55 protein-coding genes, 1 pseudogene and 1 riboswitch (2 of these 57 running past the window's edge) are annotated in these 55,814 nt (G+C 73.4%); of the genes and pseudogenes, 28 read left to right on the top strand and 28 right to left on the bottom strand.

Annotated features, from left to right (window positions below):
- Together AB0B76_RS21770 and AB0B76_RS21765 are read right to left on the bottom strand one after the other, a co-directional pair.
- Positions 1–257, bottom strand: the 5' end (the start) of a protein-coding gene (locus AB0B76_RS21770; protein ID WP_360377870.1) for an iron chelate uptake ABC transporter family permease subunit. Its footprint begins 745 nt before the window's first position; the window shows 257 of its 1,002 coding nt (coding positions 1–257); the start codon lies at positions 255–257; the stop codon falls past the left edge of the window.
- Positions 254–1,228 (bottom strand): iron chelate uptake ABC transporter family permease subunit, encoded by a 975-nt coding sequence (locus tag AB0B76_RS21765; protein WP_360377868.1) that lies wholly within the window; start codon positions 1,226–1,228, stop codon positions 254–256. The genes AB0B76_RS21770 and AB0B76_RS21765 overlap by 4 nt, the downstream gene beginning before the upstream one ends.
- Positions 1,229–1,300: 72 nt before the next feature.
- Here AB0B76_RS21765 and AB0B76_RS21760 point away from each other — a divergent pair, with 72 nt between their 5' ends.
- Both AB0B76_RS21760 and AB0B76_RS21755 read left to right on the top strand, forming a co-directional pair.
- On the top strand, positions 1,301–2,308 hold the full coding sequence (locus AB0B76_RS21760) for an ABC transporter substrate-binding protein (protein WP_360377866.1): 1,008 nt from the start codon (positions 1,301–1,303) through the stop codon (positions 2,306–2,308).
- Positions 2,305–3,060: a siderophore-interacting protein gene (locus AB0B76_RS21755; RefSeq protein ID WP_360377863.1), complete on the top strand. Its 756-nt coding sequence runs from the start codon at positions 2,305–2,307 to the stop codon at positions 3,058–3,060. Before AB0B76_RS21760 ends, AB0B76_RS21755 begins: the two co-directional genes overlap by 4 nt.
- A gap of 13 nt (positions 3,061–3,073) precedes the next feature.
- Here AB0B76_RS21755 and AB0B76_RS21750 read toward each other — a convergent pair whose 3' ends face one another.
- A complete protein-coding gene (locus AB0B76_RS21750; protein WP_360377860.1) occupies positions 3,074–3,295 on the bottom strand; it encodes a prevent-host-death protein in 222 nt (73 codons plus the stop codon).
- Between the two features lie 67 nt (positions 3,296–3,362).
- The gene (locus tag AB0B76_RS21745; RefSeq protein ID WP_360377857.1) at positions 3,363–3,737 is read right to left on the bottom strand and encodes a hypothetical protein; all 375 of its coding nucleotides are present in this window, start codon (positions 3,735–3,737) and stop codon (positions 3,363–3,365) included.
- Between the two features lie 167 nt (positions 3,738–3,904).
- On the opposite strand from AB0B76_RS21745, the gene ileS reads away from it, so the two are divergent.
- A complete protein-coding gene (gene ileS / locus AB0B76_RS21740) occupies positions 3,905–6,994 on the top strand; it encodes an isoleucine--tRNA ligase (RefSeq protein WP_360377855.1) in 3,090 nt (1,029 codons plus the stop codon).
- On the opposite strand, the gene AB0B76_RS21735 is transcribed toward ileS, so the two are convergent.
- The 6 genes from AB0B76_RS21735 to AB0B76_RS21710 form a co-directional block, all read right to left on the bottom strand.
- A complete protein-coding gene (locus AB0B76_RS21735) occupies positions 6,980–7,690 on the bottom strand; it encodes a cobalt-precorrin-6A reductase (protein ID WP_360377852.1) in 711 nt (236 codons plus the stop codon). The genes ileS and AB0B76_RS21735 overlap by 15 nt on opposite strands.
- Positions 7,691–7,706: 16 nt before the next feature.
- Positions 7,707–9,800, bottom strand: a complete 2,094-nt coding sequence (locus AB0B76_RS21730) for a ricin-type beta-trefoil lectin domain protein (RefSeq protein ID WP_360378030.1) — start codon at positions 9,798–9,800, stop codon at positions 7,707–7,709.
- A gap of 135 nt (positions 9,801–9,935) precedes the next feature.
- Entirely contained in the window at positions 9,936–10,493 is a 558-nt protein-coding gene (locus AB0B76_RS21725) for a hypothetical protein (protein ID WP_360377849.1), read from the bottom strand.
- A 227-nt stretch (positions 10,494–10,720) separates the two neighbouring features.
- A complete protein-coding gene (locus tag AB0B76_RS21720) occupies positions 10,721–12,127 on the bottom strand; it encodes a ricin-type beta-trefoil lectin domain protein (RefSeq protein WP_360377846.1) in 1,407 nt (468 codons plus the stop codon).
- 196 nt (positions 12,128–12,323) lie between these two features.
- Entirely contained in the window at positions 12,324–13,520 is a 1,197-nt protein-coding gene (locus AB0B76_RS21715) for an ROK family protein (protein WP_360377844.1), read from the bottom strand.
- 80 nt (positions 13,521–13,600) lie between these two features.
- The gene (locus AB0B76_RS21710) at positions 13,601–14,641 is read right to left on the bottom strand and encodes a hypothetical protein (protein WP_360377841.1); all 1,041 of its coding nucleotides are present in this window, start codon (positions 14,639–14,641) and stop codon (positions 13,601–13,603) included.
- Between the two features lie 95 nt (positions 14,642–14,736).
- Here AB0B76_RS21710 and AB0B76_RS21705 point away from each other — a divergent pair, with 95 nt between their 5' ends.
- Positions 14,737–15,012 carry a hypothetical protein gene (locus AB0B76_RS21705; protein WP_360377839.1) on the top strand — a complete coding sequence of 92 codons (276 nt, stop codon included), beginning with the start codon at positions 14,737–14,739 and terminating at the stop codon, positions 15,010–15,012.
- Here AB0B76_RS21705 and AB0B76_RS21700 read toward each other — a convergent pair.
- Complete coding sequence (locus tag AB0B76_RS21700; RefSeq protein ID WP_360377837.1) at positions 15,009–15,746, bottom strand: hypothetical protein; 738 nt, start codon at positions 15,744–15,746, stop codon at positions 15,009–15,011. The two genes, AB0B76_RS21705 and AB0B76_RS21700, sit on opposite strands and share 4 nt — an antisense overlap.
- The gene (locus tag AB0B76_RS21695) at positions 15,733–16,284 is read right to left on the bottom strand and encodes a sigma-70 family RNA polymerase sigma factor (protein WP_360377834.1); all 552 of its coding nucleotides are present in this window, start codon (positions 16,282–16,284) and stop codon (positions 15,733–15,735) included. Before AB0B76_RS21695 ends, AB0B76_RS21700 begins: the two co-directional genes overlap by 14 nt.
- A gap of 157 nt (positions 16,285–16,441) precedes the next feature.
- On the opposite strand from AB0B76_RS21695, the gene AB0B76_RS21690 reads away from it, so the two are divergent.
- The gene (locus AB0B76_RS21690; RefSeq protein WP_360377831.1) at positions 16,442–19,015 is read left to right on the top strand and encodes a GGDEF domain-containing protein; all 2,574 of its coding nucleotides are present in this window, start codon (positions 16,442–16,444) and stop codon (positions 19,013–19,015) included.
- A 490-nt stretch (positions 19,016–19,505) separates the two neighbouring features.
- On the opposite strand, the gene AB0B76_RS21685 is transcribed toward AB0B76_RS21690, so the two are convergent.
- The gene (locus AB0B76_RS21685) at positions 19,506–19,709 is read right to left on the bottom strand and encodes a hypothetical protein (protein WP_360377828.1); all 204 of its coding nucleotides are present in this window, start codon (positions 19,707–19,709) and stop codon (positions 19,506–19,508) included.
- A 67-nt stretch (positions 19,710–19,776) separates the two neighbouring features.
- On the bottom strand, positions 19,777–20,391 hold the full coding sequence (locus AB0B76_RS21680; protein ID WP_360377826.1) for a TMEM175 family protein: 615 nt from the start codon (positions 20,389–20,391) through the stop codon (positions 19,777–19,779).
- Positions 20,392–20,455: 64 nt separating this feature from the next.
- Between AB0B76_RS21680 and AB0B76_RS21675 the strand changes: the two genes are divergently transcribed.
- Positions 20,456–21,367, top strand: coding sequence for a hypothetical protein (locus AB0B76_RS21675; RefSeq protein WP_360377823.1), 912 nt, complete (start codon positions 20,456–20,458; stop codon positions 21,365–21,367).
- A 14-nt stretch (positions 21,368–21,381) separates the two neighbouring features.
- Here the strand turns inward: AB0B76_RS21675 and AB0B76_RS21670 are convergent, their stop codons facing one another.
- Both AB0B76_RS21670 and AB0B76_RS21665 read right to left on the bottom strand, forming a co-directional pair.
- Entirely contained in the window at positions 21,382–22,407 is a 1,026-nt protein-coding gene (locus AB0B76_RS21670; RefSeq protein WP_360377820.1) for a DUF4034 domain-containing protein, read from the bottom strand.
- 101 nt (positions 22,408–22,508) lie between these two features.
- Positions 22,509–24,329, bottom strand: a complete 1,821-nt coding sequence (locus tag AB0B76_RS21665) for a hypothetical protein (RefSeq protein WP_360377818.1) — start codon at positions 24,327–24,329, stop codon at positions 22,509–22,511.
- A 120-nt stretch (positions 24,330–24,449) separates the two neighbouring features.
- Here AB0B76_RS21665 and AB0B76_RS21660 point away from each other — a divergent pair, with 120 nt between their 5' ends.
- A complete protein-coding gene (locus tag AB0B76_RS21660) occupies positions 24,450–25,010 on the top strand; it encodes a pyridoxamine 5'-phosphate oxidase family protein (protein WP_360377815.1) in 561 nt (186 codons plus the stop codon).
- A gap of 85 nt (positions 25,011–25,095) precedes the next feature.
- Here the strand turns inward: AB0B76_RS21660 and AB0B76_RS21655 are convergent, their stop codons facing one another.
- Positions 25,096–25,257, bottom strand: coding sequence for a hypothetical protein (locus AB0B76_RS21655; protein ID WP_360377813.1), 162 nt, complete (start codon positions 25,255–25,257; stop codon positions 25,096–25,098).
- Positions 25,258–25,304: 47 nt separating this feature from the next.
- Entirely contained in the window at positions 25,305–25,889 is a 585-nt protein-coding gene (locus tag AB0B76_RS21650; RefSeq protein WP_360377810.1) for a TetR family transcriptional regulator, read from the bottom strand.
- Positions 25,890–25,982: 93 nt separating this feature from the next.
- Here AB0B76_RS21650 and AB0B76_RS21645 point away from each other — a divergent pair, with 93 nt between their 5' ends.
- The 5 genes from AB0B76_RS21645 to AB0B76_RS21625 all read left to right on the top strand — a co-directional run bounded on the left by AB0B76_RS21645 (position 25,983) and on the right by AB0B76_RS21625 (position 30,764).
- Entirely contained in the window at positions 25,983–26,447 is a 465-nt protein-coding gene (locus AB0B76_RS21645) for a MarR family transcriptional regulator (protein ID WP_360377807.1), read from the top strand.
- A gap of 23 nt (positions 26,448–26,470) precedes the next feature.
- The gene (locus AB0B76_RS21640; protein ID WP_360377805.1) at positions 26,471–28,015 is read left to right on the top strand and encodes an MDR family MFS transporter; all 1,545 of its coding nucleotides are present in this window, start codon (positions 26,471–26,473) and stop codon (positions 28,013–28,015) included.
- A gap of 83 nt (positions 28,016–28,098) precedes the next feature.
- Positions 28,099–28,866, top strand: a complete 768-nt coding sequence (locus AB0B76_RS21635; protein WP_360377803.1) for a phosphodiesterase — start codon at positions 28,099–28,101, stop codon at positions 28,864–28,866.
- Between the two features lie 121 nt (positions 28,867–28,987).
- Positions 28,988–29,458, top strand: coding sequence for a hypothetical protein (locus AB0B76_RS21630; protein ID WP_360377801.1), 471 nt, complete (start codon positions 28,988–28,990; stop codon positions 29,456–29,458).
- A gap of 202 nt (positions 29,459–29,660) precedes the next feature.
- On the top strand, positions 29,661–30,764 hold the full coding sequence (locus AB0B76_RS21625; RefSeq protein WP_360377799.1) for a hypothetical protein: 1,104 nt from the start codon (positions 29,661–29,663) through the stop codon (positions 30,762–30,764).
- Between the two features lie 208 nt (positions 30,765–30,972).
- Here AB0B76_RS21625 and AB0B76_RS21620 read toward each other — a convergent pair whose 3' ends face one another.
- Positions 30,973–31,257: a hypothetical protein gene (locus tag AB0B76_RS21620; protein ID WP_360377797.1), complete on the bottom strand. Its 285-nt coding sequence runs from the start codon at positions 31,255–31,257 to the stop codon at positions 30,973–30,975.
- Between the two features lie 101 nt (positions 31,258–31,358).
- A riboswitch (cobalamin riboswitch) is annotated at positions 31,359–31,484 on the top strand.
- 59 nt (positions 31,485–31,543) lie between these two features.
- Between AB0B76_RS21620 and AB0B76_RS21615 the strand changes: the two genes are divergently transcribed.
- From AB0B76_RS21615 to cobM, 5 genes are read left to right on the top strand one after another with little or no spacing between them, the layout of a single operon-like run.
- On the top strand, positions 31,544–33,574 hold the full coding sequence (locus tag AB0B76_RS21615) for a VWA domain-containing protein (protein WP_360377794.1): 2,031 nt from the start codon (positions 31,544–31,546) through the stop codon (positions 33,572–33,574).
- Between the two features lie 4 nt (positions 33,575–33,578).
- Positions 33,579–34,181: a cob(I)yrinic acid a,c-diamide adenosyltransferase gene (gene cobO, locus AB0B76_RS21610; protein ID WP_360377792.1), complete on the top strand. Its 603-nt coding sequence runs from the start codon at positions 33,579–33,581 to the stop codon at positions 34,179–34,181.
- Positions 34,175–35,503 carry a cobyrinate a,c-diamide synthase gene (locus AB0B76_RS21605; RefSeq protein WP_360377790.1) on the top strand — a complete coding sequence of 443 codons (1,329 nt, stop codon included), beginning with the start codon at positions 34,175–34,177 and terminating at the stop codon, positions 35,501–35,503. The genes cobO and AB0B76_RS21605 overlap by 7 nt, the downstream gene beginning before the upstream one ends.
- Complete coding sequence (cbiE, locus tag AB0B76_RS21600) at positions 35,494–37,008, top strand: precorrin-6y C5,15-methyltransferase (decarboxylating) subunit CbiE (protein WP_360377787.1); 1,515 nt, start codon at positions 35,494–35,496, stop codon at positions 37,006–37,008. The genes AB0B76_RS21605 and cbiE overlap by 10 nt, the downstream gene beginning before the upstream one ends.
- The gene (gene cobM, locus AB0B76_RS21595; RefSeq protein ID WP_360377784.1) at positions 37,005–37,748 is read left to right on the top strand and encodes a precorrin-4 C(11)-methyltransferase; all 744 of its coding nucleotides are present in this window, start codon (positions 37,005–37,007) and stop codon (positions 37,746–37,748) included. Before cbiE ends, cobM begins: the two co-directional genes overlap by 4 nt.
- A gap of 91 nt (positions 37,749–37,839) precedes the next feature.
- Here cobM and AB0B76_RS21590 read toward each other — a convergent pair whose 3' ends face one another.
- Genes AB0B76_RS21590 through AB0B76_RS21575 form a run of 4 tightly spaced genes read right to left on the bottom strand, consistent with a single transcriptional unit; the run spans position 37,840 to position 42,274 of the window.
- Positions 37,840–38,808 carry a hypothetical protein gene (locus AB0B76_RS21590; RefSeq protein ID WP_360377781.1) on the bottom strand — a complete coding sequence of 323 codons (969 nt, stop codon included), beginning with the start codon at positions 38,806–38,808 and terminating at the stop codon, positions 37,840–37,842.
- 51 nt (positions 38,809–38,859) lie between these two features.
- The gene (locus AB0B76_RS21585; RefSeq protein WP_360377778.1) at positions 38,860–39,510 is read right to left on the bottom strand and encodes a hypothetical protein; all 651 of its coding nucleotides are present in this window, start codon (positions 39,508–39,510) and stop codon (positions 38,860–38,862) included.
- A 53-nt stretch (positions 39,511–39,563) separates the two neighbouring features.
- Positions 39,564–40,223 (bottom strand): response regulator transcription factor, encoded by a 660-nt coding sequence (locus AB0B76_RS21580; RefSeq protein ID WP_360377776.1) that lies wholly within the window; start codon positions 40,221–40,223, stop codon positions 39,564–39,566.
- Positions 40,224–40,228: 5 nt separating this feature from the next.
- Entirely contained in the window at positions 40,229–42,274 is a 2,046-nt protein-coding gene (locus AB0B76_RS21575; RefSeq protein ID WP_360377773.1) for a sensor histidine kinase, read from the bottom strand.
- A 179-nt stretch (positions 42,275–42,453) separates the two neighbouring features.
- Between AB0B76_RS21575 and AB0B76_RS21570 the strand changes: the two genes are divergently transcribed.
- Entirely contained in the window at positions 42,454–43,086 is a 633-nt protein-coding gene (locus AB0B76_RS21570; protein ID WP_360377771.1) for a hypothetical protein, read from the top strand.
- Positions 43,087–43,134: 48 nt separating this feature from the next.
- Here AB0B76_RS21570 and AB0B76_RS21565 read toward each other — a convergent pair whose 3' ends face one another.
- Positions 43,135–43,329, bottom strand: a complete 195-nt coding sequence (locus tag AB0B76_RS21565) for a hypothetical protein (RefSeq protein ID WP_360377769.1) — start codon at positions 43,327–43,329, stop codon at positions 43,135–43,137.
- Positions 43,330–43,358: 29 nt separating this feature from the next.
- Here AB0B76_RS21565 and AB0B76_RS21560 point away from each other — a divergent pair, with 29 nt between their 5' ends.
- The 7 genes from AB0B76_RS21560 (at position 43,359) to meaB (ending at position 51,218) form a co-directional block, all read left to right on the top strand.
- A complete protein-coding gene (locus tag AB0B76_RS21560) occupies positions 43,359–43,940 on the top strand; it encodes an ATP-dependent Clp protease proteolytic subunit (protein WP_360377766.1) in 582 nt (193 codons plus the stop codon).
- Position 43,941: 1 nt separating this feature from the next.
- Entirely contained in the window at positions 43,942–44,289 is a 348-nt protein-coding gene (locus AB0B76_RS21555; protein ID WP_360377764.1) for an MmcQ/YjbR family DNA-binding protein, read from the top strand.
- 123 nt (positions 44,290–44,412) lie between these two features.
- Positions 44,413–45,738, top strand: coding sequence for an acyltransferase (locus AB0B76_RS21550; RefSeq protein WP_360377762.1), 1,326 nt, complete (start codon positions 44,413–44,415; stop codon positions 45,736–45,738).
- A 58-nt stretch (positions 45,739–45,796) separates the two neighbouring features.
- The gene (locus tag AB0B76_RS21545; protein ID WP_360377759.1) at positions 45,797–46,369 is read left to right on the top strand and encodes a hypothetical protein; all 573 of its coding nucleotides are present in this window, start codon (positions 45,797–45,799) and stop codon (positions 46,367–46,369) included.
- Positions 46,370–46,429: 60 nt separating this feature from the next.
- The gene (locus AB0B76_RS21540; RefSeq protein ID WP_360377757.1) at positions 46,430–48,142 is read left to right on the top strand and encodes a methylmalonyl-CoA mutase subunit beta; all 1,713 of its coding nucleotides are present in this window, start codon (positions 46,430–46,432) and stop codon (positions 48,140–48,142) included.
- Positions 48,139–50,271: a methylmalonyl-CoA mutase gene (gene scpA / locus AB0B76_RS21535; protein WP_360377755.1), complete on the top strand. Its 2,133-nt coding sequence runs from the start codon at positions 48,139–48,141 to the stop codon at positions 50,269–50,271. The genes AB0B76_RS21540 and scpA overlap by 4 nt, the downstream gene beginning before the upstream one ends.
- A 17-nt stretch (positions 50,272–50,288) precedes the next feature.
- Positions 50,289–51,218, top strand: coding sequence for a methylmalonyl Co-A mutase-associated GTPase MeaB (gene meaB / locus AB0B76_RS21530; protein ID WP_360377752.1), 930 nt, complete (start codon positions 50,289–50,291; stop codon positions 51,216–51,218).
- A gap of 27 nt (positions 51,219–51,245) precedes the next feature.
- On the opposite strand, the gene AB0B76_RS21525 is transcribed toward meaB, so the two are convergent.
- Entirely contained in the window at positions 51,246–51,461 is a 216-nt protein-coding gene (locus AB0B76_RS21525) for a ferredoxin (RefSeq protein ID WP_360377749.1), read from the bottom strand.
- Between the two features lie 125 nt (positions 51,462–51,586).
- Here AB0B76_RS21525 and AB0B76_RS21520 point away from each other — a divergent pair.
- Together AB0B76_RS21520 and AB0B76_RS21515 are read left to right on the top strand one after the other, a co-directional pair.
- Positions 51,587–51,859: pseudogene (locus AB0B76_RS21520) on the top strand (hypothetical protein); the annotation flags it as partial.
- A gap of 71 nt (positions 51,860–51,930) precedes the next feature.
- On the top strand, positions 51,931–53,175 hold the full coding sequence (locus AB0B76_RS21515; RefSeq protein WP_360377746.1) for a hypothetical protein: 1,245 nt from the start codon (positions 51,931–51,933) through the stop codon (positions 53,173–53,175).
- Between the two features lie 9 nt (positions 53,176–53,184).
- On the opposite strand, the gene AB0B76_RS21510 is transcribed toward AB0B76_RS21515, so the two are convergent.
- Positions 53,185–54,081, bottom strand: a complete 897-nt coding sequence (locus AB0B76_RS21510; protein ID WP_360377744.1) for a LysR substrate-binding domain-containing protein — start codon at positions 54,079–54,081, stop codon at positions 53,185–53,187.
- A gap of 75 nt (positions 54,082–54,156) precedes the next feature.
- On the opposite strand from AB0B76_RS21510, the gene AB0B76_RS21505 reads away from it, so the two are divergent.
- Positions 54,157–54,441 carry a hypothetical protein gene (locus AB0B76_RS21505; RefSeq protein ID WP_360377741.1) on the top strand — a complete coding sequence of 95 codons (285 nt, stop codon included), beginning with the start codon at positions 54,157–54,159 and terminating at the stop codon, positions 54,439–54,441.
- Here AB0B76_RS21505 and AB0B76_RS21500 read toward each other — a convergent pair.
- Entirely contained in the window at positions 54,408–55,688 is a 1,281-nt protein-coding gene (locus tag AB0B76_RS21500; protein ID WP_360377738.1) for a hypothetical protein, read from the bottom strand. The two genes, AB0B76_RS21505 and AB0B76_RS21500, sit on opposite strands and share 34 nt — an antisense overlap.
- Positions 55,689–55,773: 85 nt before the next feature.
- Positions 55,774–55,814, bottom strand: partial view of a DNA polymerase III subunit alpha gene (gene dnaE / locus AB0B76_RS21495; RefSeq protein WP_360377735.1) — the 3' portion only. Its footprint extends 3,496 nt past the window's final position; the window shows 41 of its 3,537 coding nt (coding positions 3,497–3,537); its start codon lies beyond the right edge, outside the window — the gene reads right to left on this strand; its stop codon occupies positions 55,774–55,776.

Here is a 55,814-nt window from a genome sequence, read left to right as displayed (position 1 = left end):
CGCACGAGGGACTGGAACAGCGCGCCGGCCAGGGCGAGCGCGCCCCCGGCGGCGAGGGCGGTCACGACCCGGGGCAGGCGCAGGTCCCGCACGATGAACTCGTCGGCCGGCGAGCCCCGGCCGAACAGCGTGCGTACGACGCCGGCGAGGCTCATCGGGTAGTCGCCGCTGCCGATCGCGACCAGCGCGACGACGATCGCGACGGCGGCCAGGGCGGCGCTGACCCCGACGACCCGGATGCGCCCGCGCCGGCTCACGTGGTCCGCCGCCGGCGCACGATGGCCAGGAAGAAGCCGCCGCCGACGACCGCGGTGACCACGCCGACCTGCAGCTCGCCGGGGCGGGCGACCACGCGGCCGAGGACGTCGGAGGCGAGCAGCAGGGCCGGAGCCAGGATCGCGCTGAACAGCAGCAGGAGGCGCACGTCCGCGCCGGTGAACGGGCGGACCAGGTGCGGCACCATGAGGCCGAGGAACACGATCGGGCCGCAGGCCGCGGTCGCCGCCCCGCACAGCAGCACGATCGACACGGCGGCGAGGACGCGGATGCGGCCCGGGTGGGCGCCGAGCGCGCGGGCCGGGTCGTCGCCGAGGGCCAGGGCGTTGAGCGGGCGGGCCAGCAGCGCGGCGACGACGGCGCCGGCGAGCACGAACGGGGCGATCAGCGCCGCGGTGCCGGGGCGGGCCGCGGCGAGCGAGCCGGCGGTCCAGAACCGCATCCGGTCCAGGGAGGCGGTGTCCAGCAGCTGGACCGCGGCGACGTAGGCGTACAGGGCGGCGCTGACCGCGGTACCGCTGAGGGCCAGGCTGCCCGGGGACGAGCCGCGCCCTCCGGCCACGGCATGGACCAGCACGGACACCAGGGCCGCCCCGCCGAAGGCGAACCAGACGTAGCCCGAGAGGTCCGTCACGCCGAGGAACGCGATGGCGCTCACCACCGCCGCCGACGCGCCGGCGTTGACCCCGAGCAGGCCGGGGTCGGCGAGCGGGTTGCGGGTCAGCGCCTGCATGAGCGCGCCGGCCAGGCCGAGCGCGAGGCCGACGAGCAGGCCCAGGACGGTGCGCGGGAGCCGCAGGTCGCGCACGACGGTGGCGCCGGCCGAGCCCGCGTCGGTCAGGCCGTGCCACACCTCGGCCGGGCTGAGGGCCCGGGCGCCGATGGCGAGGCTGGCCGCCAGGACCACGACGAGGACGCCGACCGCCCCGGCGAGGCGTGCGAATGGGTGCAAAAGGTACCGCCTTGACACGATCAACTTAGGTGAGGCTACCCTAAGCACCGATCGAGAGAGAGGCAACCCACCATGTCCTTCAACGTGTCCCGCCGCGGCCTGCTGGCCGGCGTTCTCGGCCTCGGCGCGCTCGCCGCCTGCGGGGACGACAAGTCCGGCGCCGGCCCGGCGGCGAGCGGCGGCGGTCCGTTCGCCTTCACCGACGACCGCGGCACCAACGTGAGCCTCGGGGCCGCGCCGAAGAAGGTCGTCGCCTACGTCGGCACCGCCGCCGCCCTGCACGACTTCGGCGTGACGTCGGCGATCGCCGGCACCTTCGGCCCGATCAAGACGGCCGACGGCGGCAAGGACGCCCTGGCCGGCGAGCTCGACCCGGCCAGGGTCGAGTCGCTCGGCAACGCCTGGGGCGAGTTCAACATCGAGAAGTACGCGGCGCTGCGCCCGGAGCTGCTCGTCACGAACATGTACGAGCCGAACCAGCTCTGGTACGTGCCGGAGGACAGCAGGGACAAGATCCTCGCGCTCGCCCCGAGCGTCGGCATCACGGTGTCGCGCACCTCGCTGCCGAAGGTCATCCAGCGGTACGCCGACCTCGCCCAGGCCCTCGGCGCCGACCTCGCGGCCAGGCCGGTCGCCGACGCCAAGGCCCGCTTCGACGCCGCCGCGGACGCGGTGAAGGCGGCGGTCAAGGCCAACGGGGGCCTCAAGGTGCTGGCCGCCTCGGCGAGCCCGGACCTGCTCTACGTCTCGGACCCGAAGGTGTACGCCGACCTGAGCTACTACCAGGAGCTCGGTGTCGAGGTCATCGCGCCCGGGGCCGTCACCGGCGGGTACTTCGAGAACCTGAGCTGGGAGAACGCGGACAAGTACAAGGCCGATGTGATCCTGCTGGACAGTCGCGCCCAGGCCCTGCAGCCCAAGGACCTCACCGCCAAGCCGACGTGGGCCGGCCTCGCCGCGGTCAAGGCGGGCCAGGTCGTGCCGTGGCAGAGCGAGCCGCGTTTCAGCCACGCCGGGTGCGCGGGCGCGCTGGAGACCCTGGCCAAGGCGCTGACGGGGGCGAAGAAGGTCGCGTCGTGACCTACGACTTCTTCGACGTGCACGTCGTCGCGCACACGGCGCTGACCCCCTCGGCGGTGCGCGTCACCTTCGCCGGCGACGCGCTCGAGCGCTTCGCCAGCGGCGGGCGCGACCAGCGGTTCAAGCTGTTCTTCCCGGCCCCGGGCCAGTCCGCCGCGATCGTGCCGCGCGACGACGACTGGTACCCGCAGTGGCGCCGCCTCGACCCGGCGACCCGCGGCATCATGCGCACCTACACGGTCGCGGCGGCCCGGGACGGCGAGTTCGACGTCGACTTCGCCCTGCACCCGGGCGGCGGCCCGGCGATCCGCTGGGCCACGGACGTGAGCGTCGGGGACCGCCTGCTCGTGCTGGGCCCGACGGTCCCGGACAACGGCGGCGTGGACTTCCAGCCGCCGCCCGGCACCGAGTGGGTCCTGCTCGCGGGCGACGAGACGGCGGTGCCGGCCCTGGACGCGATCCGCTCCTTCGTCGGCGCCGACCTGCCGGTGCACGCGTTCATCGCCGCCGCACCGTCGCGCTGCACGGCGGGCGTGCACTGCCCGTCGGGCCTGGTGGCGCCCGTACGGTCGGCCGAGCTCCCGCCGGGGGTGCCGTACGCCTTCATCGCGGGCGAGTCGGGCGAGGTGCGGGCCCTGCGCCGCCACCTCGTCCAGGAGCGGGGCTTCGACAAGCGCCGGGTGACCTTCACCGGCTACTGGCGCCGCGGCGCGACGGAGGACGACCTGATCGAGGAGTCCGCGGCCGCGTAGGCGGGCAGGACGGTCATTCACCCAACCCGAAGTCGGCGGCGACTTCGGCGTTCGTCGGGGGCGAGTCCCAGTGACCCGGAAGATCCAGCTGTCCGGCGAGCGAACCGATGGCACTCCGGTCGGCGCGGCGGACCACGGGAAGGATTCCCGCGACCGGCGTCCCGGCGCGATCGATGATGCGCGGCCGCTGACTCCGGGCGTCAGGCATGTCGTAGTGCGCGGCCTCGCCGGGCATCGGCGGCTCCGGGTTCGGTTGCGAGGGCCCGGCCGGGTTCGTCGCCCGGCCGGGGTCGGTCGAAAGGTCAGCGGTCCGCCACGCCGAGGCCGGCCGAGCCGGACTCGTCCTCGCCGCCCAGGTTGCCCAGGCGGCTGTGCAGGTCGTCGATGTCGCCGCCGGTGAAGGAGGGCTGCTCGCCCTCGTCGTAGCCGGCGCTGTACTCCATGTGCTGGCCGTGCTCGAGCGCGGTCGTCTCCGCCTGGGCGTGGTCGTGCTCGAACACGCCGAACTGGTTGCTGAAGTTGTTCTCCGCGCCGTGGTCCTCGTGCAGCTGGTCGGCCGCGCTGTGCTCCTGGCCCGCCTCGAAGTGGCCGAAGCCGGCGTCCTGGCCGCCGAAGTCGGGCTGCTCGTCGCCCGTGAAGCCGGGGTCGAGCTGGCCGCCGTCGTCGTAGTCGCTCATGTGGTTTCCGTCCTCGGAATGTCGCCGCTGTCGTTGGCTGAACAATATGCGCCCGGCCAGGGGCCGCGTATCCCCAAACCGCGCCACCCCCGCTCGGCCTATACTCGGCGCCGCGTACTCGGCGCCCGCGTCGAAGGGGCGAGTAGCGACGACTGAGGGGTAGCGAGATGTATCGTCCGGTTCCGGCCCAGGTCGACCTGTCCGAGCTGGATCATCAGGTGCTCGCGCTCTGGAAGGAGCGCGACGTCTTCGGGCGCAGCCTCGCGCAGTCCGAAGACCGGCCCGAATGGGTGTTCTACGAGGGCCCGCCGACCGCCAACGGCATGCCCGGCGCCCACCACATCGAGGCGCGCGTGTTCAAGGACGTCTTCCCGCGGTACAAGACCATGAAGGGTTTCCACGTCGCGCGCAAGGCGGGGTGGGACTGCCACGGCCTGCCCGTGGAGCTCGCCGTCGAGAAGGAGCTCGGATTCGCCGGCAAGCAGGACATCGAGGCCTACGGCGTCGCCGAGTTCAACGCCAAGTGCCGCGAGTCGGTCACCCGGCACACCGACGCGTTCGGGCGGCTCACCGAGCGCATGGGCTACTGGGTCGACATGGACCGGGCGTACCGGACCATGGACCCGCAGTACATCGAGTCGGTGTGGTGGTCGCTCAAGCAGATCTTCGACAAGGGGCTGCTCACCGAGGACTTCCGGGTCTCGCCGTGGTGCCCGCGGGACCAGACCGGCCTGTCCGACCACGAGCTGGCGCAGGGCTACGAGACGGTCACGGACCCGTCGGTGTTCGTGCGGTTCCCGCTGACGTCCGGCCCGAAGGACGCGTCCCTGCTCGTGTGGACGACCACGCCGTGGACGCTCGTGTCCAACACGGCGGTGGCGGTACACCCGGATGTCACCTATGTCGTGGCCACCGACGGCACGGAGCGCCTGGTCGTCGCCGAGCCGCTCGTCGGCAAGGCGCTCGGCGAGCGGTTCACCACCACCGGGGAGTCGTTCACCGGCAAGGAGATGGAGCGCTGGACGTACCGCCGGCCGTTCGACCTCGTGCCGATGGAGGGCGCGCACTTCGTGGTCCTCGGCACGTACGTCACCACCGAGGACGGCACCGGCCTCGTGCACCAGGCGCCGGCGTTCGGCGCCGACGACTACGCCACCTGCAAGGCGTACGACCTGCCGATGGTGAACCCGATCCGCCCCGACGGCCGGTTCGAGGCCGAGCTGGACCTGGTCGGCGGCGTCTTCTTCAAGGACGCGGACGCCACCCTGGTCGAGGAGCTGACGAGGACCGGAAGACTCTTCCGGCACGCCGGCTACGAGCACTCGTACCCGCACTGCTGGCGCTGCCACACGCCGCTGCTGTACTACGCGCAGCCGTCCTGGTACATCCGCACCACGCAGATCAAGGACGCGCTGCTGCGGGAGAACGAGCAGACGAACTGGCACCCGGAGTCGATCAAGCACGGACGGTACGGCGACTGGCTGACGAACAACGTCGACTGGGCCCTGTCGCGCAGCCGCTACTGGGGCACCCCGCTGCCGATCTGGCGCTGCGATGAGGGGCACCTCACCTGCGTCGGGTCCCTCGAAGAGCTCGGCGAACGGGCCGGCCGCGACCTGTCCGGCCTCGACCCGCACCGGCCCTACATCGACGAGGTCACCCTGCCCTGCGCCTGCGGCGCGACCGCGCGGCGCGTGCCGGAGGTCATCGACGCCTGGTACGACTCCGGCGCCATGCCGTTCGCACAGTACGGCTACCCGCACCGGAACACCGCGCTCTTCGAGCGCAGCTACCCGGCCGACTTCATCTCCGAGGCGATCGACCAGACCCGCGGCTGGTTCTACACCCTCATGGCGGTCGGCACGCTGGTGTTCGACCGGTCCAGCTACCGCAACGTCGTCTGCCTCGGCCACATCCAGGCCGAGGACGGCCGCAAGATGTCCAAGCACCTCGGCAACATCCTGGAGCCGATGGCGCTGCTGGAGCAGCACGGGGCCGACGCGGTGCGCTGGTTCATGGCCGCCGTCGGCTCGCCATGGTCGGCGCGTCGGGTCGGGCCGACGCTCATCCAGGAGGTCGTGCGGAAGGTCCTGCTGACGTACTGGAACACCGTGGCGTTCCAGAGCCTCTACGCGCGCACCGCGGGCTGGACGCCGGAGCAGACCGTGCCGGTCGCCGAGCGGCCGGTGCTGGACCGCTGGGTCGTCTCCGAGCTCCACCAGCTCGTCGGCGCGGTCGACGCGGCGATGGCCGCCTTCGACACCCAGAAGGCCGGGCGGCTGCTCGCGGCGTTCGTCGACGACCTGTCGAACTGGTACGTGCGGCGGGCCCGGCGCCGGTTCTGGCGCGGCGACCCGGCCGCCCTGGCCACCCTGCACGAGGCGGTCACCACCGTCACGCTGCTCATGGCCCCGATCACCCCGTTCGTGACCGAACGGGTCTGGCAGGACCTCGTCGTGTCCACGACGCCCGGCGCGGCGGAGTCGGTACACCTGGCCGCCTACCCGGTCGCCGACCCGGCCCTGGTCGATCCCGGCCTGTCGGAGCAGATGGCGCTCGTGCGGCGCCTGGTCGAGCTCGGCCGGGCCGCCCGCGCGGACGCGGCGGTCAAGACCCGCCAGCCCCTCACCCGGGTCCTGGTCTCGGTGCCGGGCCTCGACGCGCCGCTGCTCGAGCTGCTCGCCGAGGAGCTCAACGTGCAGGCCGTCGAGTCGCTGACCGGCTCGCTGGTGAACACGTCGGCCAAGGCCAACTTCCGCAGCCTCGGCAAGCGGTACGGCAAGCGCGTCCAGGAGATCGCGGCCGCCGTCGCCGCCACCGACGCCGCGGCGCTGAGCGCCGCGCTGCGCGAGACGGGCACGGCCACCCTCGACGTCGGCGGGGAGCCGGTGACGCTCGAGCGCGACGACGTGTTCCTCACCGAGACGCCGCGCGAGGGCTGGGCGGTGGCCAGCGATGCCGGCGCGACCGTGGCGCTCGACCTGCACATCACGCCCGAGCTGCGCCGCGCCGGCATCGCCCGCGAGGTGATCCGGCAGGTGCAGGAGTCACGGAAGGCGACCGGCCTGGAGGTGGCGGACCGCATCGAGCTGCGCTACGTGACGGACGACCCGGAGACCGCGCAGGCCCTCGGCGAGCACGCCGCGGCGATCGCCGACGAGGTGCTGGCGACGGCCTTCGGCACCGGCCTCGAACCGTGGCCGGGCGCCGTGGAGCACGAGGCGGCCGGGCTGCGGTTCTGGCTACGGAAGCAGTAGCCGGCGCACCTCGTCCACTGTGGACAGCACGGGAACGCCCGGGGTGACCGGTGGGCGGTCGACGACCACCACCGGGATCCCCAGGGCCTGTGCGGCGTCGAGCTTCGCGGCCGTCAGGGCGCCGCCGCTGTCCTTGGTGACCAGGACGTCGATGCGGTGCTCGCGCAGGAGCGCTGTCTCACCGTCCACAGTGAACGGTCCACGGTCGAGCCGGACCTCTACGTTGGACGGAACGTCCTCGGGCGGGTCGACGCACCGCAGGAGCAGGAACATCGCGAGACCGCGGAAGTACGGCAGGCTCTGCCGCCCGGTGGTGAGGAAGGCCCGCTCCCCCAGCGACGGCACCAGTGCGGCGGCCTCCCGCAGCGACGCGACCCGGTGCCCGCCGAACGCGTAGCCCGGCCGGCGGAGCACCAGCAGACGCGTCCCGGCCGAGGCGCAGGCGGATGCGGCATTGGCGGAGATCTGCGCGGCGAAGGGGTGCGTCGCGTCCACCACCACGTCGACGCGCTCGGCGCGGAGGTAGGCCGTGAGCCCGTCGGGGCCGCCGAAGCCGCCGATGCGGACCTCTCCCGCCGGCAGCACCGGGTCGGCGACGCGGCCGGCGAGGGAGGAGATCACGCGGTACCCCGGCAGCGGCACCGAGGCCAGCCGGCGGGCCTCCCCGGTGCCGCCCAGGATCAGGACGGTCGGCACCGGGGAAGCTTAGCGGTTACGGGTAGCTGACCAGATCCTCGACCTGGTGACCGCTGTTCACCGCGGCCCCCGTGCTGTTGATGACGTGCGAGATGGTGCCGGTGCCGCCCAGCGAGACCGTCACCACGTCGTGGAACTTGACCCCGGCGGTCTGCGGGACCTCGAAGGAGTGGCCGAGCACCACGCTGGGGTTGGTGGAGAAGTAGCAGTAGCTGCCCAGGCCCCACGCCTCGTGCGCGGTGACGCCCGCGCCGACCTTGTAGGCGGCCCAGCCCTGCGCCCCGCCGCCGCTGGACCAGCCCGACTGGTTCGGCACGTCGTAGGGGATCTCGTTCTGGAAGAAGTACGTGCGCCCGCCGTTGCCGTTCCAGATCACCTGGTACTGCTGGTAGTGCTCGACGAAGAGCCCGTACGTGGTGACGTTGGCGCCGTTGACGACGAGCCCGTTCGCGGCGGTGTTCGTGCTCCACCCGACGGTGCCGCCGTTGCCGTGGTCGGCCCGCCAGATCCACATGTGGTCGCCGATCACGTTGTTGCTGTTGATCCGCAGGCTCACCGTGGCCTTGCCGACCGTGGCGCCGCCGATGCGGAAGAACACGTCGTGCAGCGAGGTCGGGTTGGCCGAGTGGTCGGCGCCCGAACCGTTCGGACCGACCTCGAGCAGGACCGGCGAGTTGACGGTGCCCGCGTCGAAGAGCACGCCGGCGATCTTCACGCCGTCGACGTCGGCGACGGTCATCGCGGTCACGCCGTTGTCGGGCACGATCGTGGCCAGGCCGAGGCCGAGCACGACGGTGTCCGGGCGGGTGATCCGGATGGTGTCGTTGACGTGGTACACGCCCGGGGTGAACAGCAGGTTCTGCCCGGCCGCGAGGGCCGCGTTGATCGAGGCCGCGGTGGCGCCGGCCTTGACGATGTAGAACTGGCCGATCGGCAGCGACGAGCCGGGCTGGTTGCCGCCCTGCCACGAGTTGCCGGTCGAGTTGGTGCGCAGGCCCGGCACGAACACCTGGTAGTTGCCGGAGCCGTCGACGTACAGGAACGGCTTCTCCCGTACGACCGGGGTCTGCGCCACGCGGGTGTAGGGCGGGTTCGGGAAGTTGCCGCCGGGCGCGTTGGTGTCGCCGACGAACACCATGTTCCAGTTCGAGCCGGTCCAGCTGCCCATGGTGGAGTTGCGGGTGATCCACTGCTGCTGCGAGCCGGAGCGGATCTGCCCGTCGACGGCCGAGTCGGAGATCCAGCCGCCCGAGGACCAGCCGCCGTCGTCGAGCTGGAGGTTGCCCCGCACGTGCATGCGGCGGTACGGCGCGGCTTGCGACACGGCCCACCGGTCGGTGCCGCCGGTCGGGTTGACCGACAGGTTCTCGGCGGAGCGCCAGAAGTTCTGGGTCGCGTTGCCCTGGAACCAGTCCGCCTCGGCGTGCACGGCCCCGTTGATGGTCACCTGGTCCGGCGAGAGGCCGAGGCCGGCGACCTGGGTGTAGAAGCCGACGTTGGCGTCGACGTTGTAGCTGCCCGGCCGGAACAGCAGCGCGTAGCGCTGGGCGCCGAACTGGTTGCTCTGCTGGGCGTTGAAGACGCTCGTCAGCTTGCTCTGGATGGTCGCGGCCGACATCGACGGGTCGAAGACGGACACGTTCGGCCCGAGGTCGGGGTTGCCGGTGTTGGGCGGGTTCGACGTCGGCGGGTTGGAGGTCGGCGGGGTGGTGCCGCCCGGGAGCGTCCACTTCTGGTTGGCGCTGGCGAAGCAGTCCCAGATCTGCAGCGGCGTGCCGTCAGCCGAGCTCGGCCCGGTCGCGTCGAGGCACTTGCCCAGCGAGCGCAGGGTGCCGTCGCTGTTGCGCGACCACTGCTGGGCCGCCGTGCCGTTGCAGTCGTAGATCTGCACCTTGGTGCCGTTGGCGGAGCTGGCCGCGGCGACGTCCAGGCACTTGCCGAGGGCGCGGATCGTGCCGTCGTCGCCGATGGTCCACTGCTGGGCGGTGGTGCCGTTGCAGGTGTACAGCTGCACCTGCGTGCCGTTCGCGGAGCTGGCCGCGGCCACGTCGACGCACTTGCCGCCGTAGCCGGAGATCGGTCCGACGGTCGCGGCCGACGCGCTCGCCATCGCGAACACGCCGACGCCGGCGGCGGCCACGACGGTCGCCGAGGCGGCGAGCCAGATCCTCAAGCGTGAGGTCACTGCTGGTCCCTTCCTGGGGTGGATTGCGAAGAGAGCCGGTCCACCCCAAGGGACCCGCGCCTAGGCGAGGATCTGCCCCGCGCCACCGGCGGTCTCGTTCACCGACTCGAGCCACGTCTTCATGTCGGTCTTCGCGAGGCCGGTGCCGCCCACGACGACGGTGCTGCCGACGATGAGCGTCGGGTACGTCGCCGCCTGTTCCTGCGCGTAGGCCTTGGCCGCGTTGGCCGCCTTGAACTCCACGAAGATCGCCTGCTGGCCGCGGTGCGGGAGCGCGTCGTTCTTCTTCTCGTAGCAGTCGAACTGCTTGAAGCTCGATACGGAGGAGCGGTACTTGGCCGCCACGCCGGTGGAGTTGGCGTCCCACTGGCCGAACGGGCAGTCGGGGTCCTTGGTGAACAGCTCTCCGGTCATCTTGCCGACGGTGGAGAACTCGAGCTTTCCGGCCGCCCCCGACGCCTTCGGCGTTGCCTTCGCCGAGCCGGAGGTGGACGGCGCGGCGGAGACGGGCGCCGCGGACGCGGGCGCGGAGTCGGTCTTGGGGGCTTCCTTCTTGTCGTCGCCGCACGCGGCGGTCAACAACAGCACGGCGCAGACGACGGGCAGCAGGCGCTTCATCGGGATTTCCTTTATGTGGTACCGCATTGACGCGGGGAGTCTTCGTTGGACGAAGAGCAACCTATGCGCGCCGCGGGCCCGTTGAATCCCGGATGTATGCCACCCGACAAGGAACGTGCGTTACCTCACTTCTTGGAGAAGGCGGGCCGGCCTCGGGTGTATGACCGGCCCGCCTCCTCCTGTGCCGGTGCCCCGGCCGTCCGCTTACCGGGGCACCCGTCCGGGTTCTAGCCCTTGTACTGGGCGATCACCTTGGTGAAGTCCCACGCGCTCTGCGAGACGCCGCTGCACGTGTCGTCCCCGGTGCCGCCGCCGTTGCAGGGCCGGTCGCGGTTGGCCGACCAGAACGTGAACCGGGCCAGGTGGTGCTGCTGGGCGTAGGCCAGCATGGTACGGAAGTCCGCCACGGTGACGGTCTCGCCGACGTCGGTGATGCCGTTCATCGAGGAGATGCCGGAGTGCCGGTACGCCTGGTCGTCGGTGTAGTGGTAGCCGTTCTTGACCGCGTTCTTGAGCCCCTCGGCGGCCTGGATCGTCAGGTTGCCCATGTTCTGCCCGGCCGCGCCGAAGTCGAACGGCATGATGGTCCACGCGTCGACGGTCAGGCCGCTGGCCGCCGCCCGGTTGATCATCGTGGAGTCCGGGCCGGTGCGGTCGCTCGGGAACGTGACGTACACGGCGGTGTTGGGGTTGTTGGCCTTGACGGTCTTCAGCGCGTCGATCGTGCGCTGCTGGAGGGTCGGGTTGTTGTAGACCGTGCCCTCGATGTCGATGTCGATCGCCTTGAGGCCGTAGGCGTTGATGACCTTCTGGTAGGCCGCGGCGAGCGCGCTCGCGCTGCTGCAGGTCTGCTCCAGCCACGGTCCGGCGGCCCCGCCGAACGACACGGCGACGTCACCGCCGGCGCCGCGGATGTTGTTGATGGTGGTCTGGTCCTGGCCGCCGGTCAGCGGCCGGTTGCCGTCCCACAGCGGGTCGCAGGCGCCGTTGGAGAGGATGAACGCCATCGTGAACCACTTGATGCCGGTCGCGGTCATGATGGTGCGCGGGTCGGGCAGGTTGCCCCAGCCGAGGTACGCGTAGGGCGCCGCGCCCATCGCGGGGTTGGACGTGGGCGGGTTCGACGTCGGCGGGTTCGTCGTGGGCGGGGTGGTGCCGCCCGGGAGCGTCCACTTCTGGTTGGCGCTGGCGAAGCAGTCCCAGATCTGCAGCGGCGTGCCGTCGGCCGAGGAGGGGCCGGTGGCGTCGAGGCACTTGCCCAGCGAGCGCAGGGTGCCGTCGCTGTTGCGCGACCACTGCTGGGCCGCCGTGCCGTTGCAGTCGTAGATCTGCACCTTGGTGCCGTTGGCCGAGCTGGCCGCGGCGACGTCGAGACACTTGCCGAGGGCGCGGATCGTGCCGTCGTCGCCGATGGTCCACTGCTGGGCGGTGGTGCCGTTGCAGGTGTACAGCTGCACCTGCGTGCCGTTCGCGGAGCTGGCCGCGGCCACGTCGACGCACTTGCTGCCGTAGCCGGTGATCGGACCGACGGTCGCGGCCGACGCGGAGTTCATCGCCACGACGCCGACCACGCCGACGACGGCGAGGGCGGCGGCGACGATCACACCGCGGCGGATCAGGCGGGTTCCTGCCATGGGAGGCCTTTCATGAGGGTGGCCCCGGAAGGGCGCCGACTGGGCGGCCGGCTATCTGTTAAGCGTCCTTCCAGATTGAGGGCAGGCTATGACCAGATTCATCAGACGTCAATAAAAGAGGCAAAAAAAGGGGTGCCGTTAAGGTCGGCTTGAGCCTCGCGACGAGCCGTGATCAGGACGTTGCCCAGGGCTTTCGCTACGGGCGGGACGCCCGGCGGAGCAGCTCGGCCATGGGCAGCGTGGCGGCGCCGAAGGCCACCGCGTCGGGGCCGAGCTCGCACAGCTCGATCGAGACCTGGCCGAACGGGTGCTCCAGGGCCTGCTCGCGGGCGGCCTCGCGGATCCGGTCGAGCAGGCGGGCGCCGAGGGCCAGGCCGGCCCAGCCGCCGAGCACGACACGCTCGGGGTTGAACAGGTTGACCAGGTTGCCGATGCCCGCGCCGAGCATGCCGGCGGTCTCGGCCAGGGTCTCGGCGGCGGCCGGGGTGCCGGCGGCGATGAGCGCGGCCACGTCGGCGATCTCGCCGTCGGCGGCCGGGCTGTCCGGGTCGAGGGTGCGGTACCGCTCGAGGATCCCCTCGGCGCCGACGTAGGCCTCGAGGCAGCCGCGGGCGCCGCAGCGGCACTGCCGGCCGCCGTAGACGACCGTGGTGTGGCCCCACTCCCCCGCGCTGCTGCTCGCGCCGCGGTACACGGTGCCGTTGGTGATGACGGCCGCCCCGACGCCGGAGCCGACCAGCACGATGACCGCGTTGCCCGCGCCCCGGCCGGCGCCGAACCACATCTCGGCCTGGCCCTGGGTCTTGGCGCCGTTCTCCACGAACAGCGGGGCGGTGATCCCGCGCTCGCGCAGCAGGGCGTGGAAGGACACGCCGCGCCAGCCCAGCGTCGGGGCGTACACCAGCGGCGGGTCGGCCTGCTCGACCGTGCCCGGCACGCCGATCCCGATGCCGATGACCGCCTCCGGCGCGGTGTCCCGCAGCACGGCGCGGATCCCGGCCTCGAGCTGCCCGGCGACCGCGGACGGGTCGGGGCGCGAGGACGGCAGCGGCTCGTCGACGGTGGCGAGGCGGTTCATGGCCAGGTCGAACAGCTCGACCTTGACCCCGGTCTCGCCGACGTCGGCGCCGACGAGCCGGCCGAAGTCGGGGTTGACCCGCAGCAGTACGCGAGGGCGGCCGCCGTCGGACTCGATCTGGCCGGCCTCGATGATCAGGTTCTCGTGCAGCAGCTCGGCGGTGACGCTGCTGGCGGTCGCGGCGCTGAGGCCGGTGATGCGGCTCAGGTCGTGGCGGCTGAGCGGCCCGCGGAAGAACAGCTCCGACAGCAGCGTGGAGCGGTTGCGCCGGCGCATGTCGCGCGTCGTCGCGCGCTCGGTCTCGATGCGCACCACCGCGGTCCCGACCTCCCCCTTGATCTGTCGGTAGCGATCGTGTCACGCGCGCCGATACACGTCGACACCGAGGGGTGGTCTCAGCGCCTGCGGGCCCGCCGGGCGACCGCGGCCACCAGGCCGATCGCCACAACCACGAACGCCCCCGTGAGCAGCGCGACCTTGCCGGTCCGATCCGGTCCCGCTGTTGCCGGAGGCGGGGCGGCCGGAGGCGACGGCGACGGGGGACTCGGCACCGGGCGGTCCACTGTGTAGCGCAGGATGGCCACCGGGCCCGGCTGGTCGGACACGGTCAGGAAGTCGCGGCCGTCCGGGGTGTACGCGACCGCCTCCCCCTGCGGCTCGTCCGGCAGCGGGGTCACCCTCGGCCGGCCCGCGGTGATCGCCTTGGCCACGTCGCCGTCCGGCACGTCGAACTCGTAGGCGTCGGCGTAGGTGCGCACGACCGCGCGGGTGCCGTCGGGCGAGACGGCCGCGCCGGTGACGAAGCCGTCGCCGAGGAAGCCGAACGGGTTACTGGTGCCGCTGTGCGTCGCCTCGAAGCGGCCGACGGCGGTGAGCGGGGCGCCGTCGGCGTTGTCGGTCGGCAGCGGGGTGTCGAGGCGGAACACCTCGCCGCTGGGGTCCTTGGTGACGATGACCGGGCGGCCGGACCCGTCGATGAGCAGCGCCTCGGCGTCGCGCGGGGCTCCGTCGGGGTACCGCAGCCGATGGATCTTGAGGTTTTTCGCCCCGGGCGCGAGCGTCCACAGCGCGATCGTGTCGCGGCGCTTGCCGGAGCCGCCGGTCAGCGGGCTGTTGTCGCCGATGTCGGCGATCCACACCGTGCCCTTGCGGTCCACGGCCAGGTCCTCGGGGTCGCGGGCCGTCGTCGGGTACCCCACGCTGCGCGTCAGCGAGCAGTCGGCGCCGAGGTAGAACAGGCGGGTCTTGCGCGGCTCCGGGTTGGAGTCGTTCTCCACCAGGTAGCCGCCGCCGGGCAGCGCGGCCAGGCCGGACGCCTCGGTGACCGCCGGGTCGGTGATGCGGCACACCTCCTGCGGCCCTGCCGCGTGGGCGGCGGCGGACCCGGGCACGCCGATGGCCAGGGCGGCGACCGCCACGATCACCGCCAGCCGCATGACCGACAGTCTCCCATCCGAACGGACGCGGACAGTAACCGACGCGATTGTGTAATCGCGTGTTTGACGCAGCGTTAATATGGCACATTTCGGACATGAAGACATGGGGGAATGTGACGGCGGCGCTCGGTGCCGCCGGTGTGCTGCTCGGCATGTCGTCGCCGTCGACCGCGAGCGCCACCGACGGCGCCCCGGCGCCGGTGACCGTAGCGCGGTACACCTTCGACGGCGCCGTGCACGCCACCACCGCGATCCCGGCCACCCTGGCCATCACGAACCCGGTACCGCTGAGCATCGGCGGCAAGGGCGACGGCGCCGGCAACGACCAGTTCCACGGCACCCTCGACGACGTGTGGATCGCCCTGGGCTAGCCGGTGACCGGCCCGGAAATGGTGAGCGCCTGCTGGAGTACCTCCGAGGCGTCCTGGCCCGCCGTCGGGTGGACGCCCGCCGGCACGTAGGCCAGATAGTAGGCGTGGTGCGGCTGCAGCGCCGGGATGCCCGGCACCGGGAACGAGAACGGCGGGCTGATCGCGGTCCCCGTCGTGACCGTCGGGTACACCTTGCCCGAGCCGGGGAACAGCAGCCCGTTGGCGCCGTCGTCGACCAGCCACAGCCGGGTGGGGTCGACCGGCGGGCAGTTACTGCCCGGGTCGGTGGCCGTGAACTGCCCGCCCGTGAACGCCAGGTCCCAGCCGACCGCGCACTGGCTCGGCAGGCCGACCGGCGCCGGGCCGCCCGGGAACTGCCCGCTCGAGATCGTCGGCGTCGGCATCCCCGAGGGCCAGACCGGCGGCCCGCTGGGCGAGAGCTGGATGGAGGGGCCGGCGCCGACCGGCCGCCCGTCCCCTCCGCCGAGGCGCCCCGTGGCCACCCCGACGACCAGCACCAGGCCGGCCACGCCCGCGAAGACGCCGGCCATCGCCCACCGGCGCCGCCTCCGCACGCTCACCGCGTGCCGGCGCTCGATGCCCACAGTGGACTCCTCGACCGGCGGGCGCCCGGCCCGCCGCACCACCTCGGCGAGGCCCGCCTCGGCGTCGAACGGCTCGTCCGCGTACGCCCGGCGCACGAGCGCCCGGGTCACCTCGTCAAGCTCGGCCATGCTCACTCGCCTCCATGATCTGCTGGAACCGGCGCACGTAGGGCTGCAGCACCTTGCGCAGCTCGGCCACGTGCGTGCGCACGGTCGACTCGCTCATCTCGAGCACGCTCGCGATCTGCGCGTAGCCGTCGTCGTGCAGGAAGTACAGCAGCGCCACCTGGCGCCGCCGGGGCGGCAGCGAGTCGATCAGCCGCCGCACCGCCCCCTCGAGGCCGAGGCTGTCCTCGACCCGGCCGATCGCCTCGTCGTCGGCCGCGGGCTCGGCCCACGGCCGGTCGTCGAGGCCGATGTACCGCGACTCCGCCTCCGCCCGCCGCCGCGCATAGTTCTTCGCGGTCGTCAGCACGTACGCGCGGCGCTGGGGCGGCACCAGCTCGCGCAGCCGCTCCCAGCGCTCGAGCATCCGCGCGAAACCCTCGGCGGTCGCCTCCGCACCGAGCTCGCGGCCCGCGAACGCGCACATCACGTGCTGCACCCGCGCCGCCTCGGTCCGGTAGAACTCCGCGAAGTCCGCCGGGGCCGTACCAATCTCGTGCATCACGTCTATAGAGAGCCCGCGGGCCCCGATTCCGTCCAGGGGCCACAAGGTACCGCTGAAGGGTGACCCCTCCATCGCCGGGCGTCACCGTCTCCGTACGGGGTCGTTACCGGGGCAGCTAGGTCGTCCCCGTCCCGGCGAGCGAAACGGACCCTCAATGACCCCAGGAGTCGGCGGCGCGCACCGGTCCCGCGAGCGTTGGCTGATGGCATCGGCGCCGCTGACCCTCACGGCCGCCGCCGCGGTCCTGCTCGGCGGCCCGCCACTGGGCCTCGCCGTCCCCGCCGCCGTGCTCGTCGCCGCGGCCGCGGCCGGGCTGCTGCACGCGGGCTGGCTCACCGGGCTCGCGGCCGGGGCCCACCGGTTCGACGCCGGCCGGACCACGGTGGCCGCCGTCGCCGCGCTGACCGCGGGTCTCATCGCGGCCGGCGTGTGCGCCGCGCGGCCGTCCGCCGTGCCGGTCGCCGGCCCGGCCGCCGGGCTCGCCCTCGTCGCGGGCCTGCTCGCCCTGCCCGGCGTGGCGGCCGGCCCGAGCGCCGCCCTGCGCCGCGGCCTCGACGGGGTCTGCGTCGCCCTGTGGAAGTTCCTCACGCTGCTGGTACTCGTCCTGGAGCGGCACGGCGACGTGAGCCGCACCGTCTTCGTCACCTGCCTGCTGGCCGTCATCGGCATCACGATCGCGATGGTCAGCGGCGTGCGGGCGCCGTTCCCGCGCGGGGCCGCGGTCACCGCGGCCGGCGGCGTGGCCCTGACCGTGCTCGCCGTCGCGACCGTGGCGCTGCTGCCGCCCGAGCCCGCCCGGCACGACGCCGGGCTGCTCGTCGCAGCGGGTCTACTCGTCCTGGGCTCGGTACTCGTCTGGTCCGGCGCCTACCGGTGCGTGTACGGCGACGCCAAGATCGCCCGCGTCACCGACGGCACCCTGATCGGCGACCCGCTGCTTGTCGCGCCGGTGCTCGCGGGGGCCGCCGCGGTCCTCTACGCCCTGGTCAGCCGGGGCCGCATCGGTACCCCGGCGATGGTCGTCGGCGCCGCCGCCGTCCTCGTCGTCGTGCTGCGCGAGATCGCCGAGGCGCTCGCCAACCGGCGCTTCAGCGGCGAGCTCGCGGCGACCCGCAGCGCGTTCGCCACCATCGTGGCCGGCTCCAGCGACGTGATCCTGGTGCTGGACAAGGACCTGTCGGTGCGCTGGCAGTCGCCGGCCGCGGCCCGCCAGTTCGGCCTGTCCGAGCAGGAGATCCTCGGGCGCCCGTTCGTCCGGCTCGTGCACGCCGGAGACGTGGCGGCGGTACGGTCGGCGCTCGATCGTCCCCAGTCGTCCCCGAACTCCTCGCCGGAGCCGCGGCGGACCCGGATCTGTGACGGCTCCGGGGTGTGGCGCGACGTCGAGTACACCCTGAGCGACCTGCGCGACGACCCGGTCGTCGACGGCGTGGTCGTGCACCTGACCGACGCCGGCGACCGCCTGGAGCTCGAACGCAGCCTGCGGCGCGACCCGCTCACGGGCCTGGCCAACCGCGGCGCCCTGCTGGACGAGCTCACGGCCGGCCCCGGCTTCCTGCTCACCGTGGGGCTGGACGGCTTCGCCGGCGTCAAGGACGTGCACGGCTCCGACATCGGCGACGCCCTGCTGGTCACGGTGGCCGCGCGCATCCGGTCCGCCGCCGGCCCCGGCGACCTGGCCGCCCGCCTCAACGGCGGCGAGTTCGCGGTGCTCACCCGGGTCGACAAGCTGCACGCCTTCACGCTCGCGACGCGCCTGCTGGCCGGGCTCGGCGAACCGTACCCCGTCCCGGGCGCGACGCTGCAGCTCTCCGCCGGCATCGGACTGGCCCCGACCGGCGGCGCCCCCGAGGAGGCCCTGCGCCGAGCCGGCCTGGCCCTGCGCCGAGCCAAGCGTACCGGCCGCGGCCGCGTCGAGTGGCACGACGACGCGGCCGAGGAGACGTACGTGCGGCGGGCCACCCTGGAGCAGCACCTGCCCCGGGCCATCGAGCGCGGCGAGCTGGACCTGGCCTACCACCCCGTCTACGACCTGGTGGAGGGCCACCCGGTCGGCGTCGAGGCACTCCTGCGCTGGCGCCACCCGCGCCTGGGCACCGTGACCCCGGCCGAGACCTTGACCGTGGCCCGCGAGCTGGGCCTGACCGCCACGATCCAGGACTGGGTACTGGCCCGCGCGGCCCGGCAGCTGTCACTGTGGCAGCACGAGGGGTACCGCCTGTGGATCTCGGTGAACGTGGCCTTCGACGACTTCGTGGACCCCAGCTTCCCGGGCCGGCTGAGCCTGGCCCTGGACAGCCACCAGATCGAACCGGCCGACTTCGTGATCGAGCTGGCCGAGCAAGAGCTCGGCGGCGACCTGGAACGCGCCGCTGACCCCCTGGCAACGGTCCGCGCCATCGGCGTACGAACGGCCCTGGACGGCTTCGGCACCGGCGCGACGTCCCTGGCCTACCTGCGCCGCCTACCGGCCGACCTGCTGAAGGTGGACCGCGCCTTGTTCACGTCCACGCCGGCCTGGGCGGGCCAGGTGGCCCCGATCATCGACGTGGTGGTGGGCCTGGGCCGCCGCCTGGGCGTGACGGTGATAGCCCACGGCCTGGAGGCCCCGGAGCACTTGGAACTGGTACGCCGGGCAGGCTGCCGCTACGGCCAGGGCCACTACTACGGCCAACCGGCCCCAGCGGAGCGGATAGAGGCGGCCCTGGTAAGGCAACGCAGCTTCTAGGGGTGTTTATCAGCTCGCTGCGCTCGCGGTGGGGAGCTTCGCTCCACCCACACCCCCTCAAAATCTGCGCCCGCTCGCACTGGCGACCAACAGGCGCGCCAGTTCGGGGCCGGTCGCCGCGGCCCAGATGTGCCTCGCTCGCCGGCGCGCTCATCCCGGCCTCGGTCCCGCTCAGCTTGTTGACGCTGCCAGCACCGAAGATGATCTGCTCTGTGCTTTACGTCCGTGTTCAAGCCGTCTGCTGGGTCGACGAGGGAGTGGCCCGGATGGGTCGAGGTGCAGTTCGCCGAGTCGGACGGCACCACCGTGTCGATTGTCGAGAAGGCGCCAGTCGTCGACCACGACGACCGCGTGGTGCCTGGCGTCCGGTTCCCGGTCGACGTGGAAATTCCTGACAATTTAAGGCTCTTCGCTCTTTGCTCTTCGGCTTGCCTCCGTTTGAGCGTCCGCCCACCCGTGCACGCCGGCTGAGGTCCGCCTGCCAGGCGGCTCAGCGGCCGAATGCGAAGCGGCGGCGCTTCTTCTGGCGGCCGAACCGGCCCTGCACGAAGTCGGCCCCCTCGCGCAGCAGCTTCGTGCCTCGGCTCGGGCCGCGCCGGGCCTCGACGACCTGGCTCAGCTTGCGTACGCCCGCCGCCGCCAGCGGTACCGCGACGGCCACGACCGCATAGCGTCGGAGCAGGTTGAACAGCATGGCGTTCCCCTCACCGTGAGTGCCGTGCCCTGCCTTGTACCCCGATCAGGGGCTCCACACGCATGCCTCAGTCCGACGTTTCGTAGTCCTCGACGATCCGGCCGATGCGGCGGTCCGGCACGATCCACATGATCGCCACCCCTACGTAGCACGCGAGGGCGATCCCCACGCCTACGTGGCCGCCGCGGTCGATCAACAGGGCACTGAGGATGCCGGTGAGGTACACCGCCGGAGAGATCTTGCCCTTCATGTCGGCGCCGATGGCCTGCCGGAGCGGGGAGTCGGTGCCCTGCGTGCGGATGATCACCGTTTGGAGCACGAAGTACGCGATGGCCGCGGCCAGCAGGTTGACGCCGTAGATCACGACCGGGGTCTGCGCGAACGTCGATTCGTCCACCCAGCCCGTGGTGAACGGGAACAGCGAAAGGCAGAACAGCAGGGCGAGGTTCGCCCACAGCACCCCGCCTTTGACGCGCTGGACCAGGTGGAACATGTGGTGGTGGTTGTTCCAGTAGATGCCGACGTAGGTGAAGCTGAGCAGGTACGTCAGCAGGCCGATCCCGGTCGAGTGCACGAGGTCCGAGAAGCTGTGCCCGGCCGGTGGCTTCAGCTCCAGCACCATGATCGTGATGATGATGGCCAGCACTCCATCGCTGAACGCTTCGAGCCGACTCGTTCGCACCCGCGTCACTGCCCCTCGTCGTCGGTGATGTCTCGCGCAATGGGAAAGATCTATCATGGCCGCCGTGGTGCTGGATCCTGCGCTGATCGAGCTGCTGTGCGACGTGCCCGGGGCGACCGCGGTCTACTGCGTCCGGGATGATCGCGGGCGGACGATGGACACGCTGAAGGTCATCGCCGACCCGGCCGGGGGCTACCTGGCCGTGTACCACTGCGGTGTCGGTCAGGGCATCTACGAGGTACACGTCGCGACCTCATCGGACCTCGCAGCATGGACGTGGCGGGCACGGCTGGACGGTTTCGCCTCCCAGCCGTACGTGACCGCCTTGCCCGACGGCGGTTTCCTGGTCGCGGTCGAGGCGGGCGGGGCCGGCACGCCGCCCGGGCTGCGCCTGCTGGACTTCGCGAGCCGGGCCGATCTACTGGAGGGCAAGGCATCGCGGTCGTTCGACGCTCCGCACACGCTGGTCCCCCGGCGGAAGTACGCCGAGGGTACCCCGAACATCTACGCGGTGTCCGCCGATCGGTCGCACATCGACGTCGGCTTCCACTACTTCCGGCAGGGCAAGGTCGACCGGCAGGCCCGGGGCGTACTGACCGGGTTCGCCGACTGGTCGACGCGACGCGAGCCGCAGATCGACCAGGCCCTCGAATGGTGGGGTGTGCACGGCAACATCGGCGGGCGGGACATGTTCGGCTGGAAGGGCCGGGAGTACCTGCTCGTGGAGGGGCAGGGCGAACGGAACCGCTGGCAGACGTGGCGGACGTACCTCTACGACGCCGCCGGGCGCACGGCCTGGCCCCTCCCCGTCCGCACGCACGGCGGCAGCGCGGCGATCGCGAACCCCACCGTGACCCTGCTCGGCACGCCGTCCGGCGAGCCGGCGCTCCTGGTCACCGCGTACCTGTTCCACGACGGGGCGGCCGGGGGCGAGGGAGGCCCGCTGCTGTACTACCGCGCGCTCGGCTCGCCCTGAGCAGGCGCCACCGCTCAGGGACGCCCGGCGTCCTCCCACCGCAGCGTCACATCGGCCCGGGTGCTGGTGAACTTGTCGGCCGGGTCGGAGTACCAGCTCCAGGGATCGGCCCCGCAGTACCCGCCGATGGCGAAGAACTGGTTCATGGACTCGCGGTTGCGTCCCGCCCGGGAAAGTCCGTAGGCGAGCCAGTGACGCAGGTAAGGCAGCTTGACGTGCCCCGGATCGCCGGCCGCCGCGTCGTGGATGCCCGCGCTCAGTGCGCGGTTGACCCTTTCGCCGGCGTAGAACGCCTGGCGCGCCTCGTCCCCGTCCGGCCGGAACTCCTCCTCGAGCATCTGGATCCGGGTCATGGTCAGCAGCGAGCCCACCGGCGCGGCGGCGATGGCGGTCTCGAGGAAGTTCTCCATGAGCTCCAGCGAGCCGAACCAGCGCGGACGCCAGTAGTTCCAGGCGCGGTGGGTCGCGGTGAACGAGTGCGGCGCCCGCGCGGAGATCTCGCTCCACAGCGCCCGGTACTCGTCGTTGGACCACTGCAGTCCGAGCGCGCCGGTCTGCAGCGCGATCCAGGGCGCCGGATCGGCCGGGTCGATGTCGATGGCCCGCCGGCACACGTCGGGCACGTCGCGCAGCACGCGGAAGAAGCCCGTCCACTGCTCCCGGCTGACGTTCTGCGCGCGGTCGCTCGTGCGGATGTCCCACGCCGCCGAGACCAGAGACTCCGCGTAGACGGTCAGCGCGTTGACGCTGCGCGGGTCCGCCGCGAGCCACTGGCGCAGCCAGCCGTCGTTGCCGGCGGCGGCGTTGCCGAGCCGCGACAGTACGGCGAACCGGCGCTCGGACGTCATCGCAATGGTGGCGAGGAAACCGGCGAGGTGCGGCCAGTTCCCGGTCGCGACGAGCGGATCGACGACGTCGAAGTCCGGTGCGGGCCCGGCCCGGTCGGCCCGCAGCTGCGCGGCCGGCACGTACCCGTACGCGGCCGGGTCGATGGTGCGGGGCGATCCCGCGTCCTTGGCGCGCCAGTTGAAAAGACCCATGCCAGGATTCCCCGTTCCCTTCGGCACCGCACGCGGGCTCCGCTCCATGATCCAACATGCCTGCCGCCACCGTGGTCAACCGGTGGCGGCCCACGGTCGGGTCAGGACCGTCGCCCGATGATGCTCGCGAGCGGCCCGGCGACGGCGTCGATGTGCTCGCTGCGGGGTTCGAACGGTTCGGCGGTGGTCTCGAACCACCACCGGTCGCCCGGCCACTGCTCGAGGCGGGTGAGCCGGCCGTCGGCGTGGAGTTGTTCGAGGACGCCGAGGCCGCCGATCGCGGCCAGGTGGCCGGGGCCGATCAGGTTGCCCCAGTGCACGCCCCGGCTCATCACGTCCAGGCGCTGGTGGCACCATGACGCGCCCGTGCGCAGTTCGAAGGGCGATACATCGCTGAACTGGCCGGCCGCGTGGGCGTACCCGGTGACCGCCCCGATGGTGGTCGCGGCCGTTCGCGCCAGGCCGCGCACGGTGTCGATCCCGCCGTCGACGTGGCCCAGCAGCGACCGGGCGACGCTGATCTCGACGGTCGCGGGGCGGTCGGGCGACGGCGAGCGGAGGTCGACGGCGATCGTGACGCCGCGGCGGTACCGCGACAGGTTGCCGGCCCCGTCGAGCTGGTCGATCTCGGCCTGCAGGTGGTGCAGCTGCCCGGCGCGCAGCCGGCCGAGCGCCCGCGGCCAGTTCGCCTCGTCGCCGGTGGGGTCCGACCAGCGGCCCCGCACGGACTGCATCTGGATGCGGCGGCGCGTGCCGGAGGGCATGGGGTCGATGAGCGCCCGGTGGGCCGCGTCGAGCCATCCGGCGAGTTCGTCGAGCCGCTCGGCCAGGTCGGCGTACGTGTACAGCACGCAGCCCAGGCGCTGCTCACACGCCCGGCTCGCGCGCCGTGCGACGCCGCTGGACGGCTCGCCGATCCACGCCGCCGCCTCGGGCGTGTGCAGGGTCTCGCGATCCGGTGCCGGGGGCTCCAGGTCGGCCGCGACGTTGGCCCGCGCCCATCGAGCCGCCCCGGACGGGTCGGGGCATTCCGGCGGTACCAGGTGCCAGGGACCGACGGCCGGCAACCCGTCCTCGGTGCCGATCGCGGCGTAGCTGTAGAACAGGTCGATCGGCGGCTCGGTGGCCAGCATCAGCTGCCAGCCCACGCGGCTGTCCAGCACGCCGGCCGCGATCTGGGTCAGCGAGCACACGAGGATGCAACCGGGCCGGCCCCAGCGCTCGAGCTCGTGGGCGACGACGAAGGCGTCCCAGGACGGGTCGGTGTGGTCGATCGCGGCCGCGAGGTACACGATCTGCGCCTGCCGTGGCAGGCCGCCCGAGTCGCCGCCGGCCATCACGAGCGGGTACCGGCGCGGGGGTGGTTCTTCGTCGTCGGGCCGTTCCGGCGACTCCGGCCCCGGTCGGACCGGGACCGGGCCGACCTGCCGGATCTGCGCACCCGGCCCGAGGACCGCCAGCTCGGCCAGCGCGGCGAACAGCCCCTCCCCGGCGAAGACGTACCCCCGCGCGAGGATGTCGTCGAGCCGCCCGCCGTCGGCGCCGGCGAGCCCGGCCGCCTCCGCCCAGGAGAGCATGGCCGCGACGACCGGGCGGCGCTGGGCGGCCTGCGTCGCCTCGTCGGGCTCCACCGTCCGGCCGGGGAGGCCGTACGCGGGGCCGAACTCCTCCTTGAACAGCCAGCGGAACCGTTCCTGGCCGTCGTGCCAGCCGATCAGCATCGCGGCGTCGCCGTCCAGGACCACGGCGGTGAGCACCGGGCCGCGGACCGCCGACCAGGGGGCTTCGGGTTTCGCCGGGTCGGCGCTGCGGCACGCGAAGACCGACCAGCCCTCGACGGTACCGGTGGCAGCCGCCCAGGACGCCGTGTCCGCGGGCGCCTCGGCGGTGGGCACCAGCACGTACGCCGCCCACAGTCCCACGGCTCAGCCCCTTCCACCGGACGTCGGCGGAACCGTATCGGAGCAACCGCGTGGACCGACGTGGGGGGCGTCACGTGGGAAGGGATCGAATACGGCGCGGCCGAGGCGCAGGATCGAGCCATGAAGGTGCACGAGCGGATCGACGGGCGGCTGCAGGCGTTTCTCGCGGCGCAGCCCATGTTCTTCGTGGCCACCGCGCCCAGCGGGTCCGGCGGGCACGTCAACCTCTCGCCCAAGGGCATGGCCGGCACGTTCGTGGTGCTCGGCGAGCATCGGGTGGCCTACCTCGACTATCACGGCAGCGGCGCCGAGACGATTGCCCACCTGGAGGAGAACGGCCGGATCACGCTGATGTTCTGCGCGTTCCAGGGGCCGCCGAACATCGTGCGCCTGCACGGCCGGGGGCGGGCGGTGCCGGTCACCTCGCCGGAGTACGCCGGGCTGTTGCGCGTTTTCCCGGAGCCGCCGGACACGCACGCCGTGCGGGCGGTCATCGACGTCACGGTGGAGCGGGTCAGCGACTCGTGCGGGTTCGCGGTGCCGCTCATGGCGTACGAGGGCGACCGCGATCTGCTCATCCGCGCGCACGAGCGGCGTACCGATGCGGATCTGGCCGAGTACCGCCGGGTGAAGAACGCCGCCAGCATCGACGGCTGGCCGTTGTTCGCCGAGCACGAGTAGCCGCGCCCAGGCGGACGGGAGGCTGCGTCGCCGCCCAGTCGGGCGACCGTGGCGCTGTCGTCGACAGCCGCGTGGAGGCGTTGCGCTATGCCGGCCAGCAGCGGGTGTCGAAGTACGCGGCCTTGTGGAGGTGCTCCTCGAACGAGCGCTGGGCGGTCACGTCCTGCGGCGCCAGCACCACGCCGCGGCCCTGGGTGAAGCGCATCAGGTCCCGCTGGACGAAGGACCGCAGCAGCGCAGGAACCATGCCGTCGTCATCGACCGCGAACGCCGCGAGGTGAGCCGAACCGGCGGCTACTGCGGGGCGAACGCCGGGGCCAGGTCGTTGAGCGACTCGCGCATCACGTCGGCGAGCTCGGTGCCCTTCGGGCGGTCCAGCCACTCGTGCACCGCGACGCGCACGGCGACCAGGAACGCCGCCGCCATCAGGCGCGCGCGCATCGGCTCCAGCGGGCAGCGCCGCGCGAGCTGGGCGGTCAGCTCGTCCTCCATCGAGGCGTAGGCCGAGACCTGGTACGCGGCCAGGGCCGGGTGCCGGCGCACCAGGCGGAACTGGCTCACCCAGTCGGGGTCGCGGGCGCCGAGGTCGCGCTCGAAGTGCAGGGCGGCCGCGGTCAGGGCGGCCCACGGCGGCTCCGCCGGCGGGCGCTCGGCCACCGCGTCGACGAGGCGGCGCACGCGCTGCCGGTCGCCGTACAGCAGCGCCTCCTCCTTGCCGGCGAAGTAGTTCGAGAACGTCCGGCGGGACACCTCGGCCGCGTCCGCGATCGCCTCGACGGTGACCTTGTCCAGGCCGTGCCGGATCGACAGGGCCACCGCGGCCTCGTGCAGGGCCTGCCGGGTGGCGACCTTCTTGCGCTCACGCAGGCCTGGTCCCACCGCCCCGATGTTACCTACTTCTCATTGGGCAAACTTGCGCATTGGGCAAGTTTTTTGGATGCTTGTATCAGGCAAGTAATCCGGGAGGGTCCAGTGGAGCAAGTCGACGCGCTGCGGGACGGGCTGCGTGACCTCATGAAGGTCGTACGGCTCCTCAAGCAGCAGCACTCGTCGGAGCCCGGCGCGCTCGGCCCGGGAGTCGCGGGCGTGCTCGGCGCGATCGAGCGGCTCGAGGGCGGCTGCCACCTCAAGGAGCTGGCCGCCGCGTGCGCACTCGACCAGTCGACCACCAGCCGGGCGGTCAGCGCGTTCGTCCAGGACGGCCTCGTACGCCGCGTCGCGGACCCCCGCGACGGCCGGGCCAGCTTCCTGGAGCTCACCGGCGAGGGCCGCGACGCCCTCCGGCGGGCCGACGACCGGTACGCCGCCCTGCTCGCCGCCGCCCTGAGGGACTGGAGCCCCGCCGACGCCGAGCTCTTCGCCGGCCTGCTACGCCGATTCGCCACGTCGCTGAGCGAGAACCACCCCGCTAGCAAGACCCTGGAGGCAACACGATGAGTCAGACGCACACCGAGGAGCCGATGACCCATCGGCAAGTGCTGGAGGCGCTCAGCGGCCTGCTGCTCGCGCTGTTCGTCGCGATGGTCAGCTCCACGATCGTCTCGACCGCGCTGCCGAAGATCATCGGCGCGCTCAACGGCACGCAGACGCAGTACACCTGGGTCGTCACCGCCACCCTGCTGGCGGCCACCGCGACCACCCCGATCTGGGGCAAGCTCGCCGACCTGTACAGCAAGAAGGTCCTCGTCCAGATCTCGATCGTGATCTACGTGGTCGGCTCGATCATCAGCGGGATGGCCCAGAACACCAGCGAGCTCATCGCCGCCCGCGCCTTCCAGGGCATCGGCGTCGGCGGCCTGCAGGCGCTCGTCCAGGTGGTCATCGCCGCGATGATCCCGCCCCGCGAGCGCGGCCGGTACAACGGCTACCTCGGCGGCGTCATGGCCGTGGCGACCGTCGGCGGCCCGCTGCTCGGCGGCGTCATCGTCGACACCTCCTGGCTCGGCTGGCGCTGGTGCTTCTTCGTCGGCGTGCCGGTGGCGATCCTGGCCCTCGTCGTGCTGCAGAAGACCCTGCACCTGGTCACCGTCAAGCGCGACAACCTGAAGATCGACTACCTGGGGGCCACGCTCATCGCGGCCGGCGTCAGCACCCTGCTGATCTGGGTGTCGTTCGTCGACAGCTCGTTCGCGTGGATGTCCTGGCAGACCGGGGCGATGGTCGGCGCCGGCGTGGTGCTGCTCGCGCTCGCGGTGTGGGTCGAGTCCCGCGCGGCCGAGCCGGTCGTGCCGCTGAGCATCGTCAAGCAACGCACCACGGCCCTGTCGATCCTCGCGAGCCTCGCGGTCGGCATGGCGATGTTCGGGGGCGCCGTCTTCCTGGGTCAGTACTTCCAGATCGGCCGCGGCTACACCCCGACCGAGGCCGGGCTGCTCACCATCCCGCTCATGGCCGGCGTGCTGGTCTCCTCGATCGTGGTCGGGCAGCTCATCACCCGCACCGGGAAGATCAAGCCTTACATCATCGCCGGCACCGTGGTCCTCGTCGCCGGCTTCGCCGCGCTGGCGACCATCGACCACCAGACCTCGCTGGTCTTCGTGGGCTTCGGCATGCTGCTGGTCGGCGTCGGGGTCGGCATGTCGATGCAGAACCTGGTGCTGGCGGTGCAGAACACGGTACCGCTGAAGGACATCGGCGCCGCGAGCTCGACGGTGGCGTTCTTCCGCTCGCTCGGCGGCACGATCGGCGTGTCGGTCCTCGGTGCCGTCCTGGCCCGCCGGGTCAGCGACAACATCACGCACTCGCTCGCCGCGGCGGGCGTACAGGCCCCGGCCGGCGGCGAGACCAGCAACCTGAACCTCGGCGCCCTGCCGCCCGCGTTCCAGCACATCGTGCGGGCCGCGTACGGCGACGCCACCGGGCACATCTTCCTCATCTCCGCGGCCATCGCGGTGGTGGGCGTGCTCGCGGCGGTGTTCATGAAGCCGGCGATGCTGCGCAGCACGCTGGACCTGTCGGCGCAGAAGCCGGCGACGGAGGAGCCGGTGGGCGCGACGAACCGGTAGAAAAACCCGCAAAGACCCGAGCGGGGAAGGTCCACCCCCTGGAGCCTTCCCCGCTCGCTCGTTTCTGTGGTCAAAATGGCCGCATGCCGTTCGTCGCGCACCTCAGCGATCCGCACATCACCACCGGGCCCCTCGCCGCCGACCCGGCCCGCGGCCTGTACCAGGCCCTGACCCGCGTGCTGGCGCTGGAGCCGCGCCCCGACTGCGTCGTCGTCACCGGCGACCTCGCCGACCACGGCCGGGCCGACGAGTACGCGGTGCTCAAGGAGCTCCTCGAGCGCTACCCGGTCCCGGTCCACCTCGTCCCCGGCAACCACGACGGCCGGGCCGCGCTGCAGGCCGCGTTCGGGCTGGAGCGCACCACGTACGCCGTCGAGTACCCCGGCTTCACCGTCGTCGTGCTCGACTCCCTGCGCCCCGAACTCGGCGACGCCGGCATCCTCGGCCCCGAGCAGCTCGAGTGGCTCGACGAGACCCTCGGCCGGCTCGACGGGGTGCCCGCGTTCGTCTGCCTGCACCACCCGCCGATGCGGGTCGGCATCCCCGGGATGGACGCCATCCGGCTGGTCGACGGGCCCGAGTTCGCCGGCGTGCTGCGCCGTCATCCGCACGTCGTGCGGGTGCTGGCCGGGCACCTGCACCGGGTCGTGACCGCCGGGTTCGCCGGGACGATCCTCAGCGTGGCGCCCAGCACGTACCGTCAGGTGGACCTCGGCCTGCGGGAGGGGCGCCCGGTCGGGTTCGTCGCCGAGCCGTCCGGCTTCCTGCTGCACCGCATCGAGGGCCTGGAGGAGTGCGTGACGCACCTGGTGCAGGTGAGCCACACCGGGGCGCCCGTGATCGCGTATTGAGGCCGTTGGGCCGACGCCGGGTGGCACGTTTCCGGGATTTGGGGCATGGCGGGTGGCCGTACCTTGAATGCAGCACGTGAGCGCACCCCCCTTTGAGACGCACCCGAGAGGAACCACCCCCATGAGCGAGTACGGCGAGATCGACGCGGGCCAGGAGCACGGCTCCCTGGAGGCGGTCCACGAGGGCCAGGGCGCCGAGCTGGACCACCAGTCGCAGTACGGCATCCTCGAGCAGGACCACCACAGCTTCGAGCACGAGGAGTTCGAGCACCTCAAGCACATCGAGTACACGGACGCCGCGGGCAACCACTACGAGGTCACCGAGTACACGCACTACGAGCACACCGAGGTCGAGGACGACCACCGGCTGATGGCCTACGGCCAGGAGAGCACCGGCGACGCGGGCTTCGGCGCGGCCGACGGCACCGACGCGGGCTTCGGCGAGGCGGGCACGGGCGAGTCCGGCTTCGGCGAGGCGGGCTTCGGCTCGGCCTCGGTGATCTCCGGCCTGGAGAGCATCACGTCCCGGTTCGAGAACTTCCTCGGCTCGGGCCTGACGAGCGACAACGAGATCAACGACGCCAGCGCGTGATCGGCCCCTCTCGGGGTGGTGTGACGGCGCTCACGGCGCCGGTCGGCGGACTCGCCGACCGGCGCCGCGTCGTGTCCGGGCTCACGCCGCCCGTCGCCACCCCAGCTGACCGGCCACAATGTGCCGTTCTGTCGTTTGTCAAGGGTTTTCGGGACCGGAAATCGGCGGCGGTCCGGCCGGAATCGTCGCAGACTGGGACGCCATGAGCCTCGACGACGACTGGCACTACCTGCCCACCCGGACCCGGGCCGGCGCGCTGCAGCGCGGACTGGGCCGGGGCGCGGTGCGGGCCAGACAGGACCCGGCCGCGCCGGAGCTCGTGTACGCCTGCATCCGCCGCGACCATCGCTGGCTGCCCCTCGACGACCGCGGCGTCTACCTCGCCCGCCTGGTCCGCGACCTGGAGCTGCCGATCGGCCCGATCGTCGCCCGGCTCTTCACCGCCGACGACGAGACCGGGGAGTTCACGCACGTCCTGCGGGTCGCCGAGGCGCTGGGCCGCGCCGGGTCCGACGGGATGGTCGAGAGCTTGCGACGGTACATCCAGATCGGCCCCTACTGGCGCGAGGCCCTCGGCACCGTCGCCGCCGCGTGGCCCGCGAACTGGTGGGACGACCTGCTGCCGGTCGCCGCCGACCGCCTCGCCAGCGCCGGGCGCCCCCTGCACCTGCCGGCCGCCGCCCCCTGGGGCGACTGGGCCGCGCGGGACGAGCGCATCCACGCCGCCGTGGCGCACGGCCCCGGGCCGCTGACCGGCCTCGGCGAGCTGCTCAGCGCCGCCGACGAGACCGGGTGCCTGGTGGAGCCGTCCGTCGACTCGCTGAAGACCGCCCGGCACGCCGCGGCCGACCCGTCCTCGGCGCGGTACTGGAGCGCCCTGTGCGTCCTGGCCGACCGGGGCGACGAGTCCGACGGCCCCGCCCTGCTGGCCGGCCTCGACTGGCTCGACCGGCGCGACGACGACCTGTGCGGCTACGACCGCCTCGCCGACGGCCTCGCCCGCGTCGGCGGCGACGCCGCCCGCCAGGCCCTGCCGCGCATCCGCTCGCTGTGGTTCAGCCCGCACTCGTACGAGCGCGCCGCCTACCTGCGGGCCCGCCTGGAGCTGGAGCCGGACGCGTGCGCGGGCGCCCTGACCGAGGGCCTGTGGGACTGCGAGGCCGGCGTCCGGCTCATCGCGGTGCGCCGCGTCCCGCTCGACGAGAAACTCGAGCGCCGCCTGGCCTACCTGCGCGACGACCCGATCGAGACCCCCGAGGTCCGCGCGGCCGCGGCCGAGCGGCTCCTCCTCGAATCCATGGTGTAGCGGCCTGTCGCCTGGGTGACACATCGGCGCAAGTGCGTGCCAAGTCCACGCCAAGTGCCGTGCCGCATCCTTGCTTCAGCACCACTTGAAGGGGCCCGGTTCCGGGTCCTCGCACCGCCTAACTCGAGACAGCTCTCGATATCCATATATATGAGCCGGCCCCGCGACACCCCTCCCCCCTCGTGTCGCGGGGCTCTCGTACGTCCGCCTACCGCGCCGTGCCGCAGGTCGCCTGGATGCGCCGGGTCAGCCGGTCGGCGAAGCCGGGGTCGCCGACCACGCGCTGCTGGAACTCGTCGACCGGTGCGGCCGCCATCGTGCCCGCGGCGGCCCCGGCCCCCGGTCGCAGCCACATCGCCCGGGTGCCCGGCGGCGCGACCGAGCTCGCCGGGGCCCGCGGCGGCAGCCGCAGCGGCGTGGCGGCGATCAGGGCGACCGCCGCGAGGAGCACGCACAGTACGATCTGGGCGGCCGAGTCCAACGCGCGCCGCATGCCCGTCCCATCGGCCGGCGGACCCGGATCGTGAGGGTCACACCGCGCCACGTTGACGCACCGGTTGCCGGTGGGACACGATGGCGGGCGAGCGGTCTGCGGAGGAACCCGGTGCGAGTCCGGGACGGTCCCGCCACTGTGACCGGGGAGTCGCCCCTCAGCTCGGACCACGGCCGGCAACGGCTGGAAGGTCGGGGGGCGGCGGCGATCCGGCAGTCAGGAGACTCCGGGCCGCCGACGCAACAGCCGCCTCGCGGGCGCGGACCCGCCGAAGGGAAGAGTGCCCGTGACCTCGCCGTACCCGTTCTCGGCCGTCGTCGGCCTGCCCGACCTGCGCCTCGCGCTGCTGCTCACGGCGGTCTCACCGGCCATCGGCGGGGTGCTCGTCCGGGGCGAGAAGGGCACCGCCAAGTCCACCGTCGTGCGGGCCCTCGCCGCGCTGCTGCCCGAGGTCGGGGTGGTCGCCGGCTGCCGCTTCGCCTGCGACCCGGACGCGCCCGACCCCGAGTGCCCCGACGGCCCGCACACGCCCGGGGCCGGGGCCGAGCGCCGCCGCTCCGCCCTCGTCGAGCTGCCCGTCGGCGCGACCGAGGACCGCGTGGTCGGCACCCTCGACCTGCAGCGCGCCCTCGGCGACGGGGTCAAGGCCTACGAGCCGGGCCTGCTGGCCGCCGCGCACCGTGGGGTCCTCTACGTCGACGAGGTCAACCTGCTCCCCGACCACCTGGTCGACCTGCTCCTCGACGCCGCCGCCATGGGCCGCGCGCACGTCGAGCGCGACGGCGTCTCGGTCAAGCACGCGGCCCGCTTCCTGCTCGTGGGCACCATGAACCCCGAGGAGGGCGAGCCGCGCCCGCAGCTCGTGGACCGCTTCGGGCTCGTCGTCGGGGTCACGGCGCCCCAGGAGGCCGCGCCGCGGGCCGAGGTCGTGCGGCGGCGGCTGGCGTACGAGGCCGACCCGGCCGGGTTCGCCGGGCGCTACGTGGCCGAGGACGCCGCGCTCGCCGAGCGGATCGCCGGCGCCCGGGCCCGGATCGGCGGGGTGGCGCTGCCGGACGCGGAGCTCGACCGGATCGCGCGGATCTGCCTGGCGTACCGCGTCGACGGCCTCCGGGCCGACATCGTGGTCGCGCGGACGGCGGTGGCGCTCGCGGCCTGGCACGGGCGGACGGTGGTCACGACGGACGACGTGCGCGACGCGGCCCGGCTGGCGCTGCCGCACCGGCGCCGGCGCGATCCGCTCGACCCGCCGGGGGCCGACCGGGATCGCCTGGAAGAGGTGCTGGAGCAGGAGACCGGGCCGGACGACGACCCGCCGGGCGGCTCCCCGCCGCCGCCGGACGACGACCCGGTTCCGCCGGACCCGACCGACATTTCGGAAACGTCGGAATCGCCCGACGCCGGTGGGCCGCCCCCGCCGCCCGTCGCGCCCGAGCAGCGGCCTCCGGCCGAGCCGACCGATGGCTCCGTTAGCGATAAGCCCGACCCGCCCCGCGACTCCGATTTATCGGACACTTCGGATTCGTCGGATCTGCCGGATTCGGCCGGGGTCGCGGCGCCGGGGCAGCTCGCGTTCGCCGGGCTGCCGTACAAGCCGAAGCTGCTCAGCATCGCGGGCCGCGCGAACCGCCAGGCCGGCGCCCACGCGGGCCGGCGCTCGCCCGCCCTGTCGCGGCACGGGCGCGTGGTGCGCTCCCGCGCCCCGATCGGCGGGAAGCTCACGAGCATCCACGTGCCCGACACGATCCGGGCCGCCGCAATGCGCGGTTCGAGCCGCGCCGAGGCCCGCGACGTGCGCGAGGCGGTCAAGGTCGGCCGCGAGGCGAACCTGGTGCTGTTCGTCGTCGACGCGTCCGGCTCGATGGCCGCCCGGCAGCGGATGGGCGTCGTGAAGACCGCGATCCTGTCGCTGCTGCGCGACGCGTACCAGCGCCGGGACAAGGTCGGCCTGGTCTCCTTCCGCGGCCACGACGCCACCCTGGTGCTCGAGCCGACCGCGAGCCACGAGGTCGGCGTGGTGCGCCTGGCCGAGCTGCGCACCGGGGGCCGCACGCCGCTGGCCGCCGGGCTGCGCCAGGCCGCCCGCGTGCTGCACGGCGAGCGCCGCCGCGACGCCCGCCGCCGCCCGCTGCTCGTGGTCGTCACCGACGGGCGCTCGACCAGCGGGCCCGATCCGCTCGGGGCGGTACCGCTGCTGGCCGGCGTTCCCGCCGTGGTGGTCGACTGCGAGAGCGGCCCGATCCGCCTGGGCCTCGCGCGGCGGCTCGCCACGGCGCTTGCGGCGACCTGCATTCCACTGTCGAGCCTGGGAGCCTGAGAAGATGCCGCAGGGCAAGGTCGAGAACGTTCCCGACGACGGGCTCACCACCCGCCAGCGCCGCCGTCAGCATGTGCTCGCCGTGCACACCGGGCCGGGCAAGGGCAAGTCCACCGCCGCGTTCGGCATGGCGCTGCGCGCGTGGAGCGCCGGCTGGCCCATCGCCGTGTTCCAGTTCGTGAAGAGTCCGAAGTGGAAGGTCGGCGAGGAGGCCGCCCTGCGCGCGCTCGGCGAGACCGGCAAGGGCGGCTCCGTCGAGTGGCACAAGATGGGCGAGGGCTGGTCGTGGATCCAGCGGCCCGGCGCCGAGCGCGACCACGCCGCCGAGGCGGCCGAGGGCTGGGCCCAGATCAAGCGCGACCTGGCCGCCGAGGCGTACCGCTTCTACGTGCTCGACGAGTTCACGTACCCGATCAAGTGGGGCTGGGTCGACATCGCCGACGTCGTCGAGACGCTGCGCGAGCGGCCCGGCAACCAGCACGTCGTGGTCACCGGCCGCGACGCCCACCCCGACCTGGTCGAGCTCGCCGACCTGGTCACCGAGATGACGAAGGTCAAGCACCCGATGGACGCCGGGCGAAAAGGCCAGCAGGGCATCGAGTGGTAGCACGGATCGTCATCGCCGCACCCGCCTCCGGCCACGGCAAGACCACCGTCGCGACCGGCCTGCTGGCCGCGTTCGCCGCGCGCGGGCGCCGGGTGGCGCCGTTCAAGGTGGGCCCGGACTACATCGACCCGGGCTACCACGCCCTCGCCGCCGGCCGCCCGGGCCGCAACCTCGACCCGGTCCTGGTCGGCGAGGACCTCGTCGCGCCGCTGTTCGCGCACGGCTCGGCCGGCACCGACCTGGCCGTCGTCGAGGGCGTCATGGGCCTCTACGACGGGCGCACCGGCGCCGGCGAGTTCGGCTCCACCGCGCACGTGGCCCGGCTGCTGGCCGCCCCGGTCGTCCTCGTCGTCGACACGACCGCGCAGGCCCGCTCGGTGGCCGCGCTCATCCACGGCTTCCGCTCGTTCGGCGACGGCATCCACATCGCCGGCGCGATCCTCAACCGCGTCGGCTCGGACCGCCACGAGCAGATCCTCCGCGACGCCTGCGCCGAGGTCGGTACCCCGGTGCTGGGCGTCCTGCGCCGCCACGCCGCCGTCGCCGCCCCGTCGCGCCACCTCGGCCTGGTGCCGGTGGTGGAACGCTCCGCGGAGGCGGCCGCCTCGGTCGCCGCCCTCGCCGAGCTCGTCGCGGCGAGCGTGGACCTCGACGCGGTGCTGGCCGTGGCCCGCTCCGCCCCGCCGCTGACCGTGGCGGCGTGGAGCCCGGCCGTCGCCGAGCCCGTCCCCGGCGCGCCGGTCGTCGCCGTCGCCGGCGGCCCCGCGTTCTCCTTCGGCTACGCCGAGACCGTCGAGCTGCTCGCCGAGGCCGGCGCCACGGTCGCCCCGGTGGACCCGCTGCACGACCCGGCGCTGCCCGACGGCACCCGCGCGCTCGTGGTGGGCGGCGGCTTTCCCGAGGTGTACGCCGAGCAGCTCTCCGCCAACGAGCCCCTCCGCCGCGCGGTAGCGGGCCTGGCCGCGGCCGGGGGCGCCATCGCGGCCGAGTGCGCCGGGCTGCTCTGGCTGAGCCGCACCCTCGACGGCCGCCCGATGTGCGGGGTCCTCGACGCCGAGGCGGCCATGACCCCCTCGCTCACCCTGGGCTACCGCGACGCCGTGGCGCTGTCGGACAGCGTGCTCGCCCCGGCCGGCACCCGGGTGACCGGCCACGAGTTCCACCGCACGCGGGTCACCCCGGCGACGGGCGCGGCCCCGGCCTGGGCGTGGCGCGAGGGCCGCGACGGCTTCGTGTCCGGCCGCGTGCACGCCTCCTACCTGCACCTGCACTGGGCCGGAAACCCGGCGTTCGCCCACCGCCTGGTGGCGTCGTGCGTCTAGTCGCCGGCCTCGGTGCCCGCCCGTCGGCCGACCCCGCCGCGGTCGTGGCGCTCCTGCGCGAGTCGGTGTCCACAGTGGACGTCGTGTCCTTGTCCACCGTGGACAGCCGGCGCGATCTGGCGGAGGCGGTGGCGGCCGAGTTCGGCTGGGCGGTGGTCTCCTACCCGCCCGAGGCGCTGCGGGCGGTGGACGTCCCGTCGCCGTCGGCCCGGGTCGCCGCGGCGATCGGCAGCCCCAGCGTCGCCGAGGCGGCCGCCCTGCTCGCGGCGGCCACGCCGGACGGCGCGGCCGTGCTCGTCTCCGCCAAGCGCTCCTCGCCCGACGCCACCGTCGCCGTCGCCGCGCCCGCCCCCGACGTGGTCGTGGTGGGCATCGGCGCCGACGGTGAGGTGAGCGCGAAGGGCCTGGCGGCGCTCGCGGAGGCCGAGGTCGTCCTCGGCGGGCCGCGCCAGCTCGAGCTGCTGCCGTCCTCGGCCGCCGAGCGGATCGCGTGGCCGTCGCCGCTCGTGCCCGCCCTGCCGCGCCTGCTCGCCGAGCAGCACGGGCGGCGCGTGTGCGTGCTCGCCAGCGGCGACCCGATGTACCACGGCATCGGCACCACCCTGGTGCGGCTGCTCGGGGCGGCCCACGTCACCGCGCTCCCCCACCCGTCGTCGGCGTCGCTCGCCTGCGCCCGGCTCGGCTGGGCGGTCGAGGACACCGAGGTCGTCCGCGACGTGGCCGCGCTGCGCCGCCACCTGCACGACGGGCGCCGCGTCCTCGTGCTCTCGGCCGGCCGGCAGACGCCCGCGGAGGCCTGGCAGATCCTGGAGGAGAGCGGCTTCGCGGAGAGCGCCGTCACGATCCTCGAGGACCTCGGCGCGCCGGGCGAGCGGGTCCACCACGACCCGGCCGCGGCGGGCCCGCTGAACATCGTGGCCGTCGAGTGCCGCGGCCCGGCCGGGATCGCGGTGGTGCCGGGGATCGAGGATTCGCGGTACGACAGCGACGGCCAGCTCACCAAGCGCGAGATCCGGGCCGTCACCCTCGCGGCCCTCGGACCGCGCCCGGGCGAGCTGCTGTGGGACGTCGGAGCCGGCTCGGGCAGTATCGGCATCGAGTGGATGCGCGCCCACCGCGCCTGCCGGGCCGTCGCCTTCGAGCGCGACCCGGCCCGCGCCGAGCGCGTCCGGCGCAACGCGACGGCGTTCGGCGTGCCCGGCCTGCACCTGGTGGTCGGCGCCGCGCCGGAGGCCCTCGAGCGGCAACCGGCACCGGACGCGATATTCATCGGCGGCGGCTTCACCGCGCCCGGCGTGTTCGACGCCTGCTGGAACGCGCTCAAGCCCGGCGGGCGGCTGGTCGTCAACGCGGTCACCGTCGAGTCGGAGCGGCTCGTGGCGGAGCTGCAGCAGCGGTACGGCGGGGACCTGACCCGCATCGCCGTCAACCGGGCCGCACCCGTCGGCGGATTCCTGGCGTGGCGGCCGATGCTGCCCGTGACCCAGTGGGTGGTGCACACATGACCGTGTACTTCATCGGCGCCGGCCCCGGCGCGGCCGACCTCATCACCGTGCGCGGCCGCGACCGCCTGGCCGCCGCGCCGGTGTGCCTGTACGCGGGCAGTCTCGTGCCGGTGGAGCTGCTGGCGTACTGCCCGGAGGGCGCCCGGCTCGTCGACACCGCGAACCTCGACCTCGACCAGATCGTCACGGAGCTCACCGGCGCGCATTCGCGGGGCCTCGACGTGGCGCGCCTGCACTCCGGCGACCCGTCGGTGTTCAGCGCCCTGGCCGAGCAGCTGCGCCGCCTGGACGCGGCCGGCGTCCCCTACGAGATCGTGCCGGGCGTGCCCGCGTTCGCGGCCGCCGCGGCGTCGCTCGGCCGCGAGCTGACCGTCCCCGGCGTGGCCCAGTCGGTGATCCTGACCCGCACCGCGGCGCGCGCGACCCCGATGCCGCCGCACGAGGAGCTGGCCACCCTGGCCGCGAGCCGGGCCACGCTCGTGCTGCACCTCGCGGTCCAGCGCATCGACGAGCTCGCCCCGGAGCTGGCCCAGTGGTACGGCCCGGAGTGCCCGGCGGCCGTGGTCGCGTACGCCAGCCGCCCCGACGAGCTCGTCCTGCGCGGCACCCTGGCCGACATCGCGGCCCAGGTGCGGGCGGCGGGCATCAGGCGCACCGCGGTGATCGTCGTCGGCCCGGTGCTCACGGCCGCCGAGTTCCCGGACAGCCACCTGTACTCGACCAGCCGCCACCGCCCGTAGCCACTGCTGTCATGGACATCGGCGGCCCGGTCACGGGCATCACGGTCGGGTTGGTCGTCGCGGGCTGGGGCGGGGCGCACCTTCGCGTGCTTCAGTGCAGCTGCGGCAGGAAGCGGTGCCGGGCGAGGGCCGTTGTCGTGCGGACCGCGAGGGCGCCGATGAACACGGTCAGCGCGAGGATGACGATCCAGGCCCAGATCCGGTAGCCCGGCGGGTGGGCGTAGGAGATCCAGTGCAGCGCGAAGGTGGCGACCGCCGCATACGGGAAGGCGTAGGCCCAGAATCCGGCGCTGAAATGCAGATGGCGGTACACGCCGAAGAGCCGGAGCTGGATGAGGGCGGCCAGGAGCGTGTAGCCGGCGAGCCCGAAGGCCACGGCGTCGACCCTGCCGTGGTTGACGGCCAGGTACGCCAGGCCCGCGAGGGCGGGCGGGGCCGCCGCGATGGCCAGCGTGGGCTGTAGTTGCGGGGGCAGCGGGGGGCGGAAGTACAGCCGGGCCAGGATCATCGACTCGATGACGAGCCACGACACGAGCCCGATGCCGAAGAACACCCGGGCCGGGCCCGGCCAGCCGGCGAGGGCGGCGCCGATCGCGGCGATGAGCCCTCCGGCGACGGCCGGCAGCACGTATCCGGGGTGCAGCTTGTTCAGGTCGAGGCCGCCGGCGACCCATTGGCCGGTCATCCAGCCGGCCAGCAGGATCGTGACCGCGGCGAACACCCCGAACAGCCACTGCCCCGCCGGGCGGTCGTGCCGCATCAGGCCGATGGACAGCAGCATGGCGACGATCGGGATCAGCGCCACGAACGGTCCCAGCACCGGGTCGGCCAGCTCGGCGTGCCAGCCACCGGGTCGCCGCGGCACCTGCGTGACGTAGCCGGCGAGCAGCGTGAACCAGACGACGGCCGCCAGGAGGCACAGGAAGTCGGAGACCACCGCGGGTGCGAGCCGCAGCATCGCGGCGTAGCCCCAGCAGCCGGCCAGGCCGGTCAGGCCGTACGCGATGCCGAAGAGGTTCGGGGTGATCCCGACGTGTTGCTCGCTCGTGCGTGCGTTCACCGCGGCACGCTACCCGGCAATCCGGCGGTCATGCCGTCGCGCCGCAGGCCGTCACAGGTGCACCGGGCCCGGCAGCACCTCCGGCGATCGCTGGACGGAGCCTGACCGGGGCCGGACCGCAGGCCAGGTGAGCAGCACGAAGCCGACCGCGTAGCCGGCCATGGCGAGCACCCCGCGCGGGTAGAAGATGTGGCTGTCGTAGAACTCGTACGTGCACACGAGCAGCACCGCCGTTCCCGGCAGCACCCGCCATCCGTGCCGCACCGCCAGGGCCACCGCCGCCGCGACCACCGCCACCGCCAGCGCCCGCACACCGGCGTGCCCCATCGAGTCGGCGGTGCCGAACAGCGCCGCGATCGACGGCCCCACGTCCTGGCCGCCGGCCGCGTGGAGCTGCACGGTGCCGGCCGCGATACCCGCGACCGCGTCCAGCCCGGTGTACAGCGCCGCGAACGCCGCCGCGGCGAGCCAGGCGACCACGGTGGCGACACCGGCGACGCCGCGCCCCGGCCGCCCCCACAGGGGCACGATCAGCCCGAGTGTCAGCAGCGGGAACGCCGGCAGCAGCCAGATGTGCATCGTCGCCCACATGTGGGCGGTGGACGGGTTCAGCCCGGTCGGGTGGAACAGGCCGACGACCGCGAGCAGCAACGGGGTGACGGAGACGATGACCAGCCGGCCGATGGTGCGTGATCGGCGCATCCCCGGATCGTAGGCCCCTCCCGGACCCGCGATTCTTTCCAGCCGCTTACGAACTAGGAAGCAGAACCCAGGCCGGCCTCGCGGGCGCGGACGATGGCCTCGGAGCGGTCCGCGACCTGAAGTTTCGCGAACACGTTCGACACGTTGTTGCGCACGGTCTTCTGGGACAGGAACAGCGTCTGGGCGATCTGCGCGTTCGAGCGCCCCGCCGCCAGCAGCTCCAGAATCTCGCGCTCGCGTGCGGAAAGCCGAGGAAACGCGGTGCTCGCCGACGGCGGGCCGGCGGCGAAGAACTCGGCGATGCGCCGGGCCAGGGTCGCGCCGAAGACGGCGCCGCCCGAGGCGACGATCGTTATGGCGCGCACGATCTCCTCCTGCTCGGCCCCCTTCACGAGGTAGCCGCGGGCGCCGGCGCGCACGGCCGCGAAGACGGTGCCGTCGTCCTCCGACATGGTGAGCACCACGACGCCGGTCTCGGGCGCCTCGACCGCCAGCCGCCGGGTCGCCTCGATGCCGTTGAGATCCGGCATCTGTACGTCCATGACGACGACGTCCGGCCGGTGCCGCACGGCCGCGAGCACCGCCTCCAGGCCCGTCGCCGCCGTGCCGACGACCTCGATGCCGTCCACGGAGCCGAGCAGGACGGCCAGCCCGTCGCGGAAGATCGGGTGGTCGTCGGCCACGAGCACCCGGATCGCGCGGTCGTCGGTCATGGGCGTCAGCCTAGTGCCGGGGCGGGCAGGGGCAGATGGGCGCGTACGAGCGTGCCGCCGCCGGCGGGGCACTCGATCTCGCAGCGGCCGCCGAGCTCGGCCGCCCGCTCGCGCAGGGAGACCAGGCCGACGCCGCTCGGGGTGCCGGGGGCGATGCCGGCGCCGTCGTCGCGTACCTCGACCGTGAGCTCGCCGTCGCCCGCGGTGAGCGTGACCGTGCAGGTCGCGGCGCGCGCGTGCTTCGTGACGTTGGTCAGGGCCTCCGAGGCGATGCGGTACGCCGCGACCTCGACCGCCGCCGGCAGGTCGGCCGGGAGCTCGGCCTCGACCCGCGTGGTCAGTCCGGGCGCGCGCAGCCGCTCGGCGAGCTGGCCGACCGCGCCGGCCAGGCCGACGTCGTCGAGCGCGGGCGGGCGCAGGTCGTGCACGAGCCGGCGTACGTCGGCCAGGGCGGTCGAGACGTCCTCGCGAGCCTGGCGCAGGATCTCGTCGGCCTGCTGCGGCGCCCGCACCAGCAGGTTGCGGGCGGTGTCGATGCGCAGGGCCACGCCCCCGAGGGCCGGGCCGAGGCCGTCGTGCAGGTCGCGGCGGACCCGGCGGCGCTCCTCCTCCCGCGCCCCGACCAGGCGCTCGCGGCTGAACTGGAGCTCGGCCGCGAGGTAGCCGGAGCGGGCCGCGGCCGCCGCCTGCCGGACCACGTCGGCGAGCAGGCGCTCGTCGCGCGGGGAGAGGGCGGCCCGGTAGCCGCCGGTGGCGAGGATGAGGCGGCCGACGGTCTCGTCGCGGTACGTGATCGGCAGCGTCTGCGTGTCGGCGGGCGCCGTGCCGTGCTCGGCCAGCAGCGCCTGCCCGCCGGTGCGGTGGACCTCGACGGCGACGTACGGCGAGCGGAACGCCTCGGCGACGCTGCGCGCGACGGCCAGCAGCTGGTGCTCGGGGCTCTCGGAGCGCTCCAGCTGCTCGGCCAGGCCGGAGATGATGCGGTACGGGTCGTGCCGTTGCCCCAGCACCACCCGCTGGACCAGCACCCAGAGGCGGTTGCGCAGCGGGCCGTAGACCAGCAGCACCACGAGCAGGCCGACCAGGGCCGCGCCGCGGTCGCCGAGCTCGGTCGTGACGAGCGCGAGGATCGCCGCGTCGACGACGACCACGACGGCGGCCAGCGCGCCGTAGAGCACCGTGCCGCCGAGCAGCCGGTCGATGTCGAGCAGCTGCGGGCGCAGCACGCCGGCCGCGATCGCGGCGCCGGTGATCGCGATCGCCACGAACAGGCCGGCGCCGAGCACGGTCTGGGGCAGCACGAGCGCGGAGAGCATGACGAGCACGTCGACCACGCCCGCCCACAGCAGCCACCGCATGCGCGTGCGGGCCAGGCCACGCGCCGCACGGTACCGGCGGAAGACGACGGCGAAGGGGACCAGCAGGCTCAGCGGGAGCGCCGCGTAGCCCACACGCAGCAGCACGTGCCAGACGGAGTCGGGCAGCGGCAGGGTGAGCAGGTCGACCGACAGGTCGCGGACCGCGGCGGGCGCGGGGCCGTCGTCCATCGCGTCGGCGACGCGGGCGGGCACGAAGAGCAGGGTCGTGGGCAGGATCGCGGTGGCGCCCAGGCTGACCAGCGCCGCCCATCGCCACCGGCCGCGGGGCAGCCGGCCGTCGGGGTAGAAGACGAGCAGCAGCGGCAGGCTGAACAGCAGGCCGGCGCCGACACGCTGGTAGATCCAGTAGGCGAGCGCGGTGCCGGGCTCGACCGGCGGCACGGCGACCGCGTGCGCGACGTAGGCGACCGCGGCCCCGTCCAGCGCCCAGTGCAGCCCGCTCGCGCACAGGATCCAGGCGACGGCGTTGCGGGGCACGCGGTACACCAGCAGCCCGCCCGGCACGGCGAGCGCGAGCCCGGCCAGGCCCGAGATCCAGCCGGCCTCGAGTCCGTCGGCCGCCCGCTGGTGCGCCCCGATGCCCGCCTCGAGCACGACCGAGACGGCGGTCGCGGCGAGCGTGAGGGCCACGAACACGCCGCCGACCAGGGTGGACACGCGGGGCTTGGACACCCGGACATGGTGCCATCCGCGCAGTCCCGAGCACCCGGGGACGCGAGTCCCGATCCGGGCGGGACAACCGCCGGGACGGAACCGGGGTTGCGCGCCCCTGCCGCCCGGGTCGGCGTCCCCGGCAGTCTTCTCGGCATACCGCGCCGCACCGTACGGCGCTTCACATAGAGGACACCGACATGACGATCCGCACCGAACCCGTCCCCGCCCGCACCGACCTCCCGCCCGTCGTCACCGCCCGCATCTCGGCGCGCTCGACCCGCGCCCTGGGCCTGATGCTCACCGCCGGCGCCCTCACCTGGACCGGCACGATGTTCACGGTCGGCAACAACCCGACCGACTCGCTCGGCCTGACCATCTCCGACCTCGGCGGCGGCGCCTTCCAGCTCGGGCTCTTCGCGCTGCTGGCGGTCCAGCTGCGCACGGCGGCCACCGGCACCTCGAAGGTGGCGCGGGGGATGCTGTACGTCGAGCACGTCCTGCTCGCCGTCGCCACCGTGTGGAGCATCCTGCACGCGGTCCCGGCCCTGCGCGACGCCGCCTGGCTCATCCCGATGGACGTGTTCTGGCCGCTGTCGATGCTGGGCATGTTCGTGATCGGCCTGAAGATCCTGTTCACCGGCCGCTGGAAGGGCGCGGCGCGGGTCTGGCCGACGGTCGCGGAGAGCTGGGCCGTGGTCACCGTCCCGACGTTCGCGATCCTCGGCTCGCCGGTCGCCGACTACGTGGGCGGCGCCCACCTGCTGATCGGCTACGCGGCGCTGGGGCTCATCCTGGCCGCCCGCCCCGAGCTGACGGGGGCCCGCGCATGAACCGCTGGGCCGGCCCCTGCTGACCCGAACGCCACGCCACCCGGATCGTCAGGCCTTCTTCGCCATCATGGGAAGGGTCGCGCGGTCCGGGTTGACGTGCAGCACGCTGAACACGATCGGCTCGCCGCCCTGCCAGCCCACGGCCAGGCGGTGTGTCTCGCGGGTGGCCGGGAACAGCATCCGACCCGACGCCACCCGGCCGGATTCCGCCCGCAGCGGAAAGGGGGTCCGGTGGGCGGTCACGGGCCTCCGCGGTCGCCTATGTTCGGCTCATGCGCCCTTACTACGAACGGCGGGACGAGGAGCCGGGGCCGCCGCCGGCCCAGCACGCGCCGTGGCTCGACGAGCAGCTGTTCGGCCGGCGCATGGTCTTCCTGCGCGGGCCGATCGAGCCCGAGATGGCCGCCCGCGCCGCGGCCACGCTGCTCGCGCTCGACGCGAGCGGCCCCGGGCCGATCAGCCTGCACATGAGCGCCGACCAGGGCAGCCTCACGGCGGTCTGGACGCTCGTGGACGCCATCGACTCCATCGGGGCGCCGGTGCACGCCACCGCCGTCGGCGAGGTGAGCGGGGCCGCGCTCGGGGTGTTCTGCGCGGCGGCCGAGCGCACGGCGTTCACCCACGCGCGGTTCCGCCTGGCCGAGCCGAAGGTGTCCTCCCCCGGCGGCACGGCCGACCAGGTGGTGGCCGAGGCCGGGCGCTACCTGCGCGACCTGGAAGACCTCATTCTGCGCATCTCGGGCGCGACCGGCCAGGCCCGCTCCCGCGTCGAGGACGACCTGCAGGCCGGCAAGGTGCTCAGCGCGCCCGAGGCGATCGAGTACGGGCTCATCTCCGGCATCGTCAAGCGCTGAGATGGCCGGCGTCGACGCCGTGCGGCGGGTGGCCCTCGGCCTGCCCCGCACCACCGAGCACCTCATCCGCGACCGGGTCAAGTTCCGGGTCGGCCGGATCGTGTACCTCGCGCTGTCGCCGGACGAGACCGCCCTCGGCTTCGCGTTCCCCCGGGACGAGCGGGCCGCGCTGGTGGCCTCCGAGCCCGACCGGTTCTTCCTGCCGCGCGCCTCCGACCTGCGCTTCAACTGGGTCTGCGGCCACCTCGACCGGCTCGGCGACGACGAGCTGCGCGAGCTGATCGTGGACGCGTGGCGGATGGTGGTACCGAAACGGGTGTATACGGAATGGCACCGTAGCGCCACGTGATGCATCGGCTGCGTTAAATGCTTATAAAGGCGGGATGTCCGAACGGGTCCATAACACCCCGCCGCAGCTCAAAGCCGGTTCACCCGTTTCGACACGAACCTCACCCTCGGGTTACAGTGCCGGGTGCTCAAAGCGCTCACCCCCTCCTCCGGAACGCCGGTGCGCCGAGAGGGCCGTCTTGCCGCGCTCGACGGCATGCGGCTGGTCGCCGCCCTCCTCGTGATGCTGTACCACTACGTCGGCACCCCCCACTCCAACCTGTGGGTGCATCCCAACCGCGCCGTGTTCGGCCGCCTGTACGACCTGGCCAACTACGGCTACCTCGGCGTGCAGATGTTCTTCTTCATCTCCGGCTTCGTCATCTGCATGAGCTGCTGGGACCGCAACCTGAAAGACTTCTTCGTCTCCCGGGTCGTGCGGCTGTACCCGATGTACTGGGTCGCGATCGCGATCTCGTTCGTGGTCGTGCACTTCAACCGGAACGTGGCGGACGCCAGCGGGGTGATCCGGGCCCCGAAGAACCTCTCGGACCTGCTCGTGAACCTCACCATGGCGCAGGACGCGCTCTACGTGAACAGCGTGGACGCCGTGTACTGGACGCTCTGGGCCGAGCTGCGCTTCTACCTGCTGTTCGCGATCGTCGTCGCGTTCGGGCTGACGTTCCGCCGGGCCCTGGCCTTCGCGGTGCTGTGGCTCATCGCGGCCGTGGTCTGCAGCAACGTGGACAACCCGCTCATCCAGATGATCGTGCAGCCGATGTACGCGCCGTACTTCATCACCGGCATCCTGCTGTACCTGATCCACCGCTTCGGCTCGACCCCGCTGCTGTGGGGCCTGGTCGCCGTGACCCTGCTGGTCTGCCAGCACCAGGTGCTCCTCGACACCCGCCACTTCAACCAGTTCCTGCACGTCCGCATGAAGTGGACGTTCTCCATGGTGCTGGTCGGCGGCTTCTTCCTCGTCCTGGCCCTGGCCGCGCTCGGCAAGCTGAGCTGGGCCAAGTGGCGGTGGCTGACGGTCGCGGGCGCGCTCACCTACCCGCTGTACCTGCTCCACCAGGACCTCGGCGTGATCACGATCCGCCGCCTCAAGGGCACCATCGCGCCGTGGCCGCTGCTGGCCGGCATGATCCTGGCGATGCTCATCCTCGCCTTCCTCTGCCACCGGCTGATCGAGAAGCCGTTCGCGCCACGGTTCAAGCGGCTGCTGTATTCGGGGATGAACTTCGACCCGCCGTCGCTGATCGTGCCGCGCGGGGAACGGACCGTGCGGACCGACAAGCCGACGGAGCCGCCCGCAACGCCCGCAACGCCCGCAACGCCCGTTCCGGCCGCTTCGGCGAACGAGCCGAAGGTGCCGGCGCCCACCGGACCCGAACCAGAACCGGAAGCCGGGCCCGAACCGGAGCCGGTGGCCGCGGCCAACGGCCGGCGGCCCGCGCGCGAGTAGGCCCGGACGCACGATCCGCGGCCGGGGCGCCCGCCCCGGCCGCGGGTTACGATCGAGCGTGGACATCGAGGTGATCGGCGCCCAGCCGGTGCCGGAGCGCCCGGCCCCCGGCCGATCCCGCCGCGGGACGCTGACGATCGCCCTCGCGGTCGCCGTCGGTACCGCGTTCGGCTACGCCCTCGCGATCGCCCGCCCCGCTCCCCGCATGATCATCAGCACGCCCGCCGCCCCGGCCACCACCGCGGCGCCCGCCGGCCTGACGCCGGCCGAGCAGCGGACCATGGTCAGGCGGGTCGAGGAGTACAACAAGCCCGACGGCGACGCCGTCGAGATCACCCCCGTGCGGCTCATGACCGGGCTGCGCAACAACCTCACCCGGCTGGACGACGAGCGGTCCTACCCCGCCGGGGAGTACCGGCTGCAGGTGATCTGCCTCGGCGACGGCCAGGTCTGGGCACTGTTCCGCATCGGCGACGACGAGACGTACGTCGACGTGGACTGCCAGGCCGGGCGGCTCGTCGTGACCCAGCTCGTGCTCACCGCCCGGGCCGGGGGCCGCCGCACGGTGACCGCGGTGACCGACTCCACGCTCGGCGTCGTGGTCGGGCTACAGGTTCTCCGGCGGGGGTGACCCGGTGGAGGTTGTCACAGACCCGGACGATTCGCGGTTCACGGCTCTAACGTGTCCAGCATGAGCGCGCCCCCCGAGGACCTCCTGGAATGGCAGCGGCTCGCGCTCGCCGTGCTGCGCAAGTCCGGGCGGGCCGGCGAGGACACGCCGCCGGAGGCGGTGGCGGACCTGCTGGCCACCGAGACGTACGACGGGCTGCGGATCGCCCCGCTCTACACCGCGGCCGACCCGGCCCCGCCCGCCGGGGCGCCGGGGCACGTGCCGTTCGTGCGGGGCGCGAGCGCGGCGCCGCGGCCATGGGACGTGCGGACGCGCCACGCCGGCCCCGACCCGAAGGCGACCCGGGCGGCGGTGCTGGCCGACCTGGAGAACGGGGCCACCTCGCTGTGGCTGGCCGGCATCGCGCCGGGCGACCTGGCCGAGGCGCTCGACGGGGTGCTGCTCGACCTGGCCCCGGTCGTGCTGGACAACGGGGCCTCGACACCGGAGGCGGCGCGGGCGTTCCTGGCGCTGCCCGGCTCCGACAAATCGGGCAACCTGGGCGCCGATCCGCTGGGCCTGGCCGCACGGACCGGCGAGATCGCGAGCCTGAGCGTTTTGTCCGACTTGTCGAAACTGTCGCCGGTGCCGGTCGCGACGGTCGATGCGACGGTGTACCACGACGCCGGCGCGAGCGACGCCCAGGAGCTCGGGTACGCCACCGCCACCGGCGTGGCCTACCTGCGCGAGCTCGTCGGCGCCGGGCTCTCCGCGGGCATGGCGCTCAAGCAGCTCGAGTTCCGCTTCGCCGCCACCGCCGACCAGTTCGCCACCATCGCCAAGCTGCGCGCCGCGCGGCGGATCTGGGCGCGGGTGGCCCAGGTCTGCGAGGCGCCGCACCTCGGCGCCCAGCGGCAGCACGCGGTCACCAGCGACGCGATGATGACCGCCCGCGATCCGTGGACCAACCTGCTGCGCACCACCCTGGCGTGCTTCGGCGCCGGGGCCGGGGGCGCGGACGCGGTCACCGTGCAGCCGTTCGACGCGCGGCTCGGCCGGCCCGACGCCTTCTCCCGGCGCATCGCGCGCAACACCCAGTCGCTGCTCATCGAGGAGTCCGGGGTCGCCCGGGTGCTCGACCCGGCCGGCGGCTCCTGGTACGTCGAGTCGCGCACCGATGCCCTCGCGCACGCCGCCTGGGACGTCTTCACCGAGGTCGAACGGGCCGGCGGGATGGCCGCGGCGCTGCGCTCGGGGCTGGCCGGCGACCGGATCGGCGCGGTGCGGCAGCGGCGCGAGGACGACCTGGCGCACCGCCGGCAGCCGATCACGGGCGTGTCGGAGTTCCCGGACCTCGCCGAGCGGCGGCCGGTGCGGCCCCCGGCGCCGTTGCCGCCCGAGGGCGGATTACCCCGGATGTGGTACTCGCAGGGCTTCGAGGCCCTTCGCGACGCCGCCGACGCCGCCCCCGCGCCCCCCGCGGTGCGCCTGGTCGCGCTGGGCCCCGTGGCCGCGCACTCCGCCCGCGTCTCCTTCGCGGCGAACCTGTTCGCGGCCGGGGGCGTCCGCCTGGCCGAGGACGCCGCGTCGCCTGTCGCGTGCATCTGCGGCTCGGACCGCTCCTACGCCGAGGAGGCCGCCGCGACCGCCGCCCGCCTGCGCGCCGAGGGCGTCACCAAGGTCTGGCTCGCGGGCCGGGGCGACCACGAGGGCGTGGACGCGTACCTGTACACCGGCTGCGACGCGCTCGCCGTGCTGCGGCAGATCCACGAGGACCTGGGAGTGGCGCCGTGATCCCCGACTTCTCCGAGGTCGCCCTCGGCACCCCCCGGGTCGAGCCGGTCGCCGATGAGCCCGGCGAGGTCTGGGCCACGCCCGAGGGCATCGACGTCAAGGGCGTCTACGGCCCCGGCGACCTCGCCGGCGTCGACTTCCTGGGCGGCCTGCCGGGCATCGCGCCGTACGTCCGCGGCCCCTACCCGACCATGTACACCACGCAGCCGTGGACCGTGCGGCAGTACGCCGGCTTCTCCACCGCCGAGGAGTCCAACGCGTTCTACCGGCGCAACCTGGCCGGCGGGCAGAAGGGCCTCTCGGTCGCGTTCGACCTGGCGACCCACCGCGGCTACGACTCCGACCACCCGCGTGTGGCCGGCGACGTGGGCATGGCCGGGGTCGCCATCGACTCGATCCTGGACATGCGCCGGCTCTTCGAGGGCATCCCGCTGGACCGGATGAGCGTGTCGATGACCATGAACGGCGCGGTGCTGCCGGTCCTGGCGCTGTACATCGTCGCCGCCGAGGAGCAGGGGGTGGCGCCCGAGCAGCTCGCGGGCACCATCCAGAACGACATCCTCAAGGAGTTCATGGTCCGCAACACCTACATCTACCCGCCCGGACCGTCGATGCGGATCATCAGCGACATCTTCGGGTACACCTCGAGACACATGCCGAAGTTCAACTCCATCTCGATCTCGGGCTACCACATCCAGGAGGCCGGGGCGACCGCCGACCTCGAGCTCGCGTACACCCTCGCCGACGGCGTGGAGTACCTGCGCGCCGGGCGCGCCGCCGGCCTCGACGTTGACGTGTTCGCGCCGCGGCTGTCGTTCTTCTGGGCGATCGGCATGAACTTCTTCATGGAGGTCGCGAAGCTGCGCGCCGGGCGGCTGCTGTGGTCGCGGCTGGTGCGCGACTTCGGCGCCACCAATCCCAAGTCGCTGAGCCTGCGCACGCACTGCCAGACGTCCGGCTGGTCGCTGACCGCCCAGGACGTGTTCAACAACGTGGTGCGCACCTGCGTCGAGGCGATGGCCGCCACCCAGGGCCACACCCAGTCGCTGCACACCAACGCGCTGGACGAGGCCCTGGCGCTGCCGACCGACTTCTCGGCCCGCATCGCGCGCAACACCCAGCTGCTGCTGCAGCAGGAGTCCGGGACCGCGAAGGTGATCGACCCGTGGGGCGGCAGCGCGTACGTCGAGCGGCTCACCCACGACCTCGCCGCCCGCGCCTGGTCGCACATCGAGGAGGTCGAGCGGGCCGGCGGCATGGCCCGCGCGATCGACGAGGGCATCCCGAAGCTGCGCATCGAGGAGGCGGCGGCCCGCACCCAGGCCCGCATCGACTCGGGGCGCCAGCCGGTGATCGGGGTGAACAAGTACCGGCCCGACACCGACGAGCCGATCGAGGTCCTCAAGGTCGACAACTCGGCGGTGCGCGCGGCCCAGATCGCCCGGCTGCAGCGGCTGCGGGCCGAGCGCGACCAGGCGTCGTGCGACGCCGCGCTGACCGCCCTGACCGAGGGCGCCGCCAACGGCGGGAACCTGCTGGAGCTGTCGGTGGCCGCGGCGCGCGCCCACGCGAGCGTCGGGGAGATCTCCGACGCCCTGGAGAAGGTGTTCGGGCGGCACACGGCGCAGATCCGTACCATCTCCGGGGTGTACCGCGACGAAGCCCGCGGCGCCGGGAACGTGGAGCGCGTGCGCGCGGCCACCGACGCCTTCGCCGACGACGAGGGCCGCCGGCCGCGCATCCTCGTGGCCAAGATGGGCCAGGACGGCCACGACCGCGGCCAGAAGGTGATCGCGACCGCCTTCGCCGACCTCGGCTTCGACGTGGACGTGGGCCCGCTGTTCTCCACCCCGGCCGAGGTGGCCCGGCAGGCGGTCGAGGCCGACGTGCACATCGTGGGCGTCAACTCCCTCGCCGCGGGGCACCTGACGCTGGTGCCGGCCCTGCGTCACGAGCTCGCCGAGCTGGGCCGCGACGACATCCTCATCGTGGTCGGCGGGGTCATCCCGCCCCAGGACCACGACGAGCTGCGCGCGGCGGGCGCGGCCGCGATCTTCGGCCCCGGTACCGTCATCGCCGACGCCGCCCTCGACCTGCTGGAGGTGCTGCGATCCCGGTTGCAGCACTGAGCGAGCTGGTCGACGGCGTGCGCGCCGGTTCCCGGGCCTGGATCGCCCGGGCGATCACGCTCGTCGAGTCCACGCGCGCCGACCACCGCTCGCGCGCCCAGGAGCTGCTGCACGCCCTGGCCCCGCACGCGGGCGGGGCCCGGCGCATCGGCGTCACCGGCGTGCCCGGCGTCGGCAAGTCCACGTTCATCGACGCCCTGGGGGTGTACCTCATCGAGGCCGGCCACCGCGTCGCCGTCCTCGCGATCGACCCGTCGTCGACCCGCACCGGCGGCAGCATCCTGGGCGACAAGACCCGGATGACCCGCCTGGCCAACGACCCCGCCGCGTTCGTGCGCCCCTCCCCGACCTCCGGCACCCTCGGCGGCGTGGCCCGCGCGACCCGCGAGGCGATGGTCGTCGTGGAGGCCGCCGGCTACGACGTGGTGCTGGTCGAGACCGTCGGCGTGGGCCAGTCCGAGACCGCCGTCGCCGACATGGTCGACACGTTCCTGCTGCTGGCCCTGGCCCGCACCGGCGACCAGCTGCAGGGGATCAAGAAGGGCGTGCTGGAGCTGGCCGACGTGATCGCGGTGAACAAGGCCGACGGCCCGCACGAGCAGGAGGCCCGGGCCGCGGCCCGCGAGCTGTCCGGGGCGCTGCGCCTGCTGCACTCCGGCACCACGGTGCTGACGTGCAGCGGCCTCACCGGGGCCGGCCTGGGCGAGCTGTGGGACCGGCTGAGCCGCCACCACGACGCCCTCGCCGAGAGCGGCGAGCTGCGCACCCGCCGCGAGCGCCAGCAGCTGCGCTGGGTGTGGTCGATGACCCGCGACGCCCTGCTGGACGGCCTGCGCACGAGCCCCGCGGTCCGCGAGCTGACGCCCCGCATCGAGCGCGAGGTCCTCGACGGCACCCTGACCCCGGTCCAGGCCGCCGAGGCCCTCCTCGAGGCCTACCGCAGCTGAGTTTCCCGGCTCGCGCGCGGTACGAAATCAGGCTTCGAGCATCTGCCCGGTCTCCAGGTCCGTCACGGTGATCGCCTCCATGGGGCACATCGCGGCCGCGTCGAGCACGGCCTCGCTGGGCTCGGCCTCCGCGTGCACGGGGTGCGAGCGGCCCTGGACGTCGTCGAGCGCGAAGTGCCCGGGCGCGACCCCGACACAGCTTCCGGAGCCGATGCAGGTGTCGCTGATGGTGATCCGCCACATGCACCCCAATCTATCTCCCTCAGGTCGCGCCCGCGCACGCCGATCAGGCCTGCGGTATGACCGGATCACGCTGGCTCGTGGCGGCGCTGTGCGCACTGATGGTCCTGCTGGCCCCGCTCGTGGCCGCCCAGCCGGCGCCGCGCCGCGCCGACGGGTCCTGGCCGCCGGAGACGTGCAGCCTGCACGACCCGACGACTTCGGGCTGCCTCACCCCGCGCGCCGAGCACGCGCTGGAGCAGGTGAAGCTCGCGGTCCGCAACGCCACGGCCCCCGGGGTGATGTACGTGATCTGGTACCGCCAGATCTGGACCCCGGCCACGGGCTGGCACCCGTACTCCAGCGGCCAGGGCGACCCGAGCAGCGACCATACGAACCATGTACACCTATCGGTGTACTAGACATTGACGGACGTCGAGAAGCGTGATCTGATCCGAGAACTCTTCACGTTCTGGGATCGAGGAGACCGCCAGTGTCCAAGTTCCTCCGTGCCGCGCTCGTGGCGACCGTTGTCGCCTCGGGGGCGCTCGCCGCGACCGCCGCCCCCGCCGCCGCCGCATTACCGACCGCCGCCGTCGCCCTGGGTGACAGCTTCATCTCCGGCGAGGGGGCGGGCAGCTACCAGCCCGTCGTCGACGCCAACGGGGTCGCCCAGGGCTTCCCCGGCTGGTCCGCGCCGAACAGCAACGCCTTCTTCTGCCACCGCTCCGCCAACGCCTCGCTGCTGCAGGCTTCGCTGCCGGGCATCCAGGACCGGTACAACCTCGCCTGCTCCGGCGGCCGCCCGTCCGACTTCGCCGCGCCCTCCTCGGCCCGCGACAAGGGCCGGACCGTCGCCGCGCAGCTCGACCAGCTCCGCGCCGTCGCCCAGACGCACGACATCGACCTCGTGCTCGTCGGGCTCGGCTCCAACAACAGCCAGTTCACCTTCGGCGACGTGGCGGAGAAGTGCGCCAACCGCTTCATCGCCGACGCGTGGACGGGATGGTGGGAGTTCTGGGCGTACCTCAACGGCCCGGTCGAGCAGGCCCCGTGCGCCGCGGCCGACCTGGCCACCCCCGCGCAGTTCTCCGCCGCCACCGCCGAGACGGTCGCCGCCGTCCGGCAACTGCTCGTCACCCTTGACCAGGTCGACGCCGACCACCAGCACCGGGTCGTGTTCCAGGACTACACCAACCCGCTGCCGTTCGACCTCGACCCCTCCTACTGGGAGGCCGACGGCCGCCAGGACGACCGGGACAAGTTCCGCGACCTCGGCGCGCTGCGGTACGCGGCGGGCTGCCCCATCCACCGCGCCAGCCTCTCGGCCGGGCACCTCTTCTCGCAGGGCCTCGGCACGATGGTGCAGAGCGTGCACGACACCCTCGCCGCCGAGCGCCCGGGCGACGACCTCGTGTTCCTCGACGTCCAGCACGCCTTCGACGGCGCCCGGCTGTGCGAGCACCCGGGCAGCCCGGCCAATGCCCTGGCCACCCCGATCCGCCTGCAGGACGGCCCGAGCGGCACGTTCGTGACGAGCCTGTCGGGCAAGGACAAGATCGCGATCCAGAAGATCGCCAATACCTGTGTGTCGTACTTCCAGACGTGCCAGGAGTCGTGGCATCCGACGGCCGCGGGCCAGGCCGTGCTGGCCAAGTGCCTGAGCGCGGCCTCGGCGACGCCCGCGCGGGCGGTCACCTGCTCCCGGCAGCCCGACGGCACGATCGTCGCCGCGTAGCGGTTCGTTTCACCGCGGCCCGGGACTCACGGCTCGCAGGCAGGTCAGCAGCGCCTCGACCGCCGGCAGCTGGGCCCGGGCCGCGGTCACGTGCGCGTCCAGGCTGCGGGCGCCGGCGACCGGCAGCGACGTCACCGTGATCTCGTCGCGGTGCACGCCGCGCAGGGCCAGGTCCGGGGCGATCGTGGCGCCGTGGCCGGCCGCGACCAGGGTCAGTACCGTCGGATAATCCACGCAGGCGTGCACCCGGCGCGGCGTGAAGCCCCGCTCGCGGCACACCCGGTCGAGGATCTGGCCCGTCGTCGACGCGGGCGGGCCGGCGACCCACGGGCGGTCGGCCAGGTCCTCGAAGGCGTGGACGGGCGGCCACGCGGCGGGCACGACCACGCGGTACGGGTCGTCACAGAGCGGTACCACCGTGACCTGACGGTGCTGGGCGCTGCGCTGCACCGCGTCGCGCTCGGTGACGGTCAGGTCGATGCCGCCCAGCCGCAGCTCGCGCAGCGCCGGCGCGCCCTCCAGCTCGGTGATCGAGCAGACCACGTCGGGGAAGTCCGCGCGCAGCCGGTCCATCGCCGGTACGAGCAGGTGGCGGATCACCGTCGCGAACGCGGCCACCCGCACCAGGCCCGCCGCCCGGCCGGACATCGCGGCCAGCTCGCGCTCGGCCTCGGCCAGCTCGCGGGCGATCGCCTCGGCCCGGCCGGCCAGCACGCGGCCCGCCGCGGTGAGCACCGCCCGGCGCCCGGAGCGGTCGACCAGCGGCCGGCCCACGCTGTGCTCCAGCTGCGCGAGCTGCTGCGACACCGCCGACGGGGTCACGTGCAGGGCGGCCGCGGCCCCGGCGAGGGTGCCCCGGCGCGCGATCGCGGCGAGGACGGCCAAGCGGCGCGGGTCGAGATCCATGTTGAGGCCTGCTTAAGGTGCGCTGTAGGAATTCTCGTTCACACGTTAGCCCCGCTTGATGCGAGGATCGACGTCATGTTGATCGGCTTCATGGGCTGGATCGGGGCCGCGCTGGTGCTGGCCGCCTACGGCCTGGTGTCAGCCAAGCGCCTGACCGGGGACGGGTTCGCCTTCCAGGCCATGAACATCGTCGGGGCGGTGGCGCTGGCGTGGAACTCGGCCGTCAGCCACGCGTGGCCGTCGACCGCGGTCAACGTGGTCTGGGTCGGAATCGGGGCCGTCGCGATGTTCCGGATCGCCCGCCAGGCCCGGCGGGCGCCGGAGCCTCAGATGGAGTACCAGGGCGCCCGGATCCGGTAGAACGAGAACTCGCCCGCGGTCGCGCACGCCAGGTAGGTGTGGCTCCACGTGCACGAGTCGGGCCGGGCGTCGACGTCGCCGAGGGTGCGCGCGGTGCCGTGCTCGGCGTCGACGCCCATCCAGGCGTAGGCGCCGGCCGGGGGTACCGACGGCAGCAGCAGGTAGCTGCCCTCGTCCAGCCGGGCCGCGCGCTTGCCGGGCCAGCTGTGCACCGCCCGGCCGGCGGAGTCCAGCAGCGTCTCGGTGACGCCGTCCGCGGTCGCGGTGCGCAGCATGACGCGGTCGCCGACCGCCACGGCCTGCGACGGGCGTTCGGCCGCAACGCGGAACTCCACCTGGCCGGTCGCCGTGTCGAGCTGGGTCAGGAAGTGCTCCTCGCCGACACAGATCCGCTCCTCGCCGCACGAGGTGACGAACAGCGGCCGGGCCTGCGCGTCCGGCGACGTCCACGCCCACTCGGCCTTGCCGAGGCGGGTGCGGTCGTACGCGCGCAGCTCGAACCCGGCGCGGCTGGGCGCGACGAAGATCTGGTTCTCGTACGGGTACACGAGATCGCCCGGCTCGGCGAGGCCCGTCCCGGCGCCGAGCACGTGCCCGCCGGAGAGCCCGACGACCTCCAGGCCCCGGTCGGCGGTGGCCCGGACGATGTGCGGGTCGACGGTCAGCGCCTCGTCCAGCGGCTCCCCCGCCGTGGACGTCGGCACCTGCTGGCCGCTCCAGTTGTCGGTCAGCCACCAGCTCGCCGCGCCGCCCGGCTGGTCGAGGTCGGCCATCGGCTTGCCGGTGCCGACGTCGGTGATGCTCAGGCGGTGCGTGGCGCCGACGTACCGGACGAAGTACTTGCCCACGAGCGCCCAGCGGTCGGCCGACTCCACGTCGAAGGCCGCGAACGGCACGCCGTTGTTGGCGTTGAGCAGCGTGATCCGCCGGTGCCCGGCCGCATCCGGCATCCCGGTGACCTGCACCATGCCGCGGGCCGAGCGGAAGGTCTCGACGTCGCTCAGGCCCGTGTTGGTCCACAGCGCGACGCCGGGCTTGTCGGAGTCGACGGCCCGCAGCTCGTAGCCCCCGGCGCCGGTGGCCCGGCCGAGGAAGGCCCGGCCGCCGTCGAGGTAGGCGCGGGCCCGCTCGCTGTCGGCCGGCAACGCCACGCCGCCGATCCGCTCGAAGCGCTCGAAGCCGTACGGGCGCTGGCTGACGCGGTACACCACGCTGAAGATGAGCAGCACGACGGCGAGCACGGCCACGGCGGAAGCCGACCACCGCGCCCGCTCGGAGAGCCATAAGGACCGCACGTGCCTGTGCACCCGCCGAGGTTACCCCGCGGCGACCTCAGCTGAAGCTGTTGGGCCCGAGCAGTGCCTTGAGGTCGC

The organism is Dactylosporangium sp. NPDC049140 (assembly GCF_040648435.1).
The sequence above is the reverse complement of the archived record's forward strand: the minus strand, read 5'-3'. Positions and strand labels throughout refer to the sequence as shown.

Excerpts from the sequence above, each read along its gene's own strand:
- AB0B76_RS21760 (WP_360377866.1), top strand. The coding sequence starts at position 1,301 with ATGTCCTTCAACGTGTCCCGCCGCGGCCTGCTGGCCGGCGTTCTCGGC.
- AB0B76_RS21750 (WP_360377860.1), bottom strand. The coding sequence starts at position 3,295 with ATGCCCGGCGAGGCCGCGCACTACGACATGCCTGACGCCCGGAGTCAG.
- AB0B76_RS21745 (WP_360377857.1), bottom strand. The coding sequence starts at position 3,737 with ATGAGCGACTACGACGACGGCGGCCAGCTCGACCCCGGCTTCACGGGC.
- ileS (WP_360377855.1), top strand. The coding sequence starts at position 3,905 with ATGTATCGTCCGGTTCCGGCCCAGGTCGACCTGTCCGAGCTGGATCAT.
- AB0B76_RS21730 (WP_360378030.1), bottom strand. The coding sequence starts at position 9,800 with ATGGCGAGCGCGTCGGCCGCGACCGTCGGACCGATCTCCGGCTACGGC.
- AB0B76_RS21725 (WP_360377849.1), bottom strand. The coding sequence starts at position 10,493 with ATGAAGCGCCTGCTGCCCGTCGTCTGCGCCGTGCTGTTGTTGACCGCC.
- AB0B76_RS21720 (WP_360377846.1), bottom strand. The coding sequence starts at position 12,127 with ATGGCAGGAACCCGCCTGATCCGCCGCGGTGTGATCGTCGCCGCCGCC.
- AB0B76_RS21710 (WP_360377841.1), bottom strand. The coding sequence starts at position 14,641 with ATGCGGCTGGCGGTGATCGTGGCGGTCGCCGCCCTGGCCATCGGCGTG.
- AB0B76_RS21705 (WP_360377839.1), top strand. The coding sequence starts at position 14,737 with ATGAAGACATGGGGGAATGTGACGGCGGCGCTCGGTGCCGCCGGTGTG.
- AB0B76_RS21700 (WP_360377837.1), bottom strand. The coding sequence starts at position 15,746 with ATGGCCGAGCTTGACGAGGTGACCCGGGCGCTCGTGCGCCGGGCGTAC.
- AB0B76_RS21695 (WP_360377834.1), bottom strand. The coding sequence starts at position 16,284 with ATGCACGAGATTGGTACGGCCCCGGCGGACTTCGCGGAGTTCTACCGG.
- AB0B76_RS21690 (WP_360377831.1), top strand. The coding sequence starts at position 16,442 with ATGACCCCAGGAGTCGGCGGCGCGCACCGGTCCCGCGAGCGTTGGCTG.
- AB0B76_RS21685 (WP_360377828.1), bottom strand. The coding sequence starts at position 19,709 with ATGCTGTTCAACCTGCTCCGACGCTATGCGGTCGTGGCCGTCGCGGTA.
- AB0B76_RS21670 (WP_360377820.1), bottom strand. The coding sequence starts at position 22,407 with ATGGGTCTTTTCAACTGGCGCGCCAAGGACGCGGGATCGCCCCGCACC.
- AB0B76_RS21660 (WP_360377815.1), top strand. The coding sequence starts at position 24,450 with ATGAAGGTGCACGAGCGGATCGACGGGCGGCTGCAGGCGTTTCTCGCG.
- AB0B76_RS21655 (WP_360377813.1), bottom strand. The coding sequence starts at position 25,257 with ATGGTTCCTGCGCTGCTGCGGTCCTTCGTCCAGCGGGACCTGATGCGC.
- AB0B76_RS21640 (WP_360377805.1), top strand. The coding sequence starts at position 26,471 with ATGACCCATCGGCAAGTGCTGGAGGCGCTCAGCGGCCTGCTGCTCGCG.
- AB0B76_RS21635 (WP_360377803.1), top strand. The coding sequence starts at position 28,099 with ATGCCGTTCGTCGCGCACCTCAGCGATCCGCACATCACCACCGGGCCC.
- AB0B76_RS21630 (WP_360377801.1), top strand. The coding sequence starts at position 28,988 with ATGAGCGAGTACGGCGAGATCGACGCGGGCCAGGAGCACGGCTCCCTG.
- AB0B76_RS21625 (WP_360377799.1), top strand. The coding sequence starts at position 29,661 with ATGAGCCTCGACGACGACTGGCACTACCTGCCCACCCGGACCCGGGCC.
- AB0B76_RS21620 (WP_360377797.1), bottom strand. The coding sequence starts at position 31,257 with ATGCGGCGCGCGTTGGACTCGGCCGCCCAGATCGTACTGTGCGTGCTC.
- cobO (WP_360377792.1), top strand. The coding sequence starts at position 33,579 with ATGCCGCAGGGCAAGGTCGAGAACGTTCCCGACGACGGGCTCACCACC.
- cobM (WP_360377784.1), top strand. The coding sequence starts at position 37,005 with ATGACCGTGTACTTCATCGGCGCCGGCCCCGGCGCGGCCGACCTCATC.
- AB0B76_RS21585 (WP_360377778.1), bottom strand. The coding sequence starts at position 39,510 with ATGCGCCGATCACGCACCATCGGCCGGCTGGTCATCGTCTCCGTCACC.
- AB0B76_RS21580 (WP_360377776.1), bottom strand. The coding sequence starts at position 40,223 with ATGACCGACGACCGCGCGATCCGGGTGCTCGTGGCCGACGACCACCCG.
- AB0B76_RS21570 (WP_360377771.1), top strand. The coding sequence starts at position 42,454 with ATGACGATCCGCACCGAACCCGTCCCCGCCCGCACCGACCTCCCGCCC.
- AB0B76_RS21560 (WP_360377766.1), top strand. The coding sequence starts at position 43,359 with ATGCGCCCTTACTACGAACGGCGGGACGAGGAGCCGGGGCCGCCGCCG.
- AB0B76_RS21555 (WP_360377764.1), top strand. The coding sequence starts at position 43,942 with ATGGCCGGCGTCGACGCCGTGCGGCGGGTGGCCCTCGGCCTGCCCCGC.
- AB0B76_RS21540 (WP_360377757.1), top strand. The coding sequence starts at position 46,430 with ATGAGCGCGCCCCCCGAGGACCTCCTGGAATGGCAGCGGCTCGCGCTC.
- AB0B76_RS21525 (WP_360377749.1), bottom strand. The coding sequence starts at position 51,461 with ATGTGGCGGATCACCATCAGCGACACCTGCATCGGCTCCGGAAGCTGT.
- AB0B76_RS21510 (WP_360377744.1), bottom strand. The coding sequence starts at position 54,081 with ATGGATCTCGACCCGCGCCGCTTGGCCGTCCTCGCCGCGATCGCGCGC.
- AB0B76_RS21505 (WP_360377741.1), top strand. The coding sequence starts at position 54,157 with ATGTTGATCGGCTTCATGGGCTGGATCGGGGCCGCGCTGGTGCTGGCC.